The sequence below is a fragment of the Diplocloster agilis genome (genome assembly GCF_019042275.1).
GTDB classification, from domain to species: domain Bacteria; phylum Bacillota; class Clostridia; order Lachnospirales; family Lachnospiraceae; genus Diplocloster; species Diplocloster agilis.
Map to the genome: position 1 here is coordinate 57,672 of NZ_JAHQCW010000013.1, position 57,671 is coordinate 115,342.

General features: G+C 52.4%; 49 protein-coding genes and 1 pseudogene (2 of these 50 cut by a window edge). 37 read left to right on the forward strand and 13 right to left on the reverse strand.

Annotation, left to right across the window (positions count from 1 at the left end):
* Positions 1-739, forward strand: partial view of an amidohydrolase gene (locus KTH89_RS09640; RefSeq protein WP_158345463.1) — the 3' portion only. Its footprint begins 686 nt before the window's first position; the window shows 739 of its 1,425 coding nt (coding positions 687-1,425); the start codon falls outside the window, past its left edge; it ends in the stop codon at positions 737-739.
* A gap of 457 nt (positions 740-1,196) precedes the next feature.
* On the opposite strand, the gene KTH89_RS09645 is transcribed toward KTH89_RS09640, so the two are convergent.
* Entirely contained in the window at positions 1,197-1,652 is a 456-nt protein-coding gene (locus tag KTH89_RS09645) for a hypothetical protein (protein WP_158345464.1), read from the reverse strand.
* A 396-nt stretch (positions 1,653-2,048) separates the two neighbouring features.
* On the opposite strand from KTH89_RS09645, the gene KTH89_RS09650 reads away from it, so the two are divergent.
* A complete protein-coding gene (locus tag KTH89_RS09650) occupies positions 2,049-2,504 on the forward strand; it encodes a hypothetical protein (protein ID WP_158345464.1) in 456 nt (151 codons plus the stop codon).
* Between the two features lie 457 nt (positions 2,505-2,961).
* Here the strand turns inward: KTH89_RS09650 and KTH89_RS09655 are convergent, their stop codons facing one another.
* Genes KTH89_RS09655 through KTH89_RS09675 form a run of 5 tightly spaced genes read right to left on the reverse strand, consistent with a single transcriptional unit; the run spans position 2,962 to position 9,842 of the window.
* Positions 2,962-4,386, reverse strand: a complete 1,425-nt coding sequence (locus KTH89_RS09655; protein WP_158345463.1) for an amidohydrolase — start codon at positions 4,384-4,386, stop codon at positions 2,962-2,964.
* A 27-nt stretch (positions 4,387-4,413) separates the two neighbouring features.
* The gene (locus KTH89_RS09660) at positions 4,414-6,735 is read right to left on the reverse strand and encodes a glycoside hydrolase family 3 C-terminal domain-containing protein (protein ID WP_238721481.1); all 2,322 of its coding nucleotides are present in this window, start codon (positions 6,733-6,735) and stop codon (positions 4,414-4,416) included.
* A gap of 14 nt (positions 6,736-6,749) precedes the next feature.
* On the reverse strand, positions 6,750-8,096 hold the full coding sequence (locus tag KTH89_RS09665) for an ABC transporter substrate-binding protein (RefSeq protein ID WP_238721480.1): 1,347 nt from the start codon (positions 8,094-8,096) through the stop codon (positions 6,750-6,752).
* A 40-nt stretch (positions 8,097-8,136) separates the two neighbouring features.
* Positions 8,137-8,964 carry a carbohydrate ABC transporter permease gene (locus KTH89_RS09670; RefSeq protein ID WP_158345462.1) on the reverse strand — a complete coding sequence of 276 codons (828 nt, stop codon included), beginning with the start codon at positions 8,962-8,964 and terminating at the stop codon, positions 8,137-8,139.
* A complete protein-coding gene (locus KTH89_RS09675; protein WP_238721479.1) occupies positions 8,961-9,842 on the reverse strand; it encodes a carbohydrate ABC transporter permease in 882 nt (293 codons plus the stop codon). The genes KTH89_RS09670 and KTH89_RS09675 overlap by 4 nt, the downstream gene beginning before the upstream one ends.
* A 334-nt stretch (positions 9,843-10,176) precedes the next feature.
* Here KTH89_RS09675 and KTH89_RS09680 point away from each other — a divergent pair, with 334 nt between their 5' ends.
* Positions 10,177-11,064 carry an AraC family transcriptional regulator gene (locus KTH89_RS09680; RefSeq protein WP_158353266.1) on the forward strand — a complete coding sequence of 296 codons (888 nt, stop codon included), beginning with the start codon at positions 10,177-10,179 and terminating at the stop codon, positions 11,062-11,064.
* Between the two features lie 16 nt (positions 11,065-11,080).
* On the opposite strand, the gene KTH89_RS09685 is transcribed toward KTH89_RS09680, so the two are convergent.
* Both KTH89_RS09685 and KTH89_RS09690 read right to left on the reverse strand, forming a co-directional pair.
* Positions 11,081-13,615: a response regulator gene (locus tag KTH89_RS09685; protein ID WP_158345460.1), complete on the reverse strand. Its 2,535-nt coding sequence runs from the start codon at positions 13,613-13,615 to the stop codon at positions 11,081-11,083.
* Between the two features lie 26 nt (positions 13,616-13,641).
* Positions 13,642-14,916 carry an ABC transporter substrate-binding protein gene (locus tag KTH89_RS09690; RefSeq protein WP_158345459.1) on the reverse strand — a complete coding sequence of 425 codons (1,275 nt, stop codon included), beginning with the start codon at positions 14,914-14,916 and terminating at the stop codon, positions 13,642-13,644.
* Between the two features lie 289 nt (positions 14,917-15,205).
* Here KTH89_RS09690 and KTH89_RS09695 point away from each other — a divergent pair, with 289 nt between their 5' ends.
* The 14 genes from KTH89_RS09695 to KTH89_RS09760 all read left to right on the forward strand — a co-directional run bounded on the left by KTH89_RS09695 (position 15,206) and on the right by KTH89_RS09760 (position 30,675).
* Positions 15,206-16,591, forward strand: a complete 1,386-nt coding sequence (locus KTH89_RS09695) for an extracellular solute-binding protein (protein WP_238721478.1) — start codon at positions 15,206-15,208, stop codon at positions 16,589-16,591.
* Between the two features lie 177 nt (positions 16,592-16,768).
* A complete protein-coding gene (locus KTH89_RS09700) occupies positions 16,769-17,674 on the forward strand; it encodes a carbohydrate ABC transporter permease (protein ID WP_158345457.1) in 906 nt (301 codons plus the stop codon).
* The gene (locus tag KTH89_RS09705; protein ID WP_158345456.1) at positions 17,674-18,522 is read left to right on the forward strand and encodes a carbohydrate ABC transporter permease; all 849 of its coding nucleotides are present in this window, start codon (positions 17,674-17,676) and stop codon (positions 18,520-18,522) included. Before KTH89_RS09700 ends, KTH89_RS09705 begins: the two co-directional genes overlap by 1 nt.
* 114 nt (positions 18,523-18,636) lie before the next feature.
* Positions 18,637-20,391 (forward strand): sensor histidine kinase, encoded by a 1,755-nt coding sequence (locus KTH89_RS09710; RefSeq protein ID WP_158345455.1) that lies wholly within the window; start codon positions 18,637-18,639, stop codon positions 20,389-20,391.
* Between the two features lie 47 nt (positions 20,392-20,438).
* Positions 20,439-21,995: a response regulator transcription factor gene (locus tag KTH89_RS09715; protein ID WP_238721477.1), complete on the forward strand. Its 1,557-nt coding sequence runs from the start codon at positions 20,439-20,441 to the stop codon at positions 21,993-21,995.
* 97 nt (positions 21,996-22,092) lie between these two features.
* On the forward strand, positions 22,093-24,192 hold the full coding sequence (locus tag KTH89_RS09720) for a glycoside hydrolase family 3 protein (RefSeq protein WP_158345453.1): 2,100 nt from the start codon (positions 22,093-22,095) through the stop codon (positions 24,190-24,192).
* A 26-nt stretch (positions 24,193-24,218) separates the two neighbouring features.
* Positions 24,219-24,659, forward strand: a complete 441-nt coding sequence (locus KTH89_RS09725; RefSeq protein WP_158345452.1) for a VOC family protein — start codon at positions 24,219-24,221, stop codon at positions 24,657-24,659.
* Positions 24,660-24,672: 13 nt separating this feature from the next.
* Positions 24,673-25,143, forward strand: coding sequence for a VOC family protein (locus tag KTH89_RS09730; protein ID WP_158345451.1), 471 nt, complete (start codon positions 24,673-24,675; stop codon positions 25,141-25,143).
* On the forward strand, positions 25,140-25,868 hold the full coding sequence (locus KTH89_RS09735; protein ID WP_238721476.1) for an SDR family NAD(P)-dependent oxidoreductase: 729 nt from the start codon (positions 25,140-25,142) through the stop codon (positions 25,866-25,868). The genes KTH89_RS09730 and KTH89_RS09735 overlap by 4 nt, the downstream gene beginning before the upstream one ends.
* A gap of 61 nt (positions 25,869-25,929) precedes the next feature.
* Complete coding sequence (locus KTH89_RS09740) at positions 25,930-27,072, forward strand: Gfo/Idh/MocA family protein (protein ID WP_238721475.1); 1,143 nt, start codon at positions 25,930-25,932, stop codon at positions 27,070-27,072.
* A gap of 61 nt (positions 27,073-27,133) precedes the next feature.
* Positions 27,134-27,958 (forward strand): transketolase, encoded by an 825-nt coding sequence (locus KTH89_RS09745; RefSeq protein ID WP_408639960.1) that lies wholly within the window; start codon positions 27,134-27,136, stop codon positions 27,956-27,958.
* Positions 27,959-27,986: 28 nt separating this feature from the next.
* Positions 27,987-28,919 carry a transketolase family protein gene (locus tag KTH89_RS09750; protein WP_158345447.1) on the forward strand — a complete coding sequence of 311 codons (933 nt, stop codon included), beginning with the start codon at positions 27,987-27,989 and terminating at the stop codon, positions 28,917-28,919.
* Between the two features lie 35 nt (positions 28,920-28,954).
* Positions 28,955-29,866, forward strand: coding sequence for a 2-hydroxy-3-oxopropionate reductase (garR, locus tag KTH89_RS09755; RefSeq protein WP_158345446.1), 912 nt, complete (start codon positions 28,955-28,957; stop codon positions 29,864-29,866).
* A complete protein-coding gene (locus KTH89_RS09760) occupies positions 29,863-30,675 on the forward strand; it encodes an SDR family NAD(P)-dependent oxidoreductase (RefSeq protein ID WP_238721474.1) in 813 nt (270 codons plus the stop codon). The genes garR and KTH89_RS09760 overlap by 4 nt, the downstream gene beginning before the upstream one ends.
* Positions 30,676-30,742: 67 nt before the next feature.
* On the opposite strand, the gene KTH89_RS09765 is transcribed toward KTH89_RS09760, so the two are convergent.
* Both KTH89_RS09765 and KTH89_RS09770 read right to left on the reverse strand, forming a co-directional pair.
* Positions 30,743-31,159: a putative toxin-antitoxin system toxin component, PIN family gene (locus tag KTH89_RS09765; RefSeq protein ID WP_238721473.1), complete on the reverse strand. Its 417-nt coding sequence runs from the start codon at positions 31,157-31,159 to the stop codon at positions 30,743-30,745.
* Positions 31,156-31,455 carry a type II toxin-antitoxin system RelB/DinJ family antitoxin gene (locus tag KTH89_RS09770; protein WP_158345443.1) on the reverse strand — a complete coding sequence of 100 codons (300 nt, stop codon included), beginning with the start codon at positions 31,453-31,455 and terminating at the stop codon, positions 31,156-31,158. The genes KTH89_RS09765 and KTH89_RS09770 overlap by 4 nt, the downstream gene beginning before the upstream one ends.
* Positions 31,456-31,571: 116 nt before the next feature.
* Between KTH89_RS09770 and KTH89_RS25105 the strand changes: the two are divergent.
* From KTH89_RS25105 to KTH89_RS09820, 10 genes and pseudogenes are all read left to right on the forward strand, one after another.
* Positions 31,572-31,808, forward strand: a pseudogene (locus KTH89_RS25105) (SDR family NAD(P)-dependent oxidoreductase); the annotation flags it as partial.
* 25 nt (positions 31,809-31,833) lie between these two features.
* Complete coding sequence (locus tag KTH89_RS09780; RefSeq protein WP_238721482.1) at positions 31,834-32,067, forward strand: SDR family oxidoreductase; 234 nt, start codon at positions 31,834-31,836, stop codon at positions 32,065-32,067.
* A 140-nt stretch (positions 32,068-32,207) separates the two neighbouring features.
* The gene (locus KTH89_RS09785; protein WP_238721472.1) at positions 32,208-33,707 is read left to right on the forward strand and encodes an ABC transporter permease; all 1,500 of its coding nucleotides are present in this window, start codon (positions 32,208-32,210) and stop codon (positions 33,705-33,707) included.
* Positions 33,708-33,711: 4 nt separating this feature from the next.
* Positions 33,712-35,094 (forward strand): FtsX-like permease family protein, encoded by a 1,383-nt coding sequence (locus KTH89_RS09790; protein WP_238721471.1) that lies wholly within the window; start codon positions 33,712-33,714, stop codon positions 35,092-35,094.
* 61 nt (positions 35,095-35,155) lie between these two features.
* On the forward strand, positions 35,156-35,779 hold the full coding sequence (locus tag KTH89_RS09795) for an ABC transporter ATP-binding protein (protein WP_158345439.1): 624 nt from the start codon (positions 35,156-35,158) through the stop codon (positions 35,777-35,779).
* 179 nt (positions 35,780-35,958) lie between these two features.
* Positions 35,959-36,609, forward strand: a complete 651-nt coding sequence (locus KTH89_RS09800) for a TetR/AcrR family transcriptional regulator (RefSeq protein ID WP_158345438.1) — start codon at positions 35,959-35,961, stop codon at positions 36,607-36,609.
* A complete protein-coding gene (locus tag KTH89_RS09805; RefSeq protein ID WP_158345437.1) occupies positions 36,572-37,279 on the forward strand; it encodes an ABC transporter ATP-binding protein in 708 nt (235 codons plus the stop codon). The genes KTH89_RS09800 and KTH89_RS09805 overlap by 38 nt, the downstream gene beginning before the upstream one ends.
* Positions 37,273-39,624: an ABC transporter permease gene (locus KTH89_RS09810; RefSeq protein ID WP_238721470.1), complete on the forward strand. Its 2,352-nt coding sequence runs from the start codon at positions 37,273-37,275 to the stop codon at positions 39,622-39,624. Before KTH89_RS09805 ends, KTH89_RS09810 begins: the two co-directional genes overlap by 7 nt.
* 14 nt (positions 39,625-39,638) lie before the next feature.
* Complete coding sequence (locus tag KTH89_RS09815; RefSeq protein WP_238721469.1) at positions 39,639-41,003, forward strand: efflux RND transporter periplasmic adaptor subunit; 1,365 nt, start codon at positions 39,639-39,641, stop codon at positions 41,001-41,003.
* Positions 41,004-41,260: 257 nt separating this feature from the next.
* Positions 41,261-42,649 carry an MATE family efflux transporter gene (locus KTH89_RS09820; protein WP_238721468.1) on the forward strand — a complete coding sequence of 463 codons (1,389 nt, stop codon included), beginning with the start codon at positions 41,261-41,263 and terminating at the stop codon, positions 42,647-42,649.
* Between the two features lie 428 nt (positions 42,650-43,077).
* Here the strand turns inward: KTH89_RS09820 and KTH89_RS09825 are convergent, their stop codons facing one another.
* Positions 43,078-43,914 (reverse strand): AraC family transcriptional regulator, encoded by an 837-nt coding sequence (locus KTH89_RS09825; protein WP_238721467.1) that lies wholly within the window; start codon positions 43,912-43,914, stop codon positions 43,078-43,080.
* Positions 43,915-44,120: 206 nt separating this feature from the next.
* Between KTH89_RS09825 and KTH89_RS09830 the strand changes: the two genes are divergently transcribed.
* From KTH89_RS09830 to KTH89_RS09845, 4 genes are all read left to right on the forward strand, one after another.
* Positions 44,121-45,284 carry a glycoside hydrolase family 27 protein gene (locus KTH89_RS09830; protein ID WP_238721466.1) on the forward strand — a complete coding sequence of 388 codons (1,164 nt, stop codon included), beginning with the start codon at positions 44,121-44,123 and terminating at the stop codon, positions 45,282-45,284.
* A gap of 217 nt (positions 45,285-45,501) precedes the next feature.
* On the forward strand, positions 45,502-47,211 hold the full coding sequence (locus KTH89_RS09835) for an extracellular solute-binding protein (protein ID WP_238721465.1): 1,710 nt from the start codon (positions 45,502-45,504) through the stop codon (positions 47,209-47,211).
* A gap of 66 nt (positions 47,212-47,277) precedes the next feature.
* Positions 47,278-48,255, forward strand: a complete 978-nt coding sequence (locus KTH89_RS09840) for an ABC transporter permease (RefSeq protein ID WP_238721464.1) — start codon at positions 47,278-47,280, stop codon at positions 48,253-48,255.
* 13 nt (positions 48,256-48,268) lie between these two features.
* The gene (locus KTH89_RS09845; RefSeq protein ID WP_238721463.1) at positions 48,269-49,165 is read left to right on the forward strand and encodes a carbohydrate ABC transporter permease; all 897 of its coding nucleotides are present in this window, start codon (positions 48,269-48,271) and stop codon (positions 49,163-49,165) included.
* A gap of 22 nt (positions 49,166-49,187) precedes the next feature.
* Here the strand turns inward: KTH89_RS09845 and KTH89_RS09850 are convergent, their stop codons facing one another.
* Positions 49,188-50,504, reverse strand: coding sequence for a replication-associated recombination protein A (locus tag KTH89_RS09850; protein WP_238721485.1), 1,317 nt, complete (start codon positions 50,502-50,504; stop codon positions 49,188-49,190).
* Between the two features lie 240 nt (positions 50,505-50,744).
* On the opposite strand from KTH89_RS09850, the gene KTH89_RS09855 reads away from it, so the two are divergent.
* A complete protein-coding gene (locus KTH89_RS09855; RefSeq protein ID WP_238721462.1) occupies positions 50,745-51,509 on the forward strand; it encodes a hypothetical protein in 765 nt (254 codons plus the stop codon).
* On the forward strand, positions 51,499-52,149 hold the full coding sequence (locus KTH89_RS09860) for an ATP-binding cassette domain-containing protein (RefSeq protein ID WP_238721461.1): 651 nt from the start codon (positions 51,499-51,501) through the stop codon (positions 52,147-52,149). The genes KTH89_RS09855 and KTH89_RS09860 overlap by 11 nt, the downstream gene beginning before the upstream one ends.
* Positions 52,150-52,195: 46 nt before the next feature.
* Here KTH89_RS09860 and KTH89_RS09865 read toward each other — a convergent pair whose 3' ends face one another.
* Positions 52,196-52,987 (reverse strand): ZIP family metal transporter, encoded by a 792-nt coding sequence (locus KTH89_RS09865; protein WP_158345427.1) that lies wholly within the window; start codon positions 52,985-52,987, stop codon positions 52,196-52,198.
* 855 nt (positions 52,988-53,842) lie between these two features.
* On the opposite strand from KTH89_RS09865, the gene KTH89_RS09870 reads away from it, so the two are divergent.
* The 4 genes from KTH89_RS09870 to KTH89_RS09885 form a co-directional block, all read left to right on the forward strand.
* Complete coding sequence (locus KTH89_RS09870; protein ID WP_238721460.1) at positions 53,843-54,205, forward strand: BlaI/MecI/CopY family transcriptional regulator; 363 nt, start codon at positions 53,843-53,845, stop codon at positions 54,203-54,205.
* A gap of 2 nt (positions 54,206-54,207) precedes the next feature.
* Positions 54,208-56,334: a M56 family metallopeptidase gene (locus tag KTH89_RS09875; RefSeq protein WP_238721459.1), complete on the forward strand. Its 2,127-nt coding sequence runs from the start codon at positions 54,208-54,210 to the stop codon at positions 56,332-56,334.
* A gap of 197 nt (positions 56,335-56,531) precedes the next feature.
* The gene (locus KTH89_RS09880; RefSeq protein WP_238721458.1) at positions 56,532-56,906 is read left to right on the forward strand and encodes a metallopeptidase family protein; all 375 of its coding nucleotides are present in this window, start codon (positions 56,532-56,534) and stop codon (positions 56,904-56,906) included.
* Positions 56,903-57,671, forward strand: partial view of a DeoR/GlpR family DNA-binding transcription regulator gene (locus KTH89_RS09885; RefSeq protein WP_238721457.1) — the 5' portion only. It continues 8 nt past the right edge of the window; 769 of the gene's 777 nt are visible here — the first part of the coding sequence; its start codon is at positions 56,903-56,905; its stop codon lies off the right edge, out of view. The genes KTH89_RS09880 and KTH89_RS09885 overlap by 4 nt, the downstream gene beginning before the upstream one ends.

Consider the following 57,671-nt stretch of genomic DNA (forward strand, 5'->3'; position numbering starts at 1 on the left):
CTTCCGGGAGACCGTCCGCATGGCCCGGGATAAGAAGGTGCGTATGCATACCCACCTGGGCGAGGGTGAAAATGAAGGGATGCTGGCCCGTTACGGCAAGCGGACCATGGACTGGTGCCAGGAGCTGGGCTTCATCGGACCGGATGTGTGGTACGCCCATGACTGGGAAGTGCTGCCGGAAGAATACCAGGTGCTGGCCGGGACCGGTACGGGGATATCCCACTGCCCGGCGCCCGCTGTGTTGGGAGGATTCCCCATCCTGAACCTGAAGGAATTGGATCAGGCCGGGGTACTGGTAAGCCTGGGCTGCGACGGTTCGGCTACCAACGACAGCTCCAATCTGCTGGACTCCCTGCGCATGGCCTATCTGATGCAGGCCTATCATGCCAAGAAGCGAAATGGCTGTGTATCCGCCTACGATATGCTAAAGATAGCTACGGTGAACGGAGCGAAGACGCTGGGACGCACCGATCTGGGAAGTCTGGAGCCGGAAAAGGGAGCGGATCTGTTTTTGATTGACACGGAGAACCTGGAGCTGTCAGGCGCCCTGCACGACCCGAAGAATCTCCTGGCCCGTGTGGGCCAGACCGGCCCCGTATGGATGACCATGATAAATGGAAAAATTGTCTATCAGGACGGTGTCCTAAAGGGCGTGGACGAGAAGCGTCTGGCCGCTGAGGGCGAGGCTGTCTGCAGCAGAGTCATCCGCGCCAACAGCAGTGCCTTTTCAAACTTATAAAGTAATTCAACAAGCGGCAGCTCCATTGCCCCGTCTGAATCAGCCGGGTTGAACACAGGGAGCTGTCGCACTAACTTAGCGTTCTTCCGGGAGGCTTTGTATGTCCGCTGCTTACGGCTTGGAACCGCGGGCGGTATACGGGGACACTCCGGGTGGCCGGGTCCTTTTGTATCTCCCTGGAAGCGCGGAGGGCTAGCGCTGGAATACGCTAAGTGAAATCGAAAAGCCGGGTTCAGGAACCGAGCCTATTCACCAGGAACACGTGATGTGTTCCCGGTTCAGAGGCTCTTGCCCGTCGGACGTGAAGTCCGCCGTGCATCCTGAACCCGGTTTTCCGATTTCACTAAGCGTATTCACAGCCGCCCTATGCGCTCCCAGGGAGATACAAAAGGACCCGGCCACCCGGAGTGTCCCCGTATACCGCCCGCGGTTCCAAGCCGTAAGCAGCGGACATACGCTACCATTTTTGTAAATATTGGTGCAGCAATCTCATGAGTTCCATTCCGCTGCGGAAATAAACTTTGCGCCCTTTTACCCGTATCTCGCCCTGCATACTGGCCTGCTGCCGGTAATATACCCTTATTTCAACTCCTGTTTTTGCCGTGTTATCTCTTTCTCCGTCCGCTGCATGCAGGTCTTTCTTCGGAGTCCAGGCGGATAAGTCCAGAAAATACGGATTGCAGTTTTTTAAATTCCTGTGGTTAACGCTGGATTGGGGATAATTCACGGAATCCATAATGTCATCCATAATCAGCAATAGTTGATCCAGTCCATAAAAATCAAATTCCTGTTCGTAGTATAGACTATAGAGCTTACCGCAGGCGACCTTATTCTGGTATGATTGAAACTGCACATACATTGTGCGCGCGCATTCCGGAACGCATCCGTCATCATATGTAAGGGCTTCTTCCATATTACCTACCTCCCTGAAATCAAAATCGGTTGCCAGTCACACTGGAGTTTCATAAAAGGACAGAAGATTTATTCTGTCTTGGACTACTTTCAAACGGTTAGTGCCGCATATGTAATTCTTATTAATTTTACAATAATTTCCTACCTTTTACAACATTTTTAGTTACATAACATATTTGGAAAGCGGACAGCAAGTAAAAAAAGGTGCGGAAAATAGACCGGAGGGTACCCGGTCTGTTTTCCGCACCTTTTTGCTGCTAATTGGAATGTGGATAAAAGGAAAATCAGAATTTTCGTTTTCAGTAATCTAAGTAACCAAGACAGAATAAATCTTCTGTCCTTTTATGAAACTCCAGTGTGACTGGCAACCGATTTTGATTTCAGGGAGGTAGGTAATATGGAAGAAGCCCTTACATATGATGACGGATGCGTTCCGGAATGCGCGCGCACAATGTATGTGCAGTTTCAATCATACCAGAATAAGGTCGCCTGCGGTAAGCTCTATAGTCTATACTACGAACAGGAATTTGATTTTTATGGACTGGATCAACTATTGCTGATTATGGATGACATTATGGATTCCGTGAATTATCCCCAATCCAGCGTTAACCACAGGAATTTAAAAAACTGCAATCCGTATTTTCTGGACTTATCCGCCTGGACTCCGAAGAAAGACCTGCATGCAGCGGACGGAGAAAGAGATAACACGGCAAAAACAGGAGTTGAAATAAGGGTATATTACCGGCAGCAGGCCAGTATGCAGGGCGAGATACGGGTAAAAGGGCGCAAAGTTTATTTCCGCAGCGGAATGGAACTCATGAGATTGCTGCACCAATATTTACAAAAATGGTAGCGTATGTCCGCTGCTTACGGCTTGGAACCGCGGGCGGTATACGGGGACACTCCGGGTGGCCGGGTCCTTTTGTATCTCCCTGGGAGCGCATAGGGCGGCTGTGAATACGCTTAGTGAAATCGGAAAACCGGGTTCAGGATGCACGGCGGACTTCACGTCCGACGGGCAAGAGCCTCTGAACCGGGAACACATCACGTGTTCCTGGTGAATAGGCTCGGTTCCTGAACCCGGCTTTTCGATTTCACTTAGCGTATTCCAGCGCTAGCCCTCCGCGCTTCCAGGGAGATACAAAAGGACCCGGCCACCCGGAGTGTCCCCGTATACCGCCCGCGGTTCCAAGCCGTAAGCAGCGGACATACAAAGCCTCCCGGAAGAACGCTAAGTTAGTGCGACAGCTCCCTGTGTTCAACCCGGCTGATTCAGACGGGGCAATGGAGCTGCCGCTTGTTGAATTACTTTATAAGTTTGAAAAGGCACTGCTGTTGGCGCGGATGACTCTGCTGCAGACAGCCTCGCCCTCAGCGGCCAGACGCTTCTCGTCCACGCCCTTTAGGACACCGTCCTGATAGACAATTTTTCCATTTATCATGGTCATCCATACGGGGCCGGTCTGGCCCACACGGGCCAGGAGATTCTTCGGGTCGTGCAGGGCGCCTGACAGCTCCAGGTTCTCCGTGTCAATCAAAAACAGATCCGCTCCCTTTTCCGGCTCCAGACTTCCCAGATCGGTGCGTCCCAGCGTCTTCGCTCCGTTCACCGTAGCTATCTTTAGCATATCGTAGGCGGATACACAGCCATTTCGCTTCTTGGCATGATAGGCCTGCATCAGATAGGCCATGCGCAGGGAGTCCAGCAGATTGGAGCTGTCGTTGGTAGCCGAACCGTCGCAGCCCAGGCTTACCAGTACCCCGGCCTGATCCAATTCCTTCAGGTTCAGGATGGGGAATCCTCCCAACACAGCGGGCGCCGGGCAGTGGGATATCCCCGTACCGGTCCCGGCCAGCACCTGGTATTCTTCCGGCAGCACTTCCCAGTCATGGGCGTACCACACATCCGGTCCGATGAAGCCCAGCTCCTGGCACCAGTCCATGGTCCGCTTGCCGTAACGGGCCAGCATCCCTTCATTTTCACCCTCGCCCAGGTGGGTATGCATACGCACCTTCTTATCCCGGGCCATGCGGACGGTCTCCCGGAAGGTTTCCGGGCGGCAGTTGAGAGGCTGGCAGGGGGCCATGACGATCTGCCTCATGGAGTACGGACGGGGATCGTGATATTTGCCGATCAGCCGGTCACAGTCCACTAAGAATTCCTCTGTGGTTTCCAGCATGTTATCGGGGATGGAGCTGCCTTCGGATATGGAGAGGGTGTTGGCGCCCCTGCCGGCGTGATAGCGGATGCCCAGCAGTTCGGCGGCTTCCATCTGCCTGTCCACCGGCTCTTTGCCCGTCTTTTTCGTGTAACAGTACTGGTGGTCAAAGGCGCAGGTACAGCCGTGCTTGATCAGATCCGCGAAGGCAGTCAGGGTGGAGTAGTAGATGACTTTGGAATCTATGATCTGGAATATCTGATATATCTTTTCAATCCAGTCCATCACCATCAGGTTGGGATAATCGATCGCCGTCAGGTTCCTGACAAAAGTCTGAAAAAAATGGTGATGAGTATTAATCAGTCCGGGATATACGAATTTCCCCCTGGCATTTATAATCTGCGTGTCCGCGGCACGACTGCGGTTCCCCGGGGTATCCTGTTTCTTTGCATCCAGATTTTTACCTATGCAAAGGATCTTCGGCCCTTCGATCAGGATATCGCAGTCATAGTACACATGATCCGCCGGGTCGCAGGTCACGACTGCCGACGCGTTTTTTAATAAGATTCTGTCCATCGAGATTCCTCCTGTGCCACGATCGGATTAACCGTTTCCCAATGCCTGATTGATCCGGTCGATGAGCTCATCGATCATTTCGTAAGTAATCATTTCACCGGCGCCCATATCGAGAAAACAACGGACCGGCCAGAAGGCCCACAGGAAGGATTTTTCCGTCTCAGGATTGATCTGATCCCTTGTGAGCAGTTTTCGTTCTATCAGGAAATTATAGAAGATTTCCCTGCCCTGCTCCGTGGAGAGAAGCTCCGCAAAACCACAGTTTTTGCGCAATCTGCGCACGGGCTTTTTCTCATTGTAAACCTGAAGTTTATGACTTTCCCGGATGTCCCGGCTGGAAGCGCCGATCTCTATCATAAAGGTATCGGAGTCCACGACCCAGCCTGCGGATTCCGGGTCATAATAGGCAAAGTCTCTCTCCGTCAAATCAAAGGTGACGGTCTTTGTCTCTCCCGGCTCCAGGTACACCTTTTCGAAGGCTTTTAGCTCCCGCACAGGACGGGGCAGTCCGGGAGCGGCCTGGGATATGTAGAGCTGCGCGACTTCCTTTCCGCCGTAGGCCCCCCGGTTCGTGATGTCCACGCTGACCCGGTAGGTCCCGGGAACGCGGTAGTCATCGCCGGCCTTCAGGCCCGAATAGTGAAAATTAGTGTAGGACAGCCCGTAACCGAAAGGATAGCGGGGTGTCACATCTTTTTTATCATAATACCGGTAACCCACATAGATGCCCTCATTGTAGGTCAGGTCAAACGTATTGCCCGGGAATTCCAGATAGGCGGGAGTGTCGCTTAACCGGAAGGGAATGGTGGCGGAGAGACGGCCGGAGGGATTGCTTTCTCCGAACAGGATATCGGCTACCGCTTGTCCCATGCCTTCCCCGCTGTACCACACGTCCAGAAGCCCTTTTACTTCCGCCTCCCAGGGCATTTCGCATACGTCCCCGTTTGACAGGATGACCACAGTGTTTTCATTGGCACCGGAGACTGCGTGGATCAAAGCTTCATGTCCCTCCTGGATCGCCATGTTTTTACGGTTATAGTCGTCGTCCTCCTCGGGCAGGAAGGAACCGGCGAATACCAGGACCAGATCGGCCTCCCGTGCGGCAAGCTCTGCTTTTTTAAGCTGATCCGGGTCGATTGTGCCATCCGCGCCGTAGCCGGGGACATAGGTGACTTCCATATCCATTTCATCGGCGTAGCGCTTGATGGCTGTCAGAGGGATATCCACCTCTTTGGCCCGGACGATGGCGCAGCCGGTTCCCTGGTATAGCGGCTGTTCGGCCAGCAGGCCGGCTACAGCCAGCTTCTTAGCAAAACCTGGCCGGATCGGCAGTATCCGGTCATTTTTCAGCAGGACCATGCTTTCCGAAGCGGCCTCTCTGGCAAGCTTGTGATGCCGGTCAAAGTCTGGCTCCGTATCGGAATCGGCAGGCGCGGATTCCGACAGGCGCTGTACCAGCTTCAGAATATTGCGTACGCGCTCATCCAGCAGCGCTTCATCGAGACGGCCGTCTTGTACCGCTTCTTCCAGATATTTGGAGGATGCAGGGCTTAAAGGCATCTGCAGGTCAATGCCGCCTTTGGAGGCCTCCACGGAATCTTTGACGGCGCCCCAGTCACAGATGACACAGCCGTCGAATCCCCATTCCTTTTTCAGAATGTCGCGGACATAGCGGTTATCTCCGCTGCACTCCTGGCCGTTGATCTTGTTATACGCGGACATGACGCTGGTGGGATCCGCTTTCTTTACTACCCGCTCATAGGGGGCCAGATAGATTTCACGCAGAGCCCTTTCTTCCGCTTTTACATTGACACGGGTTCTGCGGGTGTCGGAATTGTGGCAGGCGAAGTGCTTCATGCAGGTTCCCACACCCAGACTCTGGACACCTTCTACCATGGCGGCAGCCATGTCGCCGGCCAGACAGGGGTCCTCGGAATAATATTCGAAGTTCCGGGCTGTCAGGGGATGCCGGCGGATATTGATACCCGGGCCCAGCAGCAGCTGGATGCCGATACCCCGGCACTCGGCCGCGATGGCCCGGCCGACCTGGCGGATCAGATCTTTGTTCCAGGAACAGGCGATGGCTGATCCGGAGGGGAATGCCGTAGCCTCGCAGGTATTGTTAAGGGCTTTCTCGTCGTCGAAACGGCCGCTTAATGTGTCATAAAAGGTGGAAGGCTTTGGATCGTCAGAGCCCATCTGGAACCGGACCCCGCTGGTGCCGTCGCTCATCAGGACAGACGGCACTCCGAGGTGTGGCAGGTCCAGTGTTCTCCAGGAATTTTTACCTGTGCAGAACATCACCTTCTCATGCAGGGTCATTTTTTTGATAATATCCTCTATATTCACAAAATAACCTCCGTTTACTCGGTCTTTAAGTTATCCCAGCCGTTCTGAAGCTCACGGGTGAAAGCCGCGCCGTCGATGTTGCCGGCCACCAGCTTCTGTACGGCCTCCCCGGCCGCCTGGGCAAATCCGTCCGGATAATAGGAATGATACATGCCATATACCTTACCCTGATTAATATAGGAAGAAAGATCTGTTCCCAGTTCACCGATGCTGTCCGGGTCCGCTTCAAAGGACCGGAAGGCGGGAATCATCTGCAGATCGGTGGTCATGCATTTCTGTCCCTCCGGGGTGGTGGAAAGCCAGGTAAAGAATTCCTTGATCTCTTCCTTTGCCTCAGAGTCCTTGTTGATGCCCCAGTATCCGGTTACCCCGGCGAACAGCATATCGTTGGCTTCCTTGTCATCATCGATGGGGAAAGGCATTAAGCCCGCGGACAGATCCGGTCCGGCTTCGTCCAGCGTGGGCTGGTTCCAGTTTCCTCCCAGGGTCATAGCCACTTCCTGGTTGCTGAACAGGGAAGTCTGGGTGTTGAAGTCGGTATTCATCGGGTTCGTGCATTTGGATACGTCATAGAGCAGATAATCCGCCAGCGTCAGGAATACGGGGTTATCCACGAAAGTGGTGCTGCCGTCGTTTAATCCCTGGAGGAACGCCATGGGGTCCTCTTGTCTGGCAATCCCTACATTTACCATAAAGTTTCCGGCCTGATACCAATCCATGTAAGGCTGTGTGATGGGGGAAATGCCTGCCGCTTCTAATTTATCCACGGCTGCCTTCATCTCGGTAAGCGTGGTGGGCACCTGGGTGATTCCCGCCTGTTCAAACAGTTTTTTATTGTACATATAACCGTAGCCTTCCACGGAAACCGGCAGTCCATATACGCCGCCGTCGATGGTAATGTCCTGCTTAGCCAGGTCAATCATATCCGCTACCCAGGGCTGGTCGCTTAAGTCTTCCAAGTGGGACTGCCACAGCTTCGCGTCCGCGTTACCTACGATGGTAAACACGTCCGGAGCCTGTCCGCCGGTAAACTTGGTCTTTAATGAGGTAAAATAGTTATCGGCCTCGGATTCCACCACGAATTCCACCTCCGGATGCATCTCGGAATATTGTTTGCATACATTTTTCAATGCCTCGTCGATCTGGATCTTCAGCTGATAGATGTAGATGGTCTTTTTCTCTGTGGTTCCTGCATCGGCAGTGCCTGCGCCTTTATCGCCTGCGGCTTCCCCGCTGTCCTGTGCGGCCGGGGTCTTTTCCGGGGCGGCATCACCGGAACCTGTGGTAACTCCGCAGCCAAACATGCCCAGGGCCATCACACCTGACAACAGCAGTGCCAAAAGTCTTTTTCTCTCTTTCATATACGTTTCCTCCTTCAGTGTTTACGGTTTTGTTTTATATTTATCCCTTTACAGCTCCGGCCAGAATACCGCCGACGATTTTTTTCTGTAACAGGACGAATACCACTAATATAGGAACAATGGAGATCACCAGCGCCGGAAGCGCCAGATCCCACTGGCTGGAATACTGGCTGAACAGTTTCTTGATCGCCAGCTGGATCGTGCTCAGCTGGCTGCTGTCCAGCAGGATCAGCGGAACGATAAAGTCGTTCCAGATCCAGAAGATATCCATGACGAAGATCGTCACCATGGTGGGCTGCAGCAGCGGAAGAATGATCTGCCAGAATACCCGCACCGGGCCGCAGCCGTCTACTATGGCCGCCTCCTCAAGCTCATAGGGGAGAGATTTCACCGCGCCCTGTGTCATAAAGAAGGCGAAGGCCAGACCGATTCCCCAGTAGGTGACGATGGCTCCGGACAGGGAATTGTTCAGGCGGAACACCCGCATCACCTGTACCAGAGGAATCATCAGGGAGGCAAAAGGGATCAGCATGGACAGAACCAGCAGCCTGGAAAATATACGGGAATAAACGGTGGGATGCCGCTCGGACCAGTAGGCGCTCATAGCGCTTAACAGTACGATCCCGGTTACGGAGAGGACGGTCACCAGGGCGGTATTCCACATGACCCTGGGGATTTCTACCGTTTTCCAGGCATTGATATAATTCTCCAGATGCAGGATGCCGGGAATTTCAAGAGGCCTTGCGATAATATCGCCCAGCGGCTTAAAGGAGTTCATCACCACCACGAACAGAGGATAGAGGAACACAAGGACCGCCAGTAACATGACGAGAAACAGGATGACAGATCCGATTTTACCTTTTTTCATTGGTACTCCCTCTCTTTCTTGCCGGTGAAGTACATCTGGATGCCGGTTATGAGCATGATAATTACAAAGAACACCAGTGACTCGGCAGTGGCTAACCCGTATTTATTGTTGGCAAACGCGTCGTTGTAAATATACAGGGCCATGGAATTAGTAGATCCATAGGGGCCGCCCTTCGTCAGCGAGTAGTTCAGCTCGAACATCTTAAAGGCGTTGGAGATCGTCCAGAACAGGCACACGGTTATGTAAGGCATACACAGAGGCAGTTTTACCTTGAAGAAGGTGCACACAGCCGACGCGCCGTCGATCCGGGCGGATTCGATCAGATCGGAAGGGACGCCCATCAGTGCGGCGGTCATGATTACCATCACATACCCCACGTTCTGCCAGACGCTGACGATCACCAGTCCGATAAACGCGGTAGACTCCGTGCCCAGCCACTGTTGGTTGAAAAAGCCCGATTGAAGCAGTTGTCCAATAGCGGGAAAGCCTGTGACGAAGATGAACTGCCATACAAAGCCCAGAATCAGGCCGCCGATCGTATTCGGCAGATAAAAGGCTACACGGAACAGCCCTTTTGCGCGGATGGCCGATGTAAGGGCTACCGCCAGCAGGGTTCCCAGCACGTTGATCAAAATAATGTTCACCACCGAGATTTTCAGTGTAAACCAGAAGGAACCCAGAAAATTAGACTTCCCGGAGAAGATTCTCACAAAGTTGTCCAGTCCGATAAACTTGATGTCATTGGCTACTCCGTTCCAGTCCGTAAACGAATAGATGACGCTGATTACAAACGGAACGACTACGGCCAGCGCAAAGGCCAGGGATGCCGGCCCCAGAAACAGCGCGTGGCGCCAAAATCCCATTTTTTGCTTTTTCACAGATTACCTACCTCCTTGAAACTCCATTGATAATGTTGTTTATTTTTGAAAGGCCGCCATATCCGTAATAACTTTTCTATTACATCATGACAGCCTCTTTACCGTGGTATGTGGGTATGTTGTTTTCTTCAGTGATTTTATTATAATCCGGCTTCCGTGGAGTTTCAGTTCGATTATTAGCGAAAAATATGCAAAAAATTGATATTATTTAACGTAATATTGACAATTTCAGAGGGATTTACCATAATAAAGACAAGAAATGAAGAAAATAGAAGGTCAAATAGGAAAGAAAAATAGGAAAAAAAAGAGCCGGCAAACGGCAGAGGAGGATTCTATGGAATATCCCCACGAGACGATTAAAGTTCCTGAAAAATTTCTCGCCTGGGTGTATGTACACACAGAGAACCAGATCATGGAGGTGGATAAACACTGGCACCGCAGCCTGGAGCTGACCTACATCCTGTGGGGGGACTGCCTGTTTGATGTGGGCGGCCGCAGGTTCGTGGCGAAGGCCGGGGATCTGGTCCTGATCAACGGGGGAGAGGTGCACGGCTGCCATATGAATTATTCAAGCCCTGCGGAGGCCATCACTATTATATTTCCCGTGGCTTTTTTAAAACAGATTTACCCCGCTTATGAGGATATCTGTTTTGTGCTGGATCAGGAGAAAGCCGGTTATACCCAGCTGGGCAGAATCTTTAAAGAAATTTTTCCGGTGTTCAGCAACCGGAAAACGAATCTTCATTACCAGCTGAAGCTGAACAGCAGTTTCTATGAGATCTTATATATACTTCTCACCGAGTTCAAGAGGGAGAAGGAGGTGCCTACCGCCATCAAAACCCAGAAGTACATGGAGCGGTGCCAGGATATTATAGCCTATATCGATACGCATTACCGGGAGACGATTTCTCTGGATACCCTGTCCAGGGACTACGGAATATCCAAGGAACATCTGTCACGGACCTTTAAAGAGTGCATGGGCACCACATTTAAGAAATATCTGACCAGTATCCGCATGCACCACGCCTACCAGGACCTTACGGAAAGCGACTACTCCATCCTGCAGATCGCTCTGGACAATGGTTTCTCCGACAGCAGATCCTTTACCAGGGCTTTCCAGCACTATTACGGGCAGCCGCCCCTGAAATACCGGAAGTCCCTGGCAGGCCCCAACATGTCCCATGTGAAAAATCCCTATCTGCGGACACACGGCTACCTGTAAACGGTAGCGGCGGCGGTCAGTCTCCATTCCCATTCAAGAGTAGATGGATCTGTCTTATCATTGTCGGAATATCCAGCGGTTTGGCCAGATGACCGTTCATACCCGCGGCCAGGGCGGCCTCCACATCCTCCGCGAAGGCATCCGCGGTCATAGCCAGGATGGGGATGACGCCGGCGTCCGCACGGTCTAAGCCGCGGATCTGTTTTGTCGCCTCATACCCGTTCATGACGGGCATCTGCACGTCCATTAATATCAGGTCATAATGCCCGGGAGACGATTTTTCAAATGATTCCACACAGGCCAGGCCGTTGGAAACCACGTCCATCTGCGCGCCCAGGCCTTCCAATAATTCCCGCGCGATCTCCTGGTTCAGCATATTATCTTCCGCCAGAAGAATACGCCTGCCGGTCAGATCCTGGCTCATGTCTTTGCAAGTCGCCGCCGGTTTATCTCCCAGGACGTTTTGGCAGATACAGCGGTACAGAGCGGTTTTAAGTAACGGCTTCTGAAGAAAATCTTTTATGCCGGCAGCGGCAGCTTCCTCCTCCATACCCGCGCAATCATACGCGGACAGGAGAAGAGACGGCGGTTTTTCGCCCGTCTGCTCCAGGATTGCCAGGGCTGTCCCGACCGCGTCCGGATCCTCCAATTCCGCGTCCAACAGGATCAAAGTGTAATCATTCCCGTGGCTGTGGGCGGCGGCCGCTTTCTGTACGGCCGCTTCTCCTGACGGAACAAGATCCGGGCTTAGCCCCAGAGCGCGCAGAAATTCTGCGGTGGTGCGGCTTTCTTCGGGATCACTGTCCGCGATGAGGATTCGGATGCCGGGCAGCGCCGGGTTTTCCTGATCGGCAGCGGCCGCAAGGAGCAGGTCCAGGTCCACGGTGAAGACGGAACCCTCCCCGGGTCTGCTGTCCACGGTGATCGTCCCCTCCATCATATCGACGATCATTTTGACAATGGCCATGCCAAGGCCGGTTCCTTCGGTCTGATGAACCCGGTCGTCCTGTTCCCGGGAAAAGGAATCAAAGATGTGCCGGAGGTATTCCGGCTTCATACCGATCCCGGTATCCGCCACGCGGATGGTCAGATGGGCTCTGTTTTCCCGGACGGAAGGGCTTTCTGTAATATCGACCCGGACCGCGCCGCCCTCCGGCGTGAATTTTACCGCGTTGGAGAGCAGGTTGATGAGCACCTGATTGAGGCGCAGCGGATCAAAAGAAAGCGTTTCGTGTGTAATGCCGTGTAAATAGATGTGGAATCCCTGGTTCTTTTGCGCAGCCGTCGGCTGTATGATTCGCACCAGATTCGTAAGCAGTGTTTCCAGGGAAGTATCCATGTTATTCAGTTTCATTTTACCGCTTTCGATCTTGGACATATCCAGAATATCGTTGATCAGTCCCACCAGAAGCTGTCCCGACAGTTCAATGTTTTTCAGATATTCCCTGACCTTATCCGGTTCCCCGGCGTGACGGGAAGCCAATTGGGTCATACCGATGATGGCGTTCATAGGAGTGCGGATATCATGGGACATATTGGACAGAAAACGGCTTTTGGCGGTGTTCGCGCTCTCGGCGGCCAGGCGCGCGCGTTCTTCGGCCTGGAGTATCCGCCGGGAGGTGGTTCGGTGGACGATATAAAATGCGGCCATGATCAGACCGCTTACCAGTATCAGAATGAGAAACACCTGGGAATTTTGGACAATATTGTGGGTCTGTTCCATGATGACCCGGTTGGGGACAATGGACACCAGATACCATCCCGGCGTATTTTCCATGGGCACGTAACAGAACACGTAGTCTTCTTCCTGATAGTAGAAGCGGGCAGCCCCTTTTTTTCCAAGCTCCAATGCGGCCTGAAATGACCGGATTTCATCCGGATCATTGCCCTGCAGGTCGATGATATCAAACAGGTTTTGAAAGGTACGGTTGCTGTTGCGGTGTAGAGAGCGGATCAAAATATCCCCCTGTGGGCTGACCACATAAGAAAACCCGGTATCGTCGTAGAAAGACAGGGAAAACCGTTCCGCGACCGTAGAGAGGGGCAGGGACTTTTGCAGGAATCCCTCCGCTCCGTCCTTAAATGAAAACCGTTCGTAATATCCCAACGTCCACACGCCGGTACGGCCATCCAGATACGGTTCCCGAATTCCGTTGCCCTGCAGGGCCAATAAAGCCTCGGCCTGTTCCGGGTTAAGCTTTTGCGCCTCCCCGGGCTGTGTGCCGTAACAGGTATTGGTATCCAGGCTGACGCAGATATAGGAGGAGCCGGAATCTCCGGACAGATGCAGCATTTCCTCCTGAATTGCTTTGCCGTCGCGGGAATCTTCCGCCGACAGGTCTTCGGCGAGCCAATGCAGCATCTCCATATCCTTTTCAATATAAGTATCCAGCGCATGACAGCCCTGCGCCGTTACTTCCAGGACGTCGGTTACCGATTTGAGCCACAGAGAGTTCTGTACGCTCCTGAGGTAGTAGATACTGCCCAAAAGCACGATTGACACGGATAGGACCGCAAGGAGAAGCGTTTTCCATCTGTGTTTTATTTTCATGTTTCATTCCTCCAGCGTAATCCAATCTATTGTGTCAGCAGTTGCTCCATATGGGATACGGCCGTATCCGCGTCGTCGCCCTCCAGCATACCCTCGATACATTCCCGGGACAGATCCCAGATCGGGAACAGCAGATTGTCATCGGAACCGATTACACTGCGGCCGTTGGTGAGATACGGCCCGACTGGCTGGATCGCGTCGTCTTCGGCCAGACGGTTCTCCTTCAGCGGACTGAAAGAACTCTGGCTGTCGACAAATTCCCACATGACGTCGTTCTGGGTCAGATATTCCACAAACTGTTTGGCTTCTTCGGGATAGCGGCTGTTGGCGTTGATGCCGATCCGGGTATCCATATTGATCACCAGCACGCTTCCGTCATCCAGAATAGGGTAGGGATAGACCTCGAATTCAAAATCGGGATTCAGATCCCGCAGCCGGGGGACGGCCCAGACACCGGTTAACATAAATGGCTGATCCCCTTTGGAAAAGGCGGCCAGATCCTCTTTGGTCTTAGACGTGCGCTGCGTTTCCTCCCGGTCTACCCAACGGCGCGTAAACATCCGCTCTACGAATTGAAAGCCGGGGCGCAGGGTATCGGCAAGCGCGGCCGGATCGTCATTGAACCGCGCGATCTGACCGGAGGCAGCGCCCGAATAATAGGGCAGCAGACATTTTGCCAGGACCACGGTTTTCAAAGAAATATCGTTATTGGCCACAATCGGCGTGATACCTTCCGCGGCGAAATAGTCGCATACCTGCTCAAATTCCGCCAGATTATGGGGAACCTCCTGCCCGTGCTCCTTTAGAAGATCCAGATTACAGTACAGGCCGAAAGCTGAGATGGAGGTGGGAAGATAATAAATGCCGTCGAGGGCGGTCATCTGGCTTTTTGCAAGCTCACTGAAATTCCCCAGGGTGGACAGGCCGGAAAGATCCGCCAGTTCCCCCTGCCGGCCCAGTTCCAGCACCCTGGCATGATCCAGCATAAAGACGTCGTCCCCGTTTCCGGTAGCCAGTCTTTTTTCGAGTATCTCAAAATACGGGGGATTTTTAATGCCGTCATAGGAGATGGAGATGTCCGGGTATTGATCCATGAAGCCATGCAGGGAATTTTCGATTGCCGTGACATTGAGGGCCTCGTATTTGAACCCAAAAAAAGTCAAGGAGACCTGTGGTTTTACGTCTTCCTGACTGTTCTCAAATATGATATTCCGGCTTCGGGCGGACCCGCATCCGGCGAAAATACAGGAAACCAGAATACTGAGGAAAATATATAATAAAATAACCGGGTGTTTTTTCATGGTTCAAACCTCTTTTAATCTATAAGAAATATAATCCGATCCAAACGGAGGATAAAAGGATTACGGAATATCCCATTTGCTTTATAATTGTAACATGGCGTATCCGGCAGCACAAGGATATTTACTACATAGGAAAATCGGGCACAGGGGTGAATTACCACATTTGACGGACCATGATTTATGAATGAGATACGCAAGGAAAGAAAATTATAGAAGATGGACATTTTAATAAATTTTTTTCTGCAGATCCCGATGCTATAATCAAGCTATCTTAAGAGGAGGTATTTATATGAAAGCAAAAAAAGTATTATCCGTGTTATTGGCTGTTACGCTGACTGTAATGCTGGCCGCCTGCGGTTCCGGCCAATCACAGGAGGTTGCGCCGAAGGCAGAAGGGGGAGCCGCGGGCAGTCAGGAAGAACAGCCGGGGGAAAAGAAGCCGGCAGGTCAGGAGAACGCTTCGGATGAGGACAAGGTAATCACCTTCTGGAACATTACCACTGGGGATCCGGATAAGGCGATCATGAATTATGCGGTAGACCAGTTCAATCAGAACAGCAGCTCCGGTTATCAGACGGAGGTAGTGGCCGTTCAGAACGACAACTATAAGGAAAAATTGATTATCGCCATGAGTTCCGGAGAATGCCCGGATATGTATACCAGCTGGACCGGGGGACCGATGATCGAATATATCGAATCCGGTTTCGCACAGCCCCTGGACGATCTGTTCTACAAAAGCGATCTCCCGAACCGTCTGACGGAAGGTTCGATTGCGCAGGGAACCTATAACGGGCATATTTATGCGATCCCCGTCAACAATGTATCCGTTACGGGAATCTTCTACAATAAAGAGATTTTTGATAAATATAACCTGCAGGTCCCGGAGACTATTGGACAACTGGAGAGCGTGTGCGATACGCTTCTTGGCAATGGAATCACGCCGTTTGCCCTGGCAAACCAGGAAAAATGGACCGGTTCCCAATATTTTATGTATCTGGCGACCCGCTATGGCGGTCTGGATGCCTTCACCAGCGCGGCGGATGGAACCGGCAGCTTTGAGGACGAATGCTTTATAAAAGCGGGAGAAACCATCAAAAATTGGGTTAAGAAAGGGTATTTCCCGGAAGGCGTCAATTCACTGAGCTGGAATGACGGTATGGCGAAACAATTATTCTATCAGGAAAACGCGGCCATGATGCTGACCGGTTCCGGTATGTCCAGCGTCTTCATGAATGACAGCGAAGAGTTTTTCAACAAGCTTGGCTGGTTCCCGTTCCCGGTAGCGGAGGGTGTAGATACGGACCCGACCCTTATGATCGGGACCATGGGAGATCAGTTCATATCCTTTAACTGCACCGGAGAGAAACTGGAAGCCGCATTCGAATGCGTAACCAACTATTCCACACCGGAAGGCGCCCAGTTCATGGTGGACAAAGGAAAGATCCCTCCGGTCAAGGGAATCGAAGAGAAAGTGTCGAATCCCCTGTTGAAAACCGTCATCGAATATGCCAACAAAGCTTCCAATGTGCAGCTTTACTACGATCAGTACCTGCCTCCAGCGGTGGCCCAGGTTCATCTGAACACGATGCAGGAAGTGTTTGGCTTGACTATGGAACCTGCAGAGGCGGCAAAACAAATGCAAAAAGCGAACCAGGATTATCTGGCGGAAAAATAATACAACCAAGTATCAGCATACCAGAATGGAGAGTGGAACGCCGCGGTTTTTCAGCGGCGTTCCACTCTCCGTTATACGAAGAATATTATAGAAAAAGGACAGAAGAATCTATTTTTCCCGGTTTTTGCCCGTGCTATCATGACTTTAATAAGAAGAAAACGGATGGAGGAAAGCGGGATGAAGAAGAAAACGAAGGCTCTGGCCTCTCTGCGCAAGAGGGAAATGCTGCTGACGGGAATGCTGTTTTTGGCTCCGGTATTGATATTTCTGGCTGTATTTGTCATATATCCGATTATCGAGTCATTCCATATCAGCTTTTTTAAGTGGAACGGGATCTCGGCGGGCAGGGAATTTATCGGATGGAAAAACTGGAAGACCTTGTTCATGGATGGAAATTTCAGGAGGGCCGCAGGCAATAATCTGATCATTATGGCGCTGTCGATCCTGATCCAGATCCCGTTAGGGCTGGCCATGGCAACCTTCCTGGAATTCGGAAAGAAAAAATTCAAAGTATTCAAGGTGGTCTGGTTCATTCCCCATCTTATGTCTTCGGTGGCCATTGGATTTCTCTTTTCCTATGCGCTGGCCACAAACGGGGGAATCATCAGCACCATATCCAAATGGTTCGGCGGAGGGAATGTGGATCTGCTCGGAAGCAGCACCTTAGCGCTGTATGCGGTGATCGGGGTCATCTGCTGGCAGTTCTCCCCGTTTTACATGGTTTATTTCCTGGCCGCGTACACCAATATCTCGGAGGAAATCTACGAGGCCGCCAGAATCGACGGGGCGACAAAGGGAAAATATTTCTGGCATATCGTTCTGCCGTTACTGAAACCTTCGTTAAAAAGCGCGGCGATTCTCTCCATGGTAGGGGCGCTGAAATACTTTGACCTGATCTACGTCATGACGGGCGGCGGGCCGGGTTCCTCTACAGAGCTGATGGCCACCTATATGTATACGTTATCTTTTTCTAACTTTAACATGGGTTATGGTTCCTGCGTAGCGTCCGGAATGTTCCTGATTATAACTCTGATGTCCTTATTTACTATGAAAGTACTGAACCGTATAGGGGGAGATGCATAATGGATTCAATCAAAGTCAGTAAAATAAAAAGTATTCTGCTGTGGACACTGGCAGTCATCCTGGGCCTGTTCTATCTGCTGGTATCGCTGCTCCCCTTTGTGTTTATGATTATGAACTCCTTTAAGGAACAGTTCGAGATGCTGGTAAAAGGGATTTTCGAATTGCCGGATCACCTGTATCTGGGAAATTATGAGGCGGTGCTTCAGGGGAATTTTTTCCGATATTTTGGCAACAGCCTGTTTGTACTGGTTGTGTCGCTGGCTTTACTGCTGTTCATCACGGCCTGCGCTTCTTATCCCTTAGCCAGGTTCAAACTAAAGATCTGCAGCCCCCTGTACGCACTGATTGTGGCCTGCATGTCGATCCCCATTCACATCACTTTGATCCCGGTGTTCAAAATGATGATGAAAATGAATCTGTACGACAGCATCTGGGCGCTGATCGGCCCATATGTGGCCTTTGGAATTCCGATCTCCGTCTTTATTCTGACCAGCTTCATGCAGAGTATCTCCAGGGAGATCGAGGATGCGGCGCAGATCGACGGATGTGGGAGAATACGGATGTTCTTCCGGATCATCCTTCCGCTTTCCAAACCGGGCCTGTCCACACTTGCGATCTACAACGGGGTACATATGTGGAATGAATTCAGCTTTGCCTATACGCTGACCCAGTCCGTGGGCAACCGGACGCTGCCCCTTGCCGTATGGGATTTCAAAGGTCAGTATTCCATGAACACGCCGATGATTCTAGCAGTACTTACACTTACCGCGCTTCCAATGATTATCATGTTTATCTTTGCTCAGGATGCCCTGGTGAAGGGAATGACAGCGGGAGCGGTGAAGGGGTAAAAATGCAGGGCGATCCTGTCACAAAGGAAACTTCCAGGTGTTGCGTTTCACAACACCTTTTTCCTGTTATTTTAAGATATGATAGTGATATAGGGACAGGAAGGAGGAATATAGATGCTGCGTAATCTGCACAGTAAGATCGTACAATGGAATTTTGATAAAAAAATGAGATGGTATATCGCGGGTATCATCTGTCTCTCGTCGGTTCTCATTTTTGTGGTGATCACAGGCGCTTACCTCATGTTCAGCATACAGCAGTCCAAAAAGATGGCGGAAGAACAGCTGTCATCCCTGGCGGCAAACTATGAGAGCACGCTGGATACTTATAAGGCACAGGCCCTGGCGCTGATGCTGGACAATTCGATCCAGGAATATTTAAAAGGCGGGGGCCCGGACAGCCCCGGTTACTATGAACGGACGGACAGCGCGCAGGAATCGCTGATGAATTTCACCAACATGAACGCCAGCATGAATTTCGTCTCCGTGGTCAGTTATCAGTTCCCAGGATACCTGTACAAGGGAAAAGCGACCCAGATCAATACCCGATTTTCCAGTTCCTATGAGCAGGACTATGACGGGAGTATAAAAGGGCCAGGGAAGGGCACGCTGCGCATGAGCTATAACGACGCTTATACCAGGGACGGGAGCTGTTCCCTGAATGTATACCAGCCGATCTATTCTTTGACATACCTGAACAAAGAAATGGGTCTCTTCTGTATGAATTATGAGGATAATTTTTTGAAAAATCTATCGGAGAAGAAATATTTTGATTTTGAATCGGAGATCTATATGATCGATAAGGCCGGCCGCCTGTTTTCTGCCTACGGAGAACAAAGCCAAGCACCGTTTCCGTGGATGGATCTGCTGGTAAAAGAGAAAGGGAGTTTTACCAGGGACAATACCATCTATAATTACCAGAAGATTGGTTCCTGGAACTTTTATATCATCAATCAGACCCCCATGTTTGAGTTTTATAAAAGCTGCGTGAGGATTATCCCGATCCTGGCGATCATTATCCTGCTGTTAAGCGCGTGCAGTATCTATGTGGGGAACTGCCTCATCCACAGAATGTACCGGCCGGTAGATCTGCTGGTAAAGGAGATGGAGCAGGTGGCGAATGGCCGTCTGGAAGTCAGAAGCAGCCCGGATTATGCGGGAAATGATTTCCGGCAGCTGATCGACGGTTTCAACTACATGATGGATGAGATCAACAGCCTGATCCGAAAGGTGAGGGCGGAGCAGCACCAGAAGGAGCAGATCCGGTTTAACGCGCTCCAGTCCCAGATCCAGCCGCATTTTCTGTATAATACATTGGAGTGTATCCACTGGCAGGCCATGGTGGAGGGGGCCGAAGACATCTCCATTATGGTGAAGGCTCTGGCCCAGTATTACCGCAGCTGCCTGAGCAAGGGCAAGGACGTTATCACGCTGGCGGAAGAGCTGGAACAGATCCGTAATTATCTGATTATACAAAATATGCGCTATGACAATATGATTGCATACCAGGATGAGGTAACAGAAGGGTTCCGCCATGTCCCGATCCCCAAGCTGACTTTGCAGCCGTTGGTGGAGAACGCCATCTATCACGGAATACGGAACCGGGAAAACGCCAGGGGCAGCATCCGTGTCAGCGCGGTAAACAGGGAGGACGCGGTGATTGTGCAGGTGGAAGATGACGGCGTGGGAATGCCGCTTCGGCAGATGGAACAGATAAACCGGACGATCGGTCAGTTTGACGAGGGGCTGGGATATGGACTGCAGAATGTAAATAAAAGAATCGAATTATTATTCGGGGAGGAATATGGGCTGTGCTACCGGTCAAATGACGCGGGCGGGGTTACCGTTGAGATCCGTCTGCCCGGACAGTGACAGCGGAAAAGAAACAAGCGGAAGGAATTGGGAAAGGGAGGGATTGGATGAAAGCACTGATCGTAGACGATGAAAAGATGATCCGGATCGGGATCCAAAAGGTAATCCGATGGGAGGAAATCGGCATAGAACAGGTATTCACCGCCGCCAGCGGGAAGGAAGCGTATGAGATCGTGGAGGAAGAAAAGCCGGAGATCATGGTCACCGATATCAATATGGCGGAGATGTCGGGCCTGGATCTCATAGAGCTGGTGAAATCCATTGTACCGGAGATGAGGATTATCGTTCTGACCGGATATGACAGATTCGAATATGCCAGGCAGTGCCTGCGCTTAAGCGTTCAGGAATTTCTGCTCAAGCCCATCGATGAGGAGGTCCTGACCCAGACGTTAAAAAAACAGGTCCAATATCTGGAAGAGTTAAAAGAGGCGGAGGGAGAGACAAATGTGTCCCGGGCCAGAGCGGCGGCAAAGCAGTATGAGCTGGAGAAAAAATTAAGCGACTACCTGCATGGGAAAATAACGGGGCAGGAAATCTTCACGGAAGAATTCTACCGGGAATACCCCTATGACAGCGGGCAAAGCATGCAGGCCGTCATTATCCGCCCTCCGCAGTTTGTACACCATTTGCAGGAGGAGGAAGAATACATCTCCCAAAGTATCCGCAACATCTGCATCGGATTTATCGATGCACAGGGAAAGGGCATCACCCTAGCGGATCATGACGGCAGGACCGTCATCTTGTATTTTGTGCAAAATGGAGCGCCTGAAGCGTTAAAAGACATAAAAAAGCTGACGGAAATCCTGAAAGACGAGTACAATGTGACACTGAAGGCCGTGATGGGCAGTGTGGTGAACGGCTTCCGGAATATAACGGTATCCTACAATGACGCCTGTCTGTTATTAGAGAAAAATAAAAACGATTTCCACGAGATCGTACAGAACCGGAATCTGCAAAAACGAGACAAATTGTTCAAGGAAGTCTTCTCGGAAATGAAAGCCGCCATGTGCGCCAACGTGGGAAACGCGGACTGCGTCATGAAAATATACGAGCGTTTTAAGCAGGCCCTGGAGTCTTACAGCGTACCGGGCGAGGATGTCAGTATGTGCTGCTATGAATTGGCCTCCTCCGTTTACTTCGTTTACTTAAGCGACTCAAAATCTTCTGCGGATGACCGCCTCCCCTCCTTTATGAAAATATTGATGAACGCCGGCCGGGAAGAAGCCTGTGAGATGACCGAGATCTTTCTGCAAAACCTGCTTCAGGGGGACGAAGAAAAAGAAGCCCATCAGGTGGTAACCAAGGCAAAACGCTACATAAAAGAACATTTGGCGGAGGAGATCTCCGTCTCCAGCCTGGCCTCGGCCCTCTATCTCACGCCCAACTATTTTTCACGGCTCTTTAAGCGGGTGACAGGGGAGGGGTGCAACGAGTATATCGTACAGGAGCGGATCGAGAAAGCAAAGCTGCTTTTAAAGACGACGAATCTGCGCACCAACCGAATCGCCGCCATGATCGGCTACCGGGATACCAACTATTTTTCACTGGCTTTTAAGAAAAAGACCGGCATGTCCCCGACGAAGTTCAGGGAACAGTACCGGTAGAAAAGACAAATTATTATAGAATGAGGGTAGTTTATTTGATTTCCCGGCAAAAGGGAACATGCTATTCTGGGTTCATAATAATTGAGAGGTGAATAGGATGTTTGACAGGGAAACAGCGGCAAGGAAAGCGAAAGAGCTGGTGGCGAAGATGACTGTGTTCGAAAAGGCGAGCCAGCTAAAGTATGATTCCCCGCCTATCAAAAGGCTGGGAGTTCCGGAATATAACTGGTGGAATGAGGCGCTGCATGGCGTGGCCAGAGCGGGAACCGCCACCGTATTCCCGCAGGCGATCGGCCTGGCGGCGATGTTCGATGAGGAGATGTTAAAGGCGATCGCGGAGGCGATCGCAGATGAGGGACGGGCGAAGTACAATGAATTTGTGAAGGAAGGGGACCGGGGCCTTCATAAAGGGATTACCTTCTGGTCTCCCAATGTCAATATTTTCCGGGATCCCCGCTGGGGGAGAGGGCATGAGACCTATGGCGAGGACCCTTATCTTACTTCCAGGCTTGGCGTGGCGTTTGTCAAGGGGCTGCAGGGAGACGGGGAAGTGATGAAGTCGGCGGCCTGTGCCAAGCACTTTGCCGTACACAGCGGACCGGAACACCTAAGGCATGAGTTTGATGCGCAGGTGAGCCGGAAGGATCTGTGGGAGACGTATCTTCCGGCCTTTGAGGCGCTGGTAAAAGAAGGGGATGTGGAATCCGTCATGGGCGCGTATAACCGGACGAACGGAGAACCGTGCTGCGGCAGCAAGACCCTTTTGAAAGATATTCTCAGGGATAAATGGGGATTTCAGGGACATGTGGTGTCTGACTGCTGGGCGATCCGGGATTTTCATGAACATCACAAGGTAACCAGCACCATGCAGGAATCCGCGGCAATGGCGCTTCACGCGGGCTGCGACCTGAACTGCGGAAATACCTATGTGTATCTGCTGGAGGCCTATCAGAACAATATGGTAACGGAAGAAGAGATCACCAGGTCCGCGGAGCGGCTGTTTACCACCAGATATCTGTTAGGGATTATGGGAGAAGGATCGGAGTACGACCAGATTCCCTATGATGAGGTGGAAAGCGAGGAACACATCGAACTGGCTCTTACCGCAGTCAAAAGGGGAAGCGTGCTGTTAAAGAATAACGGGATTCTTCCGGTTGACCTGCAAAAGACAAAGACGATTGGCGTGATTGGGCCTAACGCGGACAGCAGGATTCCGCTGTACGGCAATTATTACGGTATTTCCTCCGAATATATTACCGTGCTGGAGGGGATCAGGCGTGAGGCCGAAGGAAAGGCCAAGGTGCTCTATTCCGAGGGCTGCGCCATCAATACCCACAGCCGGACGAATCTGTTCTCAGAAGCGGTTACGGTGGCGAAGCACAGTGACGTGGTGATTCTATGCCTTGGACTGGATGAGCGGCTGGAAGGAGAGGAACACGATATCAGCAATCAGATCGGTTCCGGTGATAAGGAAGGTCTGGGACTGCCCCAGGTTCAGCAGGAGCTGATGGAACTGGTGGCTTCCGTGGGAAAACCCACCGTGCTGGTACTGATGGCTGGCAGCGCGATCGATCTGAATTATGCGGATGAGAACATCGACGGCATATTGGATGTGTGGTATCCCGGAGGCAGAGGAGGAAAAGCGGTGGCGGAGCTGTTGTTTGGAAAAGCCGCTCCTTCCGGAAAACTGCCGGTGACCTTTTACCGGGATCTGGAGGATATGCCGGAATTCACGGATTATTCCATGAAAAACCGTACATACCGGTATCTGGAAAAGAGCCCGCTGTATCCCTTCGGATACGGTCTGACCTACGGCTGTGCCGGAATAACCGAAGCGCAGGTAGTGGGGCAGCCGGGCCGGGATACGGATTTCGGGATAGAAGCAGAGGTACTAAACAGGCAGAATACCCCGGTGGATGAGGTGATCCAGGTATATATCAAGGATTTGGAAGCGGACTGCGCGGTTTTAAATCACAGCCTTTGCGCGTTTCAACGAGTGCATCTGGAACCGGGTGAAAAGAAAAGGATCACGCTTACGGTCCGGCATGAAGCGCTGACGGCGGTGGATAGGAATGGAGAACGTTCGGTCAAGAGCAGCCGTTTCCGCCTGTATGTGGGCTTCTCACAACCGGATGAGCGCAGCGTGGAACTGATGAAGCAGAAACCGGTAGAATTGATGATAACGATAAAGGATTAAAGATTTTAAGGAGAGGAAGAAAAGCGATGATAAAAGGATTGGCACACACAGCATTGAATGTCTCGGATATGAAGAAGTCTATCGATTTTTACTGCCGGGTTCTGGGCTTTGAGAAGGCTTTTGAGATGGCGCGGCCGGAAACAGGGGAACCCTGGATCGTCTATCTGTATGCAGGAGGCGGGCAGTTTATCGAATTGTTCTACGGCGGAGAGAATTTTACGGAATACAATGAGAAAAATATCGGGTTCTCCCACCTGTGTTTTGAGGTGGACGATATCCAGGGAATCGCGGATCAGATAGAGCGGGAAAGCGTAGAGTTAGACCGGCCGGTAAAATATGGCGTCGACCATAATTATCAGTGCTGGGTCAGAGATCCCGACCGGAACCGTATCGAGCTGATGCAGGTGGGAGAGGAATCTCCCCAGGTCGTGTTCCTAAAGAAAACGGGAAGATGGAACCGGGAATAGGGGCGGATGAAGAATGGATAAATTAGGCAGCAGTGAGATCGTGAAGATCGGTATCGTGGTGGATGACATCGAAAAAGCGGCGGAAAAATTCCGGGAAATTTTCCCCTTGGACCAGGAATTGACCGTGCGCCGGCCGAACCCGGATCAGGCGGTACAGGAGGGGCGGTATCAGAACTTCCGGGGTCAGCCGGTACGGGCGAAATTAAAAAGCCTGCTGGTTCCTCTGGAACCGGTCTATCTGGAGGTGCTGGAGCCCTGCGGCGATGATCCAAGCCCCTGGAAGGAGTTCCTGGACAAGAACGGCCCGGGCGTATGTTTTATTTCCTTCTATATTGACGGATTTGAGCAGACGCTGCAATTTATGGAAAACCATCAGATGCCTCCTGTGTTTATAGAGGAGAAAGGGTTTGAGCGTTACGCTTATTTTGACACCCTGGCAGAATTGGGAGTGACCTTGGAAGTAAAGGAGAGAAAACAGCGGTGAAGATCTTGATTACGGGGGCTTCAGGCGGACTGGGCAGCGTCCTGGCCGTTCTGGCGCTGGAACGCGGGCATCAGGTATATGCCGCCGGGCGCAGCAGGGAAAAAGTGGAAAAAGCCCTGGAGAGCGTACGGACGAAGGGATACCAGGGATACCGGGAATTACGGAAATCCCGGGCGCTGCGGATTCTGCCCCTTGACGTCACCAGCGAGGCGGACGCTAAGGCGTGCGCCCGGACGGTTCAGGAGGACGGCGGAGCGCTGGATGGGCTGGTGAACTGTGCGGCTATTATGATTGAGCGGGAAAAGACGCTGGAAGACCTGGATCTGGATCGGGTAGTGGAATCCTTCCAGGTGAATACGGTAGGGCCCATGCGTATGGTACAGCATCTTCTCCCCTGCCTGTACCGCGGTGAAAAAGCCTCCGTCATCAATATTTCCTCGGAGGCGGGAACCATTATCAACGCCTATCCGTCAAACTACGCCTACAGCATGTCGAAGACAGCGCTGAATATGTTCTCCGAAAGGCTCCGGGAAGCTATGCGGGAGAAGGATATCCTGGTGTACTCGGTACATCCGGGCTGGATGCGGACGAATATGGGCGGTACGGACGCTCCGGCGGATCCGGAGGATATCGCCAACGGTATACTGGATCTTATGGAGCGGAAGAAGCGGAGTTATTCGAAAATCAGCTTTATCGACGCCACAGGCCGCCCCATGCCGTTATGAAAACGGCGGGCAAAAGGAATAAAAGCAGGCGTATGGGCCGGCAGGAAAGGATGGTCAGATTGTGAAAAGGGTGGGAATAATCGGATGCGGGGAGATATCAAATATCTATCTGAACAATATAAGTCGGTATTTTCATGGACTTACGGTGGCGGCGTGCGCGGACATTGACCCAAACAGGGCGAGGCTGGCGGCGGACCGCCATGGAATAGCAAAAGCCTGTTCGGCCGAGGAACTGCTGGCGGATGCGGATATCGATGTGATACTGAATCTGACGGTGCCAAAGGTCCACTATGAGATTAACCGGCAGGCGCTGCTGGCCGGTAAGCATGTGTATTGTGAGAAGCCTATGGCGCTGTCCATGGACCAGGTGGAAGAATTACAGAGACTTTCCAGGGAGGGGCGGCTGGCCTTGGGATGCGCTCCGGATACTTTTCTGGGTCCGGCGCTCCAGACGTGCCGCAAGCTGATCGACGACGGATGGATCGGCCGGCCGGTGGCTGCTGTGGCAAATATGGTATCCCACGGACATGAGACCTGGCATCCGAACCCGGATTTCTTCTATCAGAAGGGAGGCGGCCCCATGATGGATATGGGGCCGTATTACATATCCGCTCTGGTGTCTATGCTGGGGCCGGTGTTGTCCACCTCCTGTTTCTGCGGACAGGGGCAGGAGAGCCGCAGGATCTATACCAGGGAGCGGTACGGACAGGAGATTCCCGTTGAGGTACCGACCCATTATGCGGGAATTCTGAAGTTTCGGCAGGGAACCATTGCCAGCCTGAATATGAGTTTTGATGTCTGGCTGTCGCATCTGCCGAAGCTGGAGATCTACGGGACAGAGGGGACTTTGGTGGTACCGGATCCGAACCGGTTTGACGGCGAGGTGAAATTGCTCCGTGCGGACAGCCTGATAAAAGAAGTGGACGGGAAAAAAGCCGGCGAGGCAGCCGGAATGCTCAGCAGGCCGGAAATGTGGGAGCATTTTAAAAGTATGCCGCGTATGTTCGGCCGGCCGGCCGAAAATATGAGAGGCCTGGGCCTTGCGGATCTGGCCGGAGCCTTGGAAGCGGGCCGGGAACACCGTACGAACCCGGAATTCACCGGTCATGTCACGGAAGTCCTGTTAAGTTTTGAAAAAGCGCAGCGGGAGGGTGTACAGCACATGCGCACAACCTGCGCCAGGCCGGAACCTATAAAGCTGTGATTTAGGGAGCTGTGACATAGAAAGCGGTGACTTGACAGAAAGGCACTTGAATGGAGGAAAAATCTTGTACAGTGATCAGTTATTAAACGAGTTAAGAGAAAAGGCAAGAATTCTGCGAAGGGATGTAATCGTCAGCATAGGGGTGGGCGTTGCCGGTCATATCGGAGGGTCCAACTCGGCGGCGGATCTTGTGGCCGCCCTGTATTTTTATAAAATGCATCATGATCCGAAAACCCCGAAGCTGGAGGACAGGGACCGGTTCCTGTTAAGTAAAGGCCATGTAGCCATCCTTCAGTATGCGGCGCTGGCGGAAAGCGGCTATTTCCCGGTGGAGGACTTAAAACATACCAAAGAGATCGGATTCTATCTCCAGGGACACCCGGATGTACAGAAGACACCGGGAATAGAAGCGGGAACCGGATCGCTGGGGCAGGGGCTTTCGATCGGTCTTGGTATGGCTCTTGGTATGAGGCTTAAAGGGATCGACCGCCGGGTCTATGTGCTGTTAGGAGACGGGGAACTGGCGGAAGGCCAGGTATGGGAGGCTGCGATGGCGGCGTCCGCGTACCATGCCGACCGTCTGGTAGCCATTGTGGATCAGAACGGGCTGCAGGCCAACGGCTGGATCGAGGAGCGCTATAACAGCTATCCGATCCGGGAAAAGTGGGAGAGCTTCGGATGGAGGGTGCTTGAGACGGACGGACATGATATGGAACAGATTCTAACCGTCTTGGACGACGCTTCCCGTCCCGAAGGGAAACCTACGGTGATATTGGCTAAAACCATAAAGGGAAAAGGGGTCAGCTTCGCAGAAAATGTGGTCGGCTTTCACAATGGAATGCTTACGGAGGAACTGTACCGGAAAGCGCTGGCGGAATTAAGCTGAGAAAAGCGAAAGGAATTGGGAGGACAACATGAGTGATACAAATCAAAGGATAGCGTACGGGAAGACTCTTGTGGAGCTGGGCAAAGAGAACAAGCGTATCGTGGTGCTGGATGCCGACCTGGGCGGTTCTACCATGGGAAAATTGTTTGAGCAGGCTTATCCCGAACGGCATTTTGAATGTGGGATCGCAGAAGCGAATATGACATCGATGGCGGCCGGACTGGCTCAGGCCGGGATGATTCCATTTACGAATTCCTTCGCGGTATTTGCGGGAGGCAGGGCCTATGACCAGATCCGGCAGACCATCGCGATCGGAGAACTGAATGTGAAGATCTGTGGTTCCTCAGCGGGCCTGTCCGATTTTGGAGATGGGGCCACGCATCAGTCGGTGGAGGATCTGGCGGTCATGCGGGCTATTCCGAACATGACTGTTCTAAGCCCGGCGGATGCCAGGGAGACTGCGGCGGCCGTGAAGGCTATGGTGGAATGGCAGGGCCCCTGTTATATACGGTTAAACCGGAATGATCTGAATAATGTGACTCCGGAGGGAAAACCGTTTCAGATCGGAAAACCCTATGTGGTGCGGGAAGGAAATGAGATAGCCGTACTGGCCACCGGAGTGATGGTGGAAAAGGCGCTGGAGGCGGCTTATACGCTTAAAGACAAGATTTCTGTGCGGGTGGTAAATGTCAGCACGATTAAACCGCTTCATACGGCGGCCGTGAAAGAGGTGATAGCTGGCTGCAAGGGCGTGGTCACCGCGGAAGAACACAGCGTGATCGGAGGTCTGGGCAGCGCGGTCTCCGAATGCCTGCGGCTGGAACGGATTCCAATCGATTTTGTCGGAATCCGGGACCGGTTCGGCAGCAGCGGACACTGCTACCAGGATGTGCTGGAATATTACGGGCTGACCAGCGAGCATATCGTGGAAACGGTCCTGGAATTGTATAAGGAAATATAATTTAATGCGCGGGACATGCGCCACAGGAGGAAAAAATGAAGATCGGATTTATCGGACTGGGTATTATGGGAAAACCGATGGCCTTAAACTTGCTCAAGGCGGGAATGGAATTGACCGTCTATGATATCGAAGAAAGCAAAAGACAGGAACTGGCAGAGGCGGGAGCCAAGACAGCAGCCGGCGCAGGGGAAGCGGCGCGGGGAAATAAAGTAATCATAACGATGCTGCCCAACAGCCCCCATGTCAGACAGGCCGTGCTTGGCCCGGATGGAGTCTTAGACGGAGCGGAACCCGGCAGTATTCTCATCGACATGAGTTCTATCGCACCCCTGGAGTCCCGGGAGATCAGCCGGGCCTGTGAACAGAGGGGAGTGCGCATGATCGATGCGCCGGTTTCCGGCGGAGAACCGAAGGCGGTCGACGGCACACTGGCCATTATGGCAGGTGGGGACCGGACGGTATTCGAGGAAGTATATGAGATTCTGATGCTGATGGGAAGCAGCGCGGTATACTGCGGAGAAATCGGCGCGGGAAATACGACGAAGCTTGCGAATCAGGTGATCGTCGCGTTAAATATTGCGGCGGTATCGGAGGCATTTACCTTAAGCGTAAAGGCCGGAGTGGACCCGGAGAAGGTTTTTGAGGCTATCCGCGGGGGCCTGGCCGGATCTGTGGTGATGGATGCGAAGATCCCTATGATACTGGACGGGAACTTTAAGCCGGGATTCAAGCTGGATCTGCATATCAAAGACCTGGATAATGCGCTGGCGACCGGACATGGGCTGGGAGCTCCTCTGCCGCTTACTTCCATGGTGATGGAAATGATGCAGTCCCTGCACGCGGATGGACACGGACAGTGTGACCACAGCGGACTGGCGCTCTTTTATGAAAAATTATGCGGCGCGAAGATCCGGCGGATAACAGAAGAAAATGGAGAAATGATATGAAGGCAGCGGAATATTTGGAAGGGCTATTTTCATTAGAAGGAAAACACATAGCGTTTACGGGAGCCGCGGGGGGAATTGGAAGAGAGCTGGCTCTGGGACTGGCCCGGGCGGGGGCTTTTATGGCCCTGTGTGACACGAACGCAGAGGGGATTAAGGAATTGCAGGCGCAGATAGAGGAAGAAGGGGGAAACGCTTCCTGCCATTGCCTGAATGTAACCGAGCCGGAGCAGGTTCAAAAGTGTACAAAAGAGATAGCGGGGATTCATGGCAGGATTGATGTTCTGGTGAACTGCGCGGGGATTAATAAAAGGGAAGGCTTTCTGGATGTGGAGGAGAGTACCTATGACAAAATTATGGCGGTAAACCTTAAGGGGACGTTTCTGATGTCCCAGGCGGTGGCGCATATTATGAGAAAGCAGGACTCGGGTAGTATTATCAATATCGGTTCCCATAATACCGGCTGGGTTCTGGGAGGCTGCAGCGTATACGCGGCCACCAAGGCGGGGGTAATGTCCCTCACCAAATCCCAGGCGGTGGAATGGGCGAAATATCATATCCGGGCCAACTGTATCAGCCCCGGACATATAAAAACCCAGCTGACCACGTCAACCTGGGAAAATCCGCGGAAGGCGGGATATCTGCTGGAGCGGATCGCTATGGGCAGACCGGGTTACCCGGAGGACATTCTGGGGGTCTGCATTCTGCTGGCGTCGGATGCCTCCGTGTACATTACCGGGTGCGAATACCGGGTGGACGGAGGCTGTATCGCAGGCGGGCAGCCATGGGAATATGATACGAAGTATGAATAAGGCAACTTAGACAAGGGAGCGTAAAAATCGGTATTAACCGACAGCCCCCTTGACAATTTAGTGTATCTTATTTGTTTCCATTTAGAATGTCCAAAAACTCTCGTGCAGTCACTATAAAAGGTTTTGCGGGAAAATGTTTCAGATTTCCGGTTACAAGGTAGGCTTCATCTTCACCTTTCTCCAGAACGACTTCATAAAACGGAAGGTCCTTTATATCGGATAAAATTTCACATGCCGGTGTAGGAACAAGCATCTCTCCATATTTTTCAATGACATAAATTAAGGAGCTGACTGTTTCCTCCGAAAATCCAAATTTTTTTCGTCTTAATACCTCGGCATATTCTCGTAAGATTTCCTCGCTCAATAGTGGAATCACTTCGCCGGAGAACAGTTTTCCCACTACTTGAACAGTAGCGGCATTATCGTGACTTGACAAGAGTGCAGATACCAGCACATTGGTATCAATCACCGCATAACAAATCACTCTGTTGCCTCCTCATATCTGGATTTACGAATCTCATCATTGATTTCATCAAGGGACAAGTCCTGCACACCGTTTTCCTTTGCCTGTGCCCGAAGTGCCATAAATGCCTGCATACCACTCTGTCTTGTGAAATTGCTGGATGCCTGGATTTCAAACGGGATTCTCTTTTCCCGAACAACAGCACGGGCAAACACATTAAACGCAGTAGTCGCATTCATTCCAAACTCGGAGCAAAGGGCATCAAACTGTCGTTTTAAGCTTTCGTCCATTCTTACACTGAAAGTTGCTAATGCCATAACAACACCTCCTTACACTCTCATTATATGCAATTCGGTTGTTAATATCAATAATTTTCAACCTATTGGGTGTGTTTTATTTAAAAAATCCGGGAAAAGTGGTCAGCTTTGGGAAAATGTGGTCAGCTTTCACAGAGGTATTTTCATTAGAAGGAAAACACATAGCATTTACGGGAGCCGCGGGGGGAATTGGAAGAGAGCTGGCTCTGGGACTGGCCCGGGCGGGGGCTTCCATGGCCCTGTGTGACAGGAACGCAGAGGGGCTTAAGGAGTTGCAGGCGCAGATAGAGGAAGAAGGGAGAATCGCTTCCTGTCATTGCCTGAATATAACCGAGCCGGAACAGGTTCAAAAGTGTGCAAAAGAGATTGCGGGGATTCATGGCAGGATCGATGTTCTGGTGTACCACGTCAACCTGGGAAAATCCGCGGAAGTGGGGATATCTGCTGGAGCGGATCGCTATGGGCAGACCGGGTTATCCGGAGGATATTGTGGGGGTCTGCATTCTGCTGGCGTCGGATGCCTCCGCGTACATTACCGGGTGCGAATACCGGGTGGACGGAGGCTGCATCGCAGGCGGGCAGCCATGGGAATATGATACGAAGTATGAATAAGGCAACCGGATAGCCAGGTGCTTGTACCCGGAAGTAACCCCAAAACTGCCTAAACTACAAATTGAACCGCAGAAATAGCTATGATATAATATGGTCAATAAAATAGGTACAGGCGCAGTAAGTGGCAAAGGGGGTTTTGTATGGGTGTTTTTAAGAGGGCATATTTATACGTCACCAGGAAAAAAGTGAGAAGTATTCTATTGTTCCTGATCATGCTTGTGACGGGCCTTTTCCTGCTGGTAGGACTCTCGATCCGCGCCAGCGCCCAAAAGGCCGCGGATGAAGTGCGAAAGACCATGAACACCGGACTCGTATTGGAAATGAATCCGATATCGGGGGAGCATCTGTTTGAACTGGCTCAAAATGAGGACGGGGAGATGGAGCGGAGGCTGAAGGTGCCCCTGCTGACCCAGTCCAAGCTGGAACAGCTGCTGGATATCGATGGAGTCTGCGGATTTTTTTCCGAAATGGGGCATGAAACCTTATATACCGGCCTGGAGGTAAGGCCGGGAGGGTATTCGAAGGAGCTGCAGCAGATAGAAGAAACGGACCCGCAGGGGCTGGACGAGAGCCTGCGGCAGAGCAGGCTTTCCGATGAGACCTATTCCCATACCAATGGTTTTTATCTGATCGAAGACGGCCGGTGGCATCCATTTTTCGCTAACGGCGCATTGGAGCTGACACAGGGCCGCCATATCGAAACAGGAGATTATGGAAAGGCTGTCATCTCAGAGGAGCTGGCAAAGATGAACGGGCTTCAGATCGGTGACCGGATCAATTCTTATAATTTTGATTTTATCACCGGGGAGCGATATGGGACGGCGTTTGAGTCGGAGATCGTCGGGATTTTCCGGATCAATTTCGAACAGGATCTGTCTAACTGGACTTCCGAGGACAATATCTTTGCCAATATTATCTTCGCAGACCCCAACATGCGGCATTGGGCGCAGGTTGAATACAATACCCATTACGGCAATGACGTGCTGGCCCGTGAAAGCGACCGGGTGATCAGTGAAGTGACCCTGTTCGTGGAAGACCCTCTGCTGCTGGATTCCGTAAAGGAACAGGTCCTGGCAAACGATACGGTGGACTGGAGCTACTATAGCTTGAAACGCTACGATCACGACTATCAGGCCGCGGCCGGCCCGCTGCGGACGATGGTAAAGCTGTCCACGGTGCTGGCTGTTATAATGGCCGCGGGAGCGCTGGCGGTCCTTTCCCTGATTCTGACTATGTGGGTGCGGAGCAGAAAGCGGGAGATCGGCATACTGGCCTCCATCGGGGTGAAAAAGCAGACAACCCTGGCCCAGTTCCTTCTGGAATGCTGTGTAGTGGCCGCAGCGGCCTTTCTGCTGGCCGGTCTGCTGGCCGGGCCGGTAACCGATGTGATCGGGAATGGGCTGGCGGGAATGGTCAGCTCGCCGGGCAGCGCCCAGCCCTTCGAGGTAGTCATAGACCAGCAATCCAATGTGATGGTTAATAAAATGCCGGACGCTGAGGTGTCGCTTACGTATCATCTGACGCCGGGAACCGCATCGGGGGTATTCCTGACCATGCTGCTGGTGTCGGTCACATCTGTGGTCGTCTCATCCATGCGGGTGATCAGGCAGAAGCCGCGGGATATTCTGGGAGGAGGGTGATGCTATGCCGGCATATCGCAGAGCGTATCTTTTTGTTATTCGGAAAAAAGGAAAAACGGCGCTGCTGCTGGTCACATTTCTGGTCATTATGACCCTGCTGCTGGCAGGGATGGCGGTCAACCGGGCCGCTAAGACAGCGGCGGCTCAGCTGCGGGAAAGCATAGGCGGATATTTTAAGATCGCGCCCGATTACCAGAAGATGAATATCCGGCAGTTCACGGACCGGCAGCTGATCGATCAGGTGATGGAAACAGAGGGGATAAAAGCGTATAACGCCATGGATACCTGGTATCTGAGCGTGCCGGAGCTGACCCTAAAGCCCGGAAAGTTCACCGGGGAAGGCGACGGCAAAGCGCAGATGACCCGCCTGCTGGGCAATAACGACAGCAGCCTGCATGAATATTTTGTGCTGAATATTTTTACCCTGGAAGAAGGCCGGCATCTGAAGCCGGACGATACGGGGCAGGCGTTAATATCGCGGGAATTAGCGCAGATGAATCAGCTGAAGACGGGCGATACCTTTACCGCATATCTAACAGAAGACGGCACTGTGGCAGGTGAAGCTGCCGGCGCGGGCGCTTCGGAGGACGGCTACCGGCTGCAGATCGCAGGCATTTTTGATGAAATGCACACGGAGGCCGGAAACCAGAACACACCGGAATGTGACCTGCCGGCTAACTTCATTTTCATAGACGCCGCAACCAGTCAGGAAATTGGCCGGAAACTGCAGGGGACGGTACAGAGATATTTTAACGGGGGAGCCGCATTTTTCGCCAGAGACCCAAAAGAATTGGATCGGATTGTGCAGGAGGTTCAAAGGCTTGATGGGGTGGACTGGGATTCCCTGAAACTGACCGTTAATAATACGGCTTATCAAAAGAGTGTGGAACCGCTGGACAGGCTGAGCGGAATGACTTTTCTGATGGTGGGGCTGATCACGGTAATCAGTGTGAGCCTGCTCTCATTGCTGCTGACCCTGTGGGAGCGGGACCGCATTCATGAGGCAGGGGTGCTGATGGCTTTTGGGATTTCCAAGAGGAATATTCTGTGGCAGCATTTTCTGGAGTGCGGTCTTATCTTTGCACTGGCCTTTTGCCTGGCGGCCGCCGTTTCCTTTCCTTTGTCCCGGCAGGCCGGGAAGGTGCTTTATCATGATGCCGCAGGGGAGGCAAAGGAGAATACGGAAGCGGTATCCTACACGTTCACGAATGATCCCGTGGACGTGGATGCGGCAGCGCCGGAGGTAAACTTCGGGGCGGAGCTGCGGCTCCCGGCGCTTGCCTTGTCCGGCGTTATGGGGATCGTGATTGTCGGTATTTCGGTGGGAATATCTTTTCTTGTGATCGTACGCAGGAAGCCGAAGGAACTCTTAACGGTCATGGAATAAGAAAATTTGCAGATCGGCAGGATCATAGTCCTTTGGGAGCTATGGGATACGGGAGGTTAGAATGAACATATTGGAAGCGAGACAGGTTTTCTATTATTATACGGAAGGCAGGCCGGTTTTGAACGGGATTGATCTGGGATTTGAAAAAGGAAAAATGTATGTGATATTGGGGCCGTCCGGCTGTGGAAAGACCACGCTGCTATCTTTGCTGGGAGGCATGGACGTTCCAAGCGCAGGCCAGGTCATATTTAACGGAAAAGAAATCCGGGAAATCGGGCTGGAACGGTACCGGCGGGAAGGCGTCTCCTTTGTGTTCCAGAACTATAATTTGATCGACTATATGACGCCGGAAGAGAATGTGTGCCTGACCGCGAAGGAGGAGCCGCTTCCGGTGCTGGCCAGGCTGGGGCTGACCGGGGAGGAGGCCAGGCGTAATGTACTGAAGCTGTCCGGCGGCCAGCAGCAGCGGGTGGCGATCGCCCGGGCATTGGCGTCTCAGGCCCCTGTGATCCTGGCAGATGAGCCAACCGGTAACCTGGATGAGGCGACGGCCCGGGAGATCACGGCGGTGTTCAAGGATGCGGCAAAAACCTATGGACGGTGTGTGGTGATGGTATCCCATTCCAATGAAGTGGCAAAAGAGGCGGATGTGGTGATTACCTTACATGGCGGCCAGGTGGCATAAAGCCGTTACATATACAAACAGTAAGTTTCGAAATTGGAGGGACTGGCTCTTCCGGGCGGCGGCAGATTCGGAGGAGGCCGGTCCCTCCTTAATTCTGTATTGCTATTTTCAAGAGAGTGTATTATACTGATAAAAATGATGTGACAACCTTGTCATGTTGAAAAAGGAGAGGACCATCCATGCCCACGTCTACATTCGAAAATCTCCCACCGCCCAAAAAAGAACGGATCATAGAAGCCGCCATCGACGAATTTGCCAGGTACCGTTACTCAGACGCGTCCATCAACCGGATTGTCAAAGCGGCCGGTATCCCCAGGGGGAGCTTTTACCAGTATTTTTCAGGGAAAGAGGATCTCTATATGCTGATTCTAGATAAGATCGGCCATGAGAAGCTGGAAATATTTTCAAGGTACCCGAAACCTTCCGGCGACATCACCTTTTTCGAAGCGGCGCTTGCCTCTATTCCGGGGATATTGGAATGGATCGAGCTTTGTCCCAGGTACAATCAGATCGGAATGCTGATGGCGCAGGATGACAGCGAGTTCATCCGGCATATCGTGGGACAGATGGGCCGGTCCCAGAGCGAGGTGCTTGAGTATCTGCGGCAGGATCAGCGAAAAGGCCTGGTGCGAAAAGACGTGGATCTGGATCTGGTGATCGAGATGATCTTACCGCTGGCCACTTCGCTTCTTCAGGATTTTTACAGCAAGGGAGGGCGGGAAGAGGCTCTCGAAAAAATAAAGCAGGTCTTCGAAATTCTGATATACGGAATTGCAGAAAAGGGGGTGCAGCATGCCGGAAACCATACTTCGGGGGGAAGCCTTAAGTAAAACCTACGGCAGTGCCGGCGTTGAGGTCAACGCCTTGACGGAAGCGGCTTTTGATATCGCGGCAGGTGAATTTATCGTGGTGCTGGGGCCGTCCGGCTCAGGAAAAAGTACGCTGCTTAATATGCTGGGGGGAATGGACCGTCCCAGCGCCGGACATATCTGGTACCGGGACAGGGAGCTTACGCAGTTAAATGACGTGCAGCTGTCGGAATACCGGAAAGACACCGTAGGCTTTGTGTTCCAGTTCTTTAACCTGATCCCGTCCCTGACCGCAAGGGAAAACGTAGCCCTTGCCGCCAGTATCGTCTCCTCCCCCATGAATCCCGACGAAGCGCTCTCGATGGTGGGGCTTAAGGAGCGGAGCAGGCATTTTCCATCCCAGCTCTCAGGCGGGGAGCAGCAGCGGGTATCCATCGCGCGGGCGATCGTGAAGAATCCAGGCCTGCTGCTGTGCGACGAGCCCACCGGCGCTCTGGACAGCAAGAACAGTATCGCCGTGGTGAATCTGCTGCTGGAAGTCCGGAAACGTCTGGGCTGTGCGGTGATCACCATCACTCATAACGCGGGGATGGCCCAGGTGGCCGACCGGGTGTTCTATATGCGGGACGGGCGCATCGAACGGGTGGAAGTAAACCCGGCTCCCGTATCTGCGGAGGAGATGACATGGTAGGATATCTGTTCCGGAAGATGCTTCGGGATATGCGCAAAGGAGCCGCTTCCTATATCGTGGCAGCGGTTATTGTGATGACGGGGTTCGCAGGATACTCGGTGATGTCGATCGCGGCGGACCAGCTGGAAGATTCCAAGGATTATTTTTTTGAGAAGACCAATTTCTGCGACGCGTTTGCGGAGGTGCAGGAAGCACCGGCCTCGGCCGTGAAGGAGCTGGAGCGCATCGAGGGAATCAGCAGGGCACAAGCCCGGCTGGTGAAAACAGCGCGGGTGGCGGGGCTGCCGGCGGAAGCGGAGTTAAAACTTATCTCTGTCAGCGGGGACGGCTATAATCTGCCTCTGTTATCACGGGGAATGATGCCCCAGGCGGGAGAAAGGCAGATCATCCCGGGAGATGGTTTCAGCAAGGCATGGGATCTGTCGCCGGGCGATTCCCTGAAGCTCTCCGTTGGGGGCCGGGAAACCGCATTTACCATAGTGGGCGCCGGGATATCGCCGGAGAATATTTATCTGGTGAAAAATATCAACGAACTGCTGCCTACGCCGGATACTTATGACGCCGCGTTTATGGATTACGATATGATGGCGAGATTATACGGCATGCAGGGACGGGCCAATAATTTCGTCCTGACCCTCCGGCCGGACGCGGACTGGGAACAGGTCCGAAAGGATGTGGAAGAAACCCTGAAACCCTACGGCTGCTACCGGGTCTATGAAAATAAAGAGGAACTTTCCGTCTCGGTTCTGGAAATGGAATTAGAACAGCTTAATAAAGTGACGGCAGCCATTCCCTTCCTGTTTCTGATGGTGTCGTCGATCATCCTGTACATAACGCTGCACCGGCTGATCGAACAGCAGCGGACCCAGATCGGCACGCTGATGGCGCTCGGCATTCCGGCCCGGTCCATCGCCTGGCATTATACCGCTTATGGAGCTGCGGTTGGACTGGCAGGCGGATTTTTCGGAGGGATAGGCGGGAGTATGGCCGCGGGACCGATGGCGGATTTTTACCGGGTATATTTCAGCCTTCCAAAAGTGTCGTCGCCGGTCTCGCCGCGCTATATGATCATCGGTATTTTTGCCGCTACCCTTTTTTGTGCGGTGGTGGGAGGCTTGTCCGTGAAATCGGCAACCAGGCTGGCGCCGGCGGAGGCGCTTCGTCCCGCCCCGCCGAAGAATGCAAGGCAGCTGTTCCTGGAGAAGATCCCGGGATTTACCGGACTGTTTACTGTGCCGGGAACCATGGCGGTGCGCAGTATCGCCCGTAATCCCAGGCGTTCGGCGCTCTCGCTGTTCGGGATCGCCTGCGCCTATATGATTACGGCGACCCTGGTCTCTATGAATTCGCTGTTTGACGTCTTTTTGTTTGATTATCTGGAAAAGAACCAGCAGCAGGACATAACCGTATCCTTCAGCGCCCCGGTGGCAGCCGGTGATGCACGGCGCGCGGTGCGAAGCCCCGGTATCGAACGGATCGAGGGGATCGTGGAGGTACCGGCGGTCCTGCGGGGGCCGGGCGATGAGATCGACTCCGTGATCCAGGGGATTCCCCAGGACTCCGAGCTGTGCCGCCTTTATGGCGAGGACGGGCAGGAGGTCCGGGTACAGCCGGAAGGACTGGTCCTGTCGGTCCACATGGCCGGGAGGCTTGGCGTGTCGCCCGGCGACCTGCTGGAAGTGGAGGTGTCTTACCCGGAAAAACGTATCAGCCGGGTTCCGGTGACCGCAGTGTTCTCCCAATATCTGGGCAGCAGCGCCTATATGTCCCTTCAAGGGGTAGAAAAGATCAGCGAATACCGGGATGCCTATACTTCCATGTTGATCAAGGCGCCGGAGCCGGTGCGCCAGGAATTGCTAAACCGGCTGGATGACGCTACATCGGTAACCACGATTCAGAACCGGCAGCAGCGGGTGGACCAATACCGGGGCATGATGGGGAACTTAACCGGTATCATGGGAGTGATGGCGTTCATGGGAGTGCTGGTGGGGCTGGCGGTAATCTACACCAGCTCGCTGATCAGCTTCGAGGAGCTTAAGCGGGAGCTTGCCACTTTGCGGATGCTGGGCCTGTCCGACCGGCAATGCCTGGACACCGTATCGGTCAGCCAATGGCTGCTCACCTTCGGAGGAGTGATACTGGGCGTTCCGATGACCATGGGCGCCAGCAGGCTGATTTCCAGCACGATGGCTCTGGAGCTGTTCTCGATTCCGGACTTTGTGGACGGCGCTTCCCTGCTGGTATCCGTGGGGCTTATTTTCCTGGCGGTGGCGATGAGCAACCGGGCGATCTTAAAGAAAATGAAAAAAATCACGCCGGTGGAACTTCTGCGTGAACGAGAATAAACGGGGGATTCAACATGAAAAAAAGATATAAAATATTGCTTGCGGTCGTCTTAGTGGTACTTTGCGCCGGCGCCGGCGCGTTCTATCTGCTGCAGTCCCTGCCGGTGCAGGCGGAAGCTCCCGTACGGGGCCCCCTTGCGGAGAAAGTTACGGAGCAGGGGCATCTGGCGCCCGGACACAGCATCACCATCAACGCGAACATGACGGGAACCGTCAGGGAAGCGCCTGTTAAAGTGGGGCGGAAAGTGCAGGAAGGGGATACTCTTCTGGAGATCGACACGTCGGTTGTGAAAAAGGAACTTCAGAACCAGATCGATTCCCTGAAGCTTCAGCAGTCGGCTATTTACTCCGAGAATAAGAACGCGAAGGCGGAGATATCCGTAAGGCGCGCCCAGCTGGAGCAGCAGCTGTCGGCCGCCAGACAGGAGTATGACCGCCTGTTCGGAGAAGGAGGGACGGCAAACGCCCAGCTCTCCATCGCCCGGATCAACTATGAGCAGGCGGTCCAGTCCTATGAAAACGCCCGGGATTATTACAAGGATATGCCTGGCAGCTACACTCCGGGGGAAGGGGAAGTGCAGGCGCTGCAAAGCCAGATGAATGCGGCGGAGGATCAGCTGATCATTGCCCAGAACAATAGTTCCGACACCACCCGGGCTTATTATGAAGAGACGATCGCCTCCTGTGAGGAGCAGTTAAAAGCTCTGGGCAAGAGCGGCTCCAACACAGATAACAGTTCCTATGCGGCGGCACAGCAGCTTCAGATCACGATCGACGATCTGGAAGAAAAGATGGAGCGGGGCCCGGTGACCGCGCCTGAGACAGGGGTTCTGTGGAACCTGCTGGCGGATGTGGGGGGATTCGTCACGGAAAACCAGCCGGTGGCGGTCATCTATGACGAAGAGGGGATGTTAATACAGGTGTCCCTGCTTGCCGAGGACGCGCTGGCTCTGAAGACAGGGGATACCGCGGTGTGCACCCTGGCGGACGGGACCTCCTTTGAGGCGGCTGTGGATTTCATTTCTCCCGTGGCGGACGATGTGGTATCTACGGTGGGCCTGACCGAAAACCGCTGTACGGTGGAATTATCCGCCGGGAATCTTCCGGCCGCGATCGGAGCCGGGTATGAAGTGGATGTCACATTCACCTTTACCGCCGCCGAAGACGTGTTATCCGTCCCGATCGGAAGCCTGATCCCGGACGGGGCGGGCAGCTCCATATATGTAATCCGAAAGAACAAAGCCGTACTGGTACCGGTGGAAACCGGCGTGCAGAGCGCCGGCCGGGTGGAGATCCGCTCCGGGCTTAAAGAAGGGGAGACCGTCATCACAAACCCCTATGACAGCAAAGTAAAAGACGGCAGCAGAGTCACATACTGATGAGAGGGGACTGGCTCATTTTAGCCGGATGAGAGGGGACTGGCTCATTCCGGACGGCGACTGACCTATAGGAAAGAGTAAAGCGAGGAAGGTGCCTGTCCCCGGATGCCGGCACGAATCGAGGCTCCGTATTCGGGCGGGCATCCGGGGACAGTCCCTTTCCTCTTTCGACATTCTTGCAGGCCTGCTGCGCTGCCGGAAAGGGACAGTCCCCTCCCACACCGGAAAATAAAGGAGAGGGAAAGGATCAAAAGGTTATGGGAGAGATGAGAGTGGAACAGCGTCAGGATGGAGAAAACAGGCAGAATGCGATTATAAGCGGGGTAATCTGGAAACAGCTGCTTCTTTTCGCCCTGCCCCTGCTGATCGGGAACCTGTTCCAGCAGTTGTATAATACGGTGGATTCGGTTATCGTCGGCAACTATGTGGGAAAGAATGCCCTGGCGGCCGTCGGCTCCAGCATGTCTATTATAAATATGCTGATCGGTTTTTTCCTGGGGCTGTCCACAGGCGCAGGCGTCATCATATCCCAATATTACGGGGCGGATGCGAAAAAGGAACTGCACGACGCCGTGCACACCACCATAGCCATGATTCTGATCAGCGGCGTATTCCTGACCTTCTGCGGGATACTCTTCATCCCGGCTATACTGAGGATGATGGGCACTCCTGCGGAGGTGATGGAACTTTCGGTCCGTTATCTGAAAATCTATTTCGCAGGAATCCTGTCCCTGATGATCTATAATATGGGAGCGGGAATCCTGCGCGCAATCGGTGATTCCAAGCGCCCCCTATATTATCTGATCGCCTCCAGTCTGGTAAATGTGGCCCTGGACCTGATCTTTGTGGTATGTTTCAAAATGGGAGTGGCCGGTGTGGCATACGCCACCATCATAGCCCAGACCGTATCGGCGGTTCTGATTATCATCCGCCTGATTCGGACTACGGAGTCCTACCACCTGATTCTAAGAGATCTGAAAATACATAAAATATACCTGTTGAAAATTCTGCGGGTGGGCCTGCCCGCGGGCTTGCAGCAGTCCATTATCGCGTTCTCAAACGTTATCGTCCAATCCAAGATCAACGGTTTCGGCGCGGCAGCCATGGCGGGCTGCGGGGCCTACACAAAAGTGGACGCTTTTGTCATCCTGCCTTTTATGAGCCTGAGCCTGGCCGGCACAACCTTTGTCGGGCAGAACATCGGCGCCCGCAGATATGACCGGGTCCGAAAAACCGCCCGCGCAAGTTTTATCATTACCCTCATTATCACCCTGACCCTGTCCGTCCTTGTCTATCTGTTCGGACCTGTCATCCTGCGGATCTTTACCAAGGAACAGGATGTTATCCACTACGGAAGTTACATGCTGAAGACCCTGGCCCCGTTCTACCTCTTCGTGGCGTTCGCCAATGTATGCAGTGGTATCATCAGAGGTTCCGGCCAGACCGTTATCCCTATGCTGATCATGGTGGGGACTATGTGTGTCGTCCGGGTCGTCTGGCTTACGGTTATGACTCCCATTATGCAGGATATCATGGTCGTGTTCCTGGGCTATATTATCACCTGGGTGCTCTGCGCGGCTCTGATGCTGGCCTACTACCTCCTGGGCTCCTGGCTCACCCGGTACGAAAAACCGCAACCTCGTTGAACAGCGGCCGGAGACGTGTTAATATATATGGTTCGTATTTCCTGGGGGCTTCGTATGTCCGCTGCTTAGGGCTTTGAAACGCAGACGGTATACGGGGACGCTGCGGGCGGCCGGATTCTTTTGTATCTCTCTGGAAGCGTATAGGGCGGCTGAGAATACGCTTAGTGAAACTGAAAAGCCGGATTCAGGATGCACGGCGGACTTCACGTCCGACGGGCAAGAGCCTATTCACCGGGAACACATCAGGTGTTCCCGGTGAATAGGCTCGGTTCCTGAACCCGGCTTTTCGATTTCACTTAGCGTATTCCAGCGCTAGCCCTCCGCGCTTCCAGGGAGATACAAAAGAATCCGGCCGCCCGCAGCGTCCCCGTATACCGTCTGCGTTTCAAAGCCCTAAGCAGCGGACATACGAAGCCCCTTCGTTTCTTTCATTCTCTGTCCGGACAGGAATCATATCCAAAATTCCGAATACGGAAATGGTTTCGGTACTGGGAAGGGGATATCCCCTTTTTCTTCTGGAAAAGCCGGATAAAATATTGATAATTGCTGAACCCGCAGGAATAAACGATTTCATTGATAGAATATTCCGTTGTGGAAAGCATCTCAGCAGCGGTGGAGATACGCACGTCCATCAAATACTGCTGCACGGAAACCCCAAAGCACTCCTTAAAAACGCGGTACAAAGTGGCCCGGCTGACACAGGCGGCATGAGCGACATCGTCCACCGAGATATCGTACGAGTAGTTGCGGAAGATATAATCTGTGGCCAGAGCCGCGGTATCGTTGAGCTCCGAATCTTCGGGACGCCTGATATTACCTTTGATCGTGGACAGGAAAGAGAGAAATGCTCCCGCGATAGCGAATTCCCGTCCCGCATTCAAATATTTACTCTCCAGAATTTGACGCATATAAGCGGCGGATTTTTCCGGGTCGATGGTGGTATACACCGGCAGAGAAGGGGACAGGCCTATATTTTCTAATATATCCTCACAGTACTGGCCGCTGAAGCCGACCCAGGAATACTCCCAGGGATCGGTCTCATCAGCCAGATAGGTCACCATGGTATTCGGACATATCAGGAATCCCCAGCCGGCCTGCATGTGATAAGATTTATCTCCCAGGGAAAACCATCCCTGCCCGGAGTTGATATAGTGAAGCAGATAATGTTTACGAACAGCCGGACCAAACTGATGCTTCGGCGAACATACTTCGCTGCCGCAATAATGGATGATTAAAGGTGGTTTTTGAGCGGAATATTTCGACATGAAGGTACTCTCCTTTCAGTTTCAGTATAGCATTTATCATAAAGTTGCACAATGAATACCGGGCCCCTTGAAACAAATGGTGTAAAAAATGAATCAAAAAACAACTGTAAAAGGTGAGTTTGTTTGCTATTATGAACAATATGAACGGTTGCATAGACAACTGCTCTGGAATGGGCCAAACGCTCAGTAAGAAAAGGAGGAATATCATGTACGTAAAACGGCCGCCAATGGGCTGGAATTCCTGGAATGCATTTACGAACAAAATCAATGACGAAATCATCCGGGAGACCGCGGATGCTATGGTTGAGAGCGGGCTTGCCAAGGCAGGATACAATTATCTCGTCATCGACGATGCGTGGCTCGAGCGGGAAAGGGACAAGAAGGGAAATCTGGTGGTGTGCCTGGCCAAATTTCCCCATGGAATGAAATCGGTGGCGGACTATGTCCACAGCAAGGGGTTTAAATTCGGTATGTATTCAAGCGCCGGTATCCGCACCTGCATGGATTTTCCCGGAAGCTTCGGACATGAGTTTCAGGACGCCAAGTTTTTTGCCGATATCGGAGTCGACTTTTTAAAGTACGACTACTGTTACAAACCTTCTCAGGCGGACGGGCCGATGCTGTATAACCGGATGAGCATGGCGCTTAAAGCTACAGGCCGCGATATTGTGCTTTCGGCCTGTAACTGGGGAAGGGATGACACGCCCCAATGGGTACGTTCCACAGGCGCGGGAATGTTCCGTTCTACGAGGGATATCACGGATACCTACGAATCGATCCGCAGTATCGCGCTGAGCCAGCTTGATAATCTGCCCTACAGCGCTCCGGGATGCTTTAATGATCTGGATATGCTGGTGGCCGGGCTTTACGGAAAGGGCAGCATTGGTTTCGGCGAGGGGTGTACCGATGTGGAATACCGGCAGCACTTCGCATTCTGGTGCATGCTATCCGCGCCGTTGGTGCTGGGGATGGACATACGGTCGATGTCAGATGAAACATACCGCCTGCTGACAAACCGTGAACTGTTGGATATCGATCAGGATGAGGAAGCCAGGCCACCTTACATTCATAAGCTCCAGTTCAATGACGATGGCCTCGGGAACGAAAACATGCGTGTGCTGTTTAAACATTTGAGCGATGGAACCTACGCCATCGGGATCTTTAACTTTGGGGATGAAGATACAAAAGCCAGTGTGCGGTTCTATGATATCGGTATCGACAGCAGATGCGGATATGGTTTCCGGCTGAAGGATATTTTTACCGGGGAAGACGCCGGCACATATCATGAGATCTACACGCAGCAGATACCGGCCCACGACTGCCGGATCTATCGGGCGGAACTGGTGGAATGCGGTTATGGGGGGCTATAGACAAATCCGGTGTTATCAATGCCAAAAGCCGCTGACTCATGATGAGATCGGATTGTTCCGGCGGCTGGTTAACCGGGGCGCACAAGAATGCCTGTGCCTTAATTGCCTGGCCCGCGCTTATGGGGTGACGCAGGAGCAGCTCCGGAAGAAAATTGAGTATTTTAAAGAATTGGGTTGCTGTTTATTCTGATTTATGTGTGAAAAGGAGGATTATTGGATGAAAAAGAAAATGAAAAGAGTTGTTGCCTGTACACTATCTCTGGTTTTATTGGCGTTTAGCCTGGCCGGCTGCGGGGGGAGCAGCGACACCGATGTACCGGCAAGAAAGGACTTACCGGAGGCCGCTGCCGGTGAGCAGGAAACTGCCGGCGACGCCGGCCAGCAGTCTGCAGCCGCCGACACGTCGGAGTACAGCAAGGAGCCGGTCACCCTTACTGCGTTTGTAAATAGCGTGATGATGCCTACGGACTGGAAATGGGGCGATGATCCCACCTCCAAAAAGATTACGGAGCTGACCGGCGTCACGCTGGATATCCAGTACGCCACCACGACAGATAATATGGAGCTGAACACGATGCTGGCCTCCGGCGAAAAGCTTCCGGATTTTATCATAACACCGGCGAACGGGCCGGTACGTCCGCTGCTGGTGGATCAGGGATTTGTGCTGCCGTACAACGATCTGATCGAACAGTACGCGCCCCATTTGGGCGAGATTATGCCTAAGAATATGGATAAAATATATACGGAACCCGACGGGAAATTTTATTGTACCGTCAGTTTCTTCGGGGATGAGAACAGATATGGTGACCAGATACTGAACAGCCGGGGATCTATCAGTGTGTCCATGAATAAAAAGTATTACGATGAGATCGGCAGGCCCGATGTAAGCACGCTTGACAAGTATACGGATGCAGTTGTGCAGATGAAGGATAAACATCCCGAAATCAACAATCCTATCTATGATTACGCGCCGACCACGCCCTGGAGCCATAATTCCATGCTGAATCTGCTGGCCCGTATGTACGGGGCTACCAATGACCATTTCGAGTACTCCAACGGCAAGGTGGAAATGACGTTTATGCAGCCCTATTATAAAGAAGCGCTCCGAACTTATAACGAATGGTACCGGAAGGGCCTGATTAATCCGGAGCAGTGGGCATTCAAAAACGACCAGAAAAAGGCGGCATACGCGGATCAGGATATGCTCAGTTATTGGGGCTATTACTGGGCATTGCTCCAAGGGACGGGCAAGGTCAATGAGCTGAACTTTGAGACGATCGAATATCCTATGCCGGACGGGCGTTCCGCCGATCAGCTTAAGATCCACGACGATTATTACAGTACCGGTTATCAGGGCGTCTTTATCACAAAGGATACGGAACATCCCGACCGGTGTATCCAATATATCGATTTTCTTATGGGAGACGAGGGACAGATCCTGCAGCGTTATGGCACGGAAGGACTTACCTGGGAACCGGATGAGCACGGCCGTCCGAAGGAGACGGAACTGAAAATAAAAACCGAAGCGGAAAGTATGGAGAAGCTGCAGCGGGAGCTGGGAGTTTATAACTACAATTTCGCGTGGCTTACTTCTAACTGGGCGATTGTGTATGGAGCTCATAATACCTACAGCGCTTACCCGGGAATGCTGAAGGATTTTGAGGTGATGACTCCCCATCAGCAGAATGAAATGCTCTCTGATTTGACCTACGCGTTGACGAACACGGATGAGCTGGCGCTTCGGGAGCAGATCTACAGCACCTGGGCATCGGGGACGGCCGCGGTATGCGTGGCGGAAACAGAAGCGGATTTCGAGACCGCCTATGATAAGTTTATCAGTGATATGAAGCACTCCGGCGTGGACACCCTTTGCGAATATTTCCAGGCGAACTATGATCACTGGGTATCGCTTGGTATCGGACAATAATCATAACTTAAAACGTTCCCGGCCCGAAAATACCGGACCGGGAACGAAAGTAGGAGGTTAGCGTACATGAAACATCAAAATGGGAAGGAAGGCCGGACCGCAGAAAAGCAGAACCTGCCGAAAGCTAAAAAACAAAGCTTCTGGCATCAACTGAGACGTCAATGGGAATTACAGCTGATGGTGGTGCCCGCGCTGCTGGCGCTGGCTCTGTTCGCGATTATCCCTCTGTTTGGCCTGCAGATCGCATTCAAGGATTATAAACTAAATTCCGGTATCTGGGGAAGCGCCTGGGTGGGATTGAAACATTTTAAAATGTTTTTTACGGACCCCAATGTGCTTCCCGTGCTCTGGAATACGGTGGGCCTCTCCTTTATCAAAGCCTTTTTCACCATTCCCCTGCCGGTTATTTTTGCCCTTCTGCTGAATGAGGTGGTACATACCAAGTTCAAGAAAACGGTTCAGACCATCAGTTACTTTCCATATTTCCTGGCCTGGTCCGTAGTCGCGCTTATGGCCACGACCTGGCTGTCGCCCAATGGCTTTATCAATGGATTGCTGGTATCGGCCGGAATTTTAAAAGACCCCTATTTTTTTCTGGGGAAGCCGGAAGCGTTCTGGGGAATATCCATAACGCTGGACGTCTGGAAAAACCTGGGATATTCGTCCATCATTTACCTGGCGGCCATGGCTAACGTGGACCAGGAAGTTACGGAGGCGGCGGTAATAGACGGAGCGGGCCGGTTCAAGCGGATTCTGCATGTCACCATGCCTGCGATTTTGCCGACGGTGATGATATTGCTGATTATCAACGTAGGGAATCTGCTGCGGGGCGGTTCCAACTTTGACATCAGTTACAACCTGATGAATTCCTTAAACCAGCCGCGCTCAGAGATCCTGGACACATATGTGCTGAAAATGGGAGTTTCTATGGGGCGGTTTTCTTACGCGACGGCAATCGGCCTGCTCCAATCTATCGTAGCGTCTATCCTGCTGGTGACATCCAACGCGATCAGTAAGCTGACCACGGGCGAGAGCTATTTTTAAGGGGGGAGCCTATATGAATAATCGAAAGAGCTGGCAAAAATTTGGTTTGCCGGATGTGATGATATACCTGATACTTGCGTTGCTTACCTTTGTGATGCTGTTTCCGTTCTGGAACGCGGTCGTTCTATCCTTCAACGACGGAAAAGACGCGATGATGGGAGGCGTTTACTTTTGGCCGCGTAAATTCACACTGGCGAATTACACCCAGGTATTCAAGAATTTGTCTATCTGGCGGGCCTTTGGCGTCTCGGTGGCCCGTACGGCGCTGTCCACCGCCTTAAGTCTGCTGGTCACCTCTATGTTCGCGTATGCGGCCAGCAAATCCTATCTGAAACTTCGTAAATTCTATATGATACTGCTGCTGATCGCCATGTTCTTCAATGGAGGCATCATTCCCGTTTTCCTTGCTATCCGCAGCTATGGGCTCATCAACAACTTTTTGGTGTACATCCTTCCGGGAGTGTTCAATGCGTTTTATGCCCAGATATTTATTTCTTTTTTCAAAGGACTGCCGGAGAGCCTGTTTGAGTCGGCGCGTATAGACGGCGCCAGGGAATTTACCATCTATACGCGCATCGTGCTGCCGCTGTCCAAACCGGTGCTGGCGGCAGTAGGGCTGTTTACCGCGGTATTCAACTGGAACGCGTGGTACGATAACATGCTCTATGTCAAAAATGAGAGTCTGAACACACTCTCTTATCTGTTCGTGAAAATGATAAAGGCCCAGGAGACCATGGAAAATATGGCCGCAAGCTCCGGGGTGGCGGATCTGGCTAATGTAAGCGGCGTCAGCTCCACAACGCTGCAGCTGGCGACTATGGTGGTTGCCGTGCTTCCCATTATGTGTATTTATCCATTTATGCAGAAATATTTCGCGACCGGTATGATGATCGGCTCCGTAAAAGGATAAGTATGCCGCCTGGTCCGCAGCGTCACAGCCGCTTCCTCAGTTCCTCGATGCGTTCCATTTTCTCTTTTGCCTCAGCCTCCATTCCCTGGCCGGTAGGACGGTAATAGTTCCGCCCTGAGAGGGAATCCGGCAGACACTGCATGGAGGTCAGTTTTTCAGCGGTGTCGTGGGCGTACTGGTAACCCTTGCCATAATCCAGATCGTGCATCAGCTTCGTGGGGGCATTGCGGATCTGCAGGGGTACCGGCTCCGCCAGCATCTGCAGCGCGTCCGTTTTGGCTTCCTCGTAGGCCACATACAGCGCGTTGGATTTGGGAGCCAGCGTCAGATAGGTGACTGCGTGGGTCAGATTCACGTTGCACTCGGGCATCCCGTTAAAGTGGCAGGCCTGGTAGGCAGCCACGGCGATCTCTAACGCGCGGCTGTCCGCGATTCCGATATCCTCGCTGGCGAAACGGATCAGACGGCGCGCCACGTAGAGCGGGTCCTCCCCAGCCTCCAGCATACGGGCCAGCCAGTAGACCGCGGCCTGAACGTCGGAATTGCGCATGGATTTGTGCAGGGCGGAGATCAGGTTATAATGTTCCTCTCCATTTTTATCATAGAGCAGCGACTTACGGCTGATGCACTGTTCCAGGATTTCCGGGGTGACCACGGTTTCCGTACCCTGAATATCCCCGTTGATCACGGCCATTTCCAGGGTGTTCAAGGCGGTGCGGGCGTCCCCGTTGGCGAATCCGGCGATCATCCGCAGCAGGTCTTCACTGATGCGGATCTTCTGGCTGCCAAGCCCCCGCTCGGATTCCAGGGCGTGCTGCAGCAGCAGATACAGATCGTCGGAGGAGAGCGCGTGCAGTACGAAAACCTTGCAGCGGGACAGAAGAGCGGAGTTGATCTCAAAAGACGGGTTCTCCGTCGTAGCTCCGATCAGAATGATGCTTCCCTTCTCCACATAGGGGAGAAAGGCGTCCTGCTGGGCCTTGTTAAAGCGGTGAATTTCGTCTACGAAAAGCAGCGTACGCTCCCCGGACATCCGGTTCGCTTCCGCCTGGGCCATCACGGTTTTGATCTCCTTAATTCCGCTGGTGACGGCGCTGAAATCCACAAAATTACTTCTGGTGGTACCGGCGATGATTCTGGCCAAAGTGGTTTTCCCGACACCGGGAGGCCCCCAGAATATCATAGATGAAATATTATCCTGCTCGATCAGCTGACGCAGAATCCGGCCCTTGCCCAGCAGGTGCTGCTGACCGACGAATTCCTTCAGGGATTCCGGCCGCAGACGGCTGGCCAGAGGGGTGGACTTTGGACGGTCATCAAAGAGGGAAAGCTGTTCCAATTCAATCACTTCCTTTTCTCCATGTTATTTGGAGTCCATGAATTTATTGTAGCAGATGCCGGACAATTTACAATATGTAAATAAACGAAAGAAAAGGCGTGAAAGAAATCATACCGGAGAGGAAAAGAGGAAATTATAAGAAATCGTCTAAAATATAATAACAAATCGGAAACAAAATAGACACAGGTTTCTGTTATACTATTCTTAATCATGTTCGTAACCTGAAAAGGGGGGAGCCGGTTGGGAAAATTAATGCGGATAGAGCTTCTAAAAGCGGTAAGAAACAGATATCTGTGGATAACCTTTGGCGCTGTACTGGCGGTTGGCGCCATACAGTGCGCTTATCTGCTCTGGAGCCTCGGGAACGGGGCCGTAGCGGGCAGCGGGGCATCAGATCTTTCGGTAAGGAGTACAGGGCTTTCGATGACACGCGCAATCAGTTCGCTGCTGGTCATGTGTCCCTACGGCTGGTCCTATCTTGCGGAGACCAGACACGGATATTGGAAGCAGATCATCACGCGCACGGGCAGAAAGAATTACGTACTGGCCAAGTATGCGGTCATATTTTTAACCAGTGGGTTTGCGGCCACCGTGCCGTTAACGTTACAGATGACTGCTGAATACGGGATCCGATGGCGCTATTTGGATCTGGAGCTTCCGGGATTTGTACATAATCCGGTTCTGAGCGTGTTGTTATATTTTATCGGAGAATGGATTCTGAGCGGTTTGATGGCCGGTTTTGGACTGATGATCTCCATGTTCTGCAAACATATGGCGGCGGCCATAGGAATTCCGGGGCTGTTCTGTCTGCTGTACCGCCTGGCCAACGCTGGGCTGTTTTCCCACCTGGCATCGTCGGGAACAGGGGATGGTACGGCGCTTGTTTTCCAGGGCATACTGCTGGGGGAGGTCCTGCTTCTCTTTGCGGTGACACTGCCGGTCTGCGTATATCGCGGAGAGCACCTGGATGTGCTGGAGGAAGGGAGCAGGGCGGATGAAAATTAAACATACGGAAATCGAGACGGAGCAGCTGACGAAAGTGCTGCATAATCAGAAGGTGATAGACCAGACAGACGCCTACTTTGAAGGCGGCAGAGTATATGGAATACAGGGGGACAGCGGTTCCGGAAAAACCGTATTTCTAAGCATGCTGTGCGGCCTGGTGCGGCCCACTTCCGGCAGCATCCAGATTAATCAAAAGCTGCTGGGAACCGATATTATGCAGCCGGACAGCGTAGGAATCATGATCGGCAGGCCTGTCTTCTTAAAAGAATATACCGGATTCCAAAATCTGCAGCTGCTGGCGGCTGTCAGGCGGGAGATATCCAACACCCACATCCGAAAGATGATGGATTTTGTAAAACTGGGAAGCAATGAACGGAGGCGGTATGGGGCGTATACCCCCCAGATGGCCCAGCGGTTAGGTATCGCCGCCGCATTTATGGAACAGCCGGATATCCTGCTGTTAGACGGAGCTACTTCCGAGCTGGATCCGGGAGGTGTGGATATGCTGATGGATCTGATCCGCAGAGCCAGAGAGCGTGACGCGCTGATTATAATAAGCGACCGGAACGAAGGTTTTCTAAGAGAATTAAGCGATGAGATCTACTATCTGTCGGAGGGAAGTCTATCGGCCGGCGCCTGATGACAAAGAGCAAAGCAAAGGGGCTGTGAAAAACAGCCCCTTACATTCAGCCCAAAGCCACGTCAAGAATCATCATAATCAGAAATCCGGCCATGACGCCCAGGGTACCCACATGGGAATGTTCGCCCAGATGCGCTTCCGGAATCAGTTCCTCCACCACCACATACAGCATGGCTCCGGCGGCGAAGGACAGAAGCCAGGGCATCAGCGGCTGGATACCGCCGGCGATCAGTACCGTCAGGATACCGAACACGGGTTCCACAAAACCGGACAAGCTGCCATATACGAATGCTCTTCCCGTGGAGACGCCCTCCTGCCGAAGCGGCAGCGAGATCGCCGCGCCCTCCGGAAAGTTCTGGATGCCGATGCCGATGGCCAGAGCCATAGCGGCCGCGTACATCGCGGGATCATTGCCGTGCTGTGCGGCCAGTGCAAAAGAAAGGCCAACCGCCATTCCCTCAGGAATATTATGCAGAGTCACCGCCAGGACCAGCAGGGTTGTCCGTTTCCAGGTGGAGGAAGGTCCCTCCGGAGACGACGAATCCGGATGCAGATGCGGCAGCACATTATCCATCAGCATCAGGAACGCGATCCCCAGAATGAATCCCCCCGCAGCCGGCATCCAACCGATCATACCGGAGGCCTCGGCCTCCTCAATAGCCGGAATCAATAAAGACCAAACCGACGCGGCGATCATAACGCCCGCAGCGAACCCCAAAAACACGCGCTGTATATTTACATTCGACTTTTTGCGAAAAAAGAAAACCATAGCTGCGCCCAGACTGGTCATAAGAAAAGTAAACCCGGTACCGCCGGCAGCCCACAATACAGATTGCATATCGAAATCCCCCTTTTCAATTTAAAGTACAAAATCCGGACTTTTATCTAAGAGTATACCGGATTTTCTTCATTTTAACCTGTTTTTCCGAAATATACAAGGGGGGAGGAGAGGGCGATTTTTTTAAAGGGCCGGAGCGGTCAGGCGCGAGGGCGGCCGGGGGGATGGGGATGATAAGAATGGGAATCGGAACCGCTTGGGGCTTGCTTGGGAACGGGGCAGACGGCGGGAGTGCTTCGCAGAGTCTGGGCGGTTCTTCTTCCTGAGTTTGGGTTGGCCGGCCGCTTCAGACGGAGGGACCGTGGGCGGTTTCCGGGGAGGCTCCCGGCTTTGGGGCTCTTTTGTGTCTCCCCGGGAGCGCGGAGGGCTTGCGCTGGCACCCGCTAAGGGAAATCGGAAAGCCGGGTTCAGGAACCGAGCCTATTCACCAGGAACACATGAGGTGTTCCCGGTTCAGAGGCTCTTGCCCGTCGGACGTGAAGTCCGCCGGTCATCCTGAACTCGGCTTTCCGATTTCCCTAAGCGGGTGCTCAGCCGCCCTATGCGCTCCCGAGGAGACACAAAAGAGTCCCAAAGCCGGGAGCCTCCCCGGAAACCACCCACGGTCCCTCCATCTGAATCGGCCGGCCAACCCAAACCCAGGGAAGAATCGCCCAGACTCTGCGAAGCACTCCCGCCGTCTGTCCCGTTCCCAAGCAAGCCCCAAGCAGTTCCGATTCCCATTCTTACCATCCCCCTCCCCCCGGCGGCTGCGCCCGCACTTTGTCTTCCGCGGCTGCACCCACATATGGACAGTAGTGTCTATTTGTGTTAGACTAATTATAGTCTAATGGTATACGACAGGAGGATGATCCTATGGAACAATATAAACTGGGGGAAATGGAGCAGAAATTTGCCGACATGATTTGGGCCAACGAGCCGGTTAGCTCCCGTGCACTCACAGAGCTGTGCGAGGCGGAGTTTTCGTGGAAGCGTACCACGACTTATACTATGCTGAAACGGCTTTGCGACCGGGGGATTTTTGCAAACAACAGCGGTACGGTTACGGCGCTGATGAGTAAGGCGGAGTTTGGCGCCGCGCAGGGTGAACAGTTTTTAAAGGATGCCTTTAACGGTTCTCTGCCACAGTTTTTAGCGGCATTTACTCGCAGAAAAAAGCTGACGGCAAAAGAGATTGCCGATATTCAGAGGCTTATTGACAATCACAAGGAGGGGTAGCCATGCTTGACGCCTTATTCTTACAAATTCTCAATATGAGCTTTACGGCAAGCTTTGTCATTATCTTTGTACTGCTTGCGCGGATATTGCTGAAAAAATCGCCCAAGGTCTTATCCTATGCTCTCTGGTCGGTGGTGCTGTTTCGACTGGTTTGTCCTTTTTCTTTTGAAAGTGTATTGAGCCTGTTGCCGGCCAATACGAACCCAATCCCCAGCGATATTGGAATGATGGCTGTACCCCAGATTAACACGGGATTGCCGGCGCTTAATAACGCCGTCAACTCCAATTTGCCCGCCGCCACGCCGGCAGCTAGCGTTAATCCTGTGCAGATTTGGATATTTGCAGGCCGGGTTTTGTGGCTCGCCGGTATTGCAGTTTTGCTCATTTACAGCTTGGCTATGCTCTTACAGCTAACAAAGAAACTGAAAAACGCTGTTCATGACAGAGACAATATTTATCTTTCGGATCAAATTGACACTGCCTTTGTATTAGGTGCTTTTCGTCCTAAAATTTATTTGCCGTCGTATCTTGGCGATACCCAGCGTGACTATATCCTGCTCCATGAGCAGACCCATATCAGGCGGCTTGACCATATCGTGAAACTGGCAGGATTCTTTGTTCTTCTTCTGCACTGGTTTAATCCGCTTGTGTGGATTGCCTTTTATGCAAGCGGCAAAGACATGGAGATGTCCTGTGATGAAGCGGTAGTGAAAAAGCTGGGCAATGGTGTAAAAAAAGACTATTCCACCTCGCTTTTGAGTCTTGCTACAGGCAGAAAAATCGTAGGAGGCACCCCTCTTGCCTTTGGTGAGGGGGATACAAGGGGCAGAATCAAAAATGTGCTGAACTATAAAAAGCCGGCCTTTTGGGTAGTTGTTTTGTCGGCAATTGCGGCCGTATCGGTCGGAGTGGGCTTGACGGCGAATCCGAAAGAGGAAAGACCGGGCTTTGCGGGGGTAAATGCTGTCATTCTTGAAATAGACAAAGATAATCAAAGCATGACGGTCGAAGGTATAGATGAAAATAGCGTGATCGGTGACAGGTGTATCATAACATGGGAAAAAGATGCCTTGATTACCCTTGCCACAAACAGTAAGCCGACGCAGCTCTCTTTGGATGATTTCTCAGTTGGAGATTATGTCGTATTGTTTATTGGCGAGGTAGAAGAAACTTACCCCACAAGGGCGACTGCCGGCAGTATTCAGCTAAAGCCAAGTGAAGCGAGTGAGATTGTCGCTTTGCGCCCTATGGTAATGATTCATGGAGACTTGTATCTGGACACAGGCAGGGAAGGCCCGATGGGAGCGGCGAATCAAGTTGACGGCACCATTAAAACCAATGTTTCTCCAAACAAAAAACCGACGGAACACGAGCAATCAAACTTTGGATGTGTTGGCAGTGAATATACGGTTGGGAATGGTTTTGTCCAAGTGAATATAGATGGAAAGTGGATTGTCTTTGAACTTGAGAGACAGGACGCTTCCAGCGTCGAATACTCCATTGCAATGCTTGATAAAAATAGTGCGCTTTCCTGGAGTACGGCGGCAAATTCCAAACTTGCGAGAGACATCTTGATGAATGCCTTAGTAAAATCGGAGACATGGGAGGGCGTAGACGTTGCCTCGCTGAAGGAATACTTTCTTATCCGCCGGAGCTTCCCCGAAACGGATGAGGTGCATGACTATTATGCCTATCGTCTGCCCGATGGCACCGCGGTGCTGCAAACAGGCGCAAAAGGACGGTATAGCGTTCTTTCGGATGATCTTTACGAATCACTTGCAAAGCATGTAGTTTATTCCGGTACAGATGATTCTTCCCGAGTAGCCGCAGAGGCAAATTATAGCCGGAGCCTTAGTGCCGAAGAACTTGCACAAACAGAGGATGTTGTCCGAAATTATTTCACAGTTGACGCCCCATATTATGAGGGGGTAGTCTCTATTGAGCTTATGCCGGATGATTCGGCGTTGTATCAAAATGCAGGTATCGAAGGTAAATACGAGGCCGGCAACATCATTATTTATAAGGTCCTCACCGGTAAAGATAAAAAGAACCATAATCCCGAACGCACTGCCAGTGTTGCAAGAAGCTCAAAAGATTCTGCTTGGGAATTGATAAATCATGGGTTTTGAATTTTATCAGTTATAACTGATAAAATTAAACTTTTTGTGTTGATATTTCGTTATAAACTGGATATGCTGTAATTTGTCAAAGGAAAGGAAGCGCAGTTCAGACTGACTGCGCCGGGTGGTTTTCCACCTCCATTATGTGTTATACTGTACGAAAATAGTAACCCGAGGTTGGATTAGTGTAAAGTGAGGAATTCTGCTTGGAGATAGATCGGTTTTCGGAGATGCTGAATGAGATAGCCGGCGAGATGCCGAAAGAATTTTTTGAGGAGTTGAACGGGGGTATTGTGCTGAAGGAGGAGCGTAAGCTGCATCCGCAGAGCAGGAATGAGGAATTGTGCATTTTGGGGGAGTATCATAGGGACAAGTATCTGGGAAGATTTATTACGATTTATTATGGATCTTTTATGCAGGTGTACGGATATATGACGGAGGAGGCGCTTCGTAAGAGGGTGCGTAAGACGGTGCTGCACGAGTTCAGACATCACCTGGAGTCGCTGGCAGGGGAAAGGGATCTGGAGGTTGAGGATGCGATTCAGATCGCCCGGTATAAGGAGAGGGGGAATGAACGGTGACTGCGGAGAGGAATTTCCGGCAGGAGCGGCTGGTTTATATTTTAAGGGAATTGGATGAGAAACAGTGCGTGAGAATCTCGAATCTGGCCAGGAGCCTGCATGTGTCGGAAGTGACGGTCCGGCAGGACCTGACTATGCTGGAAGGGGAAGGGCTGGTCAGGAGAGTACATGGGGGAGCGGTTAAGGCCGGGGATAGTATTTACCGGAAGGATACAAGGGAGACGGTGTACAGAAACGCCGCGGCTAAGATCGCGATAGCGAGAAGGGCTTACCGGGAGCTGCGGGCCCATGATACGGTTCTGATCGACGATTCGTCTACCTGCCTGTATCTGGTACAGCTGATGAAGGAAGAAGGGGTTCCGTTAACGGTGGTTACGAATTCTGTGATCGCGGCTGGGGAATTGATGAATCTGGATCATGTGAGGCTGTTCATGATCGGCGGGGAGGTGTTCGGGAATCTGGCGGCTACTGCCGGTGAGACCGGGGAGCGGGAAGTTTTGGATTATCACGCGGATATCCTGTTTATGGGGGCAAACGGGGTGGATGTGGATGCGGGGGTTACGGTGATCGGCTATCCCCAGATGATGATGAAAAAGGCCATGCGTAAGTGCGCCAAGAGGACGGTTCTGCTGGCGGACGGCGGGAAGCTTGGGAAGCGGTATCTGTCGGAGGTGTGCGCGCTTTCCGGGGTGGATATGATTATTACGGATGGGGCGGCAGATCGGGCGTACTGCGGCCGTATGGGGGAATTGGTACCGGTGATTA

Coding starts and splice junctions, on each gene's coding strand:
- KTH89_RS09715 (WP_238721477.1), top strand. CDS start 20,439: ATGAAAGCACTGATCGTAGACGATGAAAAGATGATCCGGATCGGGATC.
- KTH89_RS09760 (WP_238721474.1), top strand. CDS start 29,863: ATGAAGGCAGCGGAATATTTGGAAGGGCTATTTTCATTAGAAGGAAAA.
- KTH89_RS09705 (WP_158345456.1), top strand. CDS start 17,674: ATGGATTCAATCAAAGTCAGTAAAATAAAAAGTATTCTGCTGTGGACA.
- KTH89_RS09720 (WP_158345453.1), top strand. CDS start 22,093: ATGTTTGACAGGGAAACAGCGGCAAGGAAAGCGAAAGAGCTGGTGGCG.
- KTH89_RS09835 (WP_238721465.1), top strand. CDS start 45,502: ATGAAAAAGAAAATGAAAAGAGTTGTTGCCTGTACACTATCTCTGGTT.
- KTH89_RS09645 (WP_158345464.1), bottom strand. CDS start 1,652: ATGGAAGAAGCCCTTACATATGATGACGGATGCGTTCCGGAATGCGCG.
- KTH89_RS09650 (WP_158345464.1), top strand. CDS start 2,049: ATGGAAGAAGCCCTTACATATGATGACGGATGCGTTCCGGAATGCGCG.
- KTH89_RS09725 (WP_158345452.1), top strand. CDS start 24,219: ATGATAAAAGGATTGGCACACACAGCATTGAATGTCTCGGATATGAAG.
- KTH89_RS09790 (WP_238721471.1), top strand. CDS start 33,712: ATGCCGGCATATCGCAGAGCGTATCTTTTTGTTATTCGGAAAAAAGGA.
- KTH89_RS09665 (WP_238721480.1), bottom strand. CDS start 8,096: ATGAAAGAGAGAAAAAGACTTTTGGCACTGCTGTTGTCAGGTGTGATG.
- KTH89_RS09710 (WP_158345455.1), top strand. CDS start 18,637: ATGCTGCGTAATCTGCACAGTAAGATCGTACAATGGAATTTTGATAAA.
- KTH89_RS09810 (WP_238721470.1), top strand. CDS start 37,273: ATGGTAGGATATCTGTTCCGGAAGATGCTTCGGGATATGCGCAAAGGA.
- KTH89_RS09680 (WP_158353266.1), top strand. CDS start 10,177: ATGGAATATCCCCACGAGACGATTAAAGTTCCTGAAAAATTTCTCGCC.
- KTH89_RS09780 (WP_238721482.1), top strand. CDS start 31,834: ATGGCAGGATCGATGTTCTGGTGTACCACGTCAACCTGGGAAAATCCG.
- KTH89_RS09875 (WP_238721459.1), top strand. CDS start 54,208: ATGCTTGACGCCTTATTCTTACAAATTCTCAATATGAGCTTTACGGCA.
- KTH89_RS09695 (WP_238721478.1), top strand. CDS start 15,206: ATGAAAGCAAAAAAAGTATTATCCGTGTTATTGGCTGTTACGCTGACT.
- garR (WP_158345446.1), top strand. CDS start 28,955: ATGAAGATCGGATTTATCGGACTGGGTATTATGGGAAAACCGATGGCC.
- KTH89_RS09805 (WP_158345437.1), top strand. CDS start 36,572: ATGCCGGAAACCATACTTCGGGGGGAAGCCTTAAGTAAAACCTACGGC.
- KTH89_RS09670 (WP_158345462.1), bottom strand. CDS start 8,964: ATGAAAAAAGGTAAAATCGGATCTGTCATCCTGTTTCTCGTCATGTTA.
- KTH89_RS09840 (WP_238721464.1), top strand. CDS start 47,278: ATGAAACATCAAAATGGGAAGGAAGGCCGGACCGCAGAAAAGCAGAAC.
- KTH89_RS09770 (WP_158345443.1), bottom strand. CDS start 31,455: ATGGCATTAGCAACTTTCAGTGTAAGAATGGACGAAAGCTTAAAACGA.
- KTH89_RS09795 (WP_158345439.1), top strand. CDS start 35,156: ATGAACATATTGGAAGCGAGACAGGTTTTCTATTATTATACGGAAGGC.
- KTH89_RS09800 (WP_158345438.1), top strand. CDS start 35,959: ATGCCCACGTCTACATTCGAAAATCTCCCACCGCCCAAAAAAGAACGG.
- KTH89_RS09700 (WP_158345457.1), top strand. CDS start 16,769: ATGAAGAAGAAAACGAAGGCTCTGGCCTCTCTGCGCAAGAGGGAAATG.
- KTH89_RS09820 (WP_238721468.1), top strand. CDS start 41,261: ATGGGAGAGATGAGAGTGGAACAGCGTCAGGATGGAGAAAACAGGCAG.
- KTH89_RS09865 (WP_158345427.1), bottom strand. CDS start 52,987: ATGCAATCTGTATTGTGGGCTGCCGGCGGTACCGGGTTTACTTTTCTT.
- KTH89_RS09685 (WP_158345460.1), bottom strand. CDS start 13,615: ATGAAAATAAAACACAGATGGAAAACGCTTCTCCTTGCGGTCCTATCC.
- KTH89_RS09845 (WP_238721463.1), top strand. CDS start 48,269: ATGAATAATCGAAAGAGCTGGCAAAAATTTGGTTTGCCGGATGTGATG.
- KTH89_RS09730 (WP_158345451.1), top strand. CDS start 24,673: ATGGATAAATTAGGCAGCAGTGAGATCGTGAAGATCGGTATCGTGGTG.
- KTH89_RS09785 (WP_238721472.1), top strand. CDS start 32,208: ATGGGTGTTTTTAAGAGGGCATATTTATACGTCACCAGGAAAAAAGTG.
- KTH89_RS09870 (WP_238721460.1), top strand. CDS start 53,843: ATGGAACAATATAAACTGGGGGAAATGGAGCAGAAATTTGCCGACATG.
- KTH89_RS09750 (WP_158345447.1), top strand. CDS start 27,987: ATGAGTGATACAAATCAAAGGATAGCGTACGGGAAGACTCTTGTGGAG.
- KTH89_RS09690 (WP_158345459.1), bottom strand. CDS start 14,916: ATGAAAAAACACCCGGTTATTTTATTATATATTTTCCTCAGTATTCTG.
- KTH89_RS09655 (WP_158345463.1), bottom strand. CDS start 4,386: ATGGACAGAATCTTATTAAAAAACGCGTCGGCAGTCGTGACCTGCGAC.
- KTH89_RS09815 (WP_238721469.1), top strand. CDS start 39,639: ATGAAAAAAAGATATAAAATATTGCTTGCGGTCGTCTTAGTGGTACTT.
- KTH89_RS09860 (WP_238721461.1), top strand. CDS start 51,499: ATGAAAATTAAACATACGGAAATCGAGACGGAGCAGCTGACGAAAGTG.
- KTH89_RS09830 (WP_238721466.1), top strand. CDS start 44,121: ATGTACGTAAAACGGCCGCCAATGGGCTGGAATTCCTGGAATGCATTT.
- KTH89_RS09825 (WP_238721467.1), bottom strand. CDS start 43,914: ATGTCGAAATATTCCGCTCAAAAACCACCTTTAATCATCCATTATTGC.